At 62.1% G+C, this 56,931-nt stretch carries 53 protein-coding genes and 1 pseudogene (1 of these 54 only partly in view); 35 read left to right on the top strand and 19 right to left on the bottom strand.

Annotated features, from left to right (window positions below; all coding sequences use genetic code 11):
* The 10 genes from GX181_03535 to GX181_03490 all read left to right on the top strand — a co-directional run.
* Positions 1 to 160, top strand: the end of a protein-coding gene (locus GX181_03535) for an ATPase (GenBank protein NLM71020.1). Its footprint begins 488 nt before the window's first position; only the last 160 of its 648 coding nucleotides appear in the window; its start codon lies beyond the left edge, outside the window; its stop codon occupies positions 158 to 160.
* Between the two features lie 10 nt (positions 161 to 170).
* On the top strand, positions 171 to 1,964 hold the full coding sequence (locus GX181_03530; GenBank protein NLM71019.1) for a V-type ATP synthase subunit A: 1,794 nt from the start codon (positions 171 to 173) through the stop codon (positions 1,962 to 1,964).
* A complete protein-coding gene (locus GX181_03525) occupies positions 1,961 to 3,334 on the top strand; it encodes a V-type ATP synthase subunit B (protein ID NLM71018.1) in 1,374 nt (457 codons plus the stop codon). The genes GX181_03530 and GX181_03525 overlap by 4 nt, the downstream gene beginning before the upstream one ends.
* Before the next feature lie 310 nt (positions 3,335 to 3,644).
* On the top strand, positions 3,645 to 4,790 hold the full coding sequence (locus tag GX181_03520; protein NLM71017.1) for an ABC transporter substrate-binding protein: 1,146 nt from the start codon (positions 3,645 to 3,647) through the stop codon (positions 4,788 to 4,790).
* Positions 4,787 to 7,006 carry an HD domain-containing protein gene (locus GX181_03515; GenBank protein NLM71016.1) on the top strand — a complete coding sequence of 740 codons (2,220 nt, stop codon included), beginning with the start codon at positions 4,787 to 4,789 and terminating at the stop codon, positions 7,004 to 7,006. The genes GX181_03520 and GX181_03515 overlap by 4 nt, the downstream gene beginning before the upstream one ends.
* On the top strand, positions 7,003 to 7,443 hold the full coding sequence (locus tag GX181_03510; GenBank protein ID NLM71015.1) for a signal peptidase II: 441 nt from the start codon (positions 7,003 to 7,005) through the stop codon (positions 7,441 to 7,443). The genes GX181_03515 and GX181_03510 overlap by 4 nt, the downstream gene beginning before the upstream one ends.
* Before the next feature lie 161 nt (positions 7,444 to 7,604).
* A complete protein-coding gene (locus GX181_03505) occupies positions 7,605 to 8,672 on the top strand; it encodes an extracellular solute-binding protein (GenBank protein ID NLM71014.1) in 1,068 nt (355 codons plus the stop codon).
* A 72-nt stretch (positions 8,673 to 8,744) separates the two neighbouring features.
* Positions 8,745 to 9,854, top strand: a complete 1,110-nt coding sequence (locus GX181_03500) for an ABC transporter ATP-binding protein (protein NLM71013.1) — start codon at positions 8,745 to 8,747, stop codon at positions 9,852 to 9,854.
* Entirely contained in the window at positions 9,844 to 10,689 is an 846-nt protein-coding gene (locus GX181_03495; GenBank protein NLM71012.1) for an ABC transporter permease, read from the top strand. The genes GX181_03500 and GX181_03495 overlap by 11 nt, the downstream gene beginning before the upstream one ends.
* Entirely contained in the window at positions 10,686 to 11,540 is an 855-nt protein-coding gene (locus GX181_03490; GenBank protein NLM71011.1) for an ABC transporter permease, read from the top strand. Before GX181_03495 ends, GX181_03490 begins: the two co-directional genes overlap by 4 nt.
* Positions 11,541 to 11,693: 153 nt before the next feature.
* Here the strand turns inward: GX181_03490 and GX181_03485 are convergent, their stop codons facing one another.
* From GX181_03485 to glpK, 7 genes are all read right to left on the bottom strand, one after another.
* On the bottom strand, positions 11,694 to 12,743 hold the full coding sequence (locus GX181_03485; GenBank protein NLM71010.1) for a Gfo/Idh/MocA family oxidoreductase: 1,050 nt from the start codon (positions 12,741 to 12,743) through the stop codon (positions 11,694 to 11,696).
* A 46-nt stretch (positions 12,744 to 12,789) separates the two neighbouring features.
* Positions 12,790 to 13,515, bottom strand: coding sequence for a glycerophosphodiester phosphodiesterase (locus tag GX181_03480; GenBank protein NLM71009.1), 726 nt, complete (start codon positions 13,513 to 13,515; stop codon positions 12,790 to 12,792).
* A 2-nt stretch (positions 13,516 to 13,517) separates the two neighbouring features.
* Positions 13,518 to 14,801 carry a TRAP transporter large permease gene (locus GX181_03475; protein ID NLM71008.1) on the bottom strand — a complete coding sequence of 428 codons (1,284 nt, stop codon included), beginning with the start codon at positions 14,799 to 14,801 and terminating at the stop codon, positions 13,518 to 13,520.
* On the bottom strand, positions 14,801 to 15,289 hold the full coding sequence (locus GX181_03470) for a TRAP transporter small permease (GenBank protein NLM71007.1): 489 nt from the start codon (positions 15,287 to 15,289) through the stop codon (positions 14,801 to 14,803). Before GX181_03470 ends, GX181_03475 begins: the two co-directional genes overlap by 1 nt.
* A gap of 158 nt (positions 15,290 to 15,447) precedes the next feature.
* Positions 15,448 to 16,452, bottom strand: coding sequence for a TRAP transporter substrate-binding protein DctP (gene dctP / locus GX181_03465; GenBank protein ID NLM71006.1), 1,005 nt, complete (start codon positions 16,450 to 16,452; stop codon positions 15,448 to 15,450).
* Positions 16,453 to 16,556: 104 nt separating this feature from the next.
* Complete coding sequence (locus tag GX181_03460) at positions 16,557 to 16,814, bottom strand: HPr family phosphocarrier protein (GenBank protein NLM71005.1); 258 nt, start codon at positions 16,812 to 16,814, stop codon at positions 16,557 to 16,559.
* A gap of 58 nt (positions 16,815 to 16,872) precedes the next feature.
* Positions 16,873 to 18,381, bottom strand: coding sequence for a glycerol kinase GlpK (glpK, locus tag GX181_03455; GenBank protein ID NLM71004.1), 1,509 nt, complete (start codon positions 18,379 to 18,381; stop codon positions 16,873 to 16,875).
* A 329-nt stretch (positions 18,382 to 18,710) separates the two neighbouring features.
* On the opposite strand from glpK, the gene GX181_03450 reads away from it, so the two are divergent.
* Genes GX181_03450 through GX181_03430 form a run of 5 tightly spaced genes read left to right on the top strand, consistent with a single transcriptional unit; the run spans position 18,711 to position 24,126 of the window.
* Positions 18,711 to 20,387, top strand: a complete 1,677-nt coding sequence (locus tag GX181_03450; protein ID NLM71003.1) for an ABC transporter substrate-binding protein — start codon at positions 18,711 to 18,713, stop codon at positions 20,385 to 20,387.
* A gap of 55 nt (positions 20,388 to 20,442) precedes the next feature.
* Entirely contained in the window at positions 20,443 to 21,366 is a 924-nt protein-coding gene (locus tag GX181_03445; GenBank protein ID NLM71002.1) for an ABC transporter permease, read from the top strand.
* Positions 21,363 to 22,541, top strand: coding sequence for an ABC transporter permease (locus tag GX181_03440; GenBank protein NLM71001.1), 1,179 nt, complete (start codon positions 21,363 to 21,365; stop codon positions 22,539 to 22,541). The genes GX181_03445 and GX181_03440 overlap by 4 nt, the downstream gene beginning before the upstream one ends.
* Positions 22,538 to 23,338, top strand: coding sequence for an ABC transporter ATP-binding protein (locus GX181_03435; protein NLM71000.1), 801 nt, complete (start codon positions 22,538 to 22,540; stop codon positions 23,336 to 23,338). The genes GX181_03440 and GX181_03435 overlap by 4 nt, the downstream gene beginning before the upstream one ends.
* The gene (locus GX181_03430; protein ID NLM70999.1) at positions 23,335 to 24,126 is read left to right on the top strand and encodes an ABC transporter ATP-binding protein; all 792 of its coding nucleotides are present in this window, start codon (positions 23,335 to 23,337) and stop codon (positions 24,124 to 24,126) included. The genes GX181_03435 and GX181_03430 overlap by 4 nt, the downstream gene beginning before the upstream one ends.
* On the opposite strand, the gene GX181_03425 is transcribed toward GX181_03430, so the two are convergent.
* On the bottom strand, positions 24,123 to 24,776 hold the full coding sequence (locus tag GX181_03425; GenBank protein ID NLM70998.1) for a ribonuclease HI family protein: 654 nt from the start codon (positions 24,774 to 24,776) through the stop codon (positions 24,123 to 24,125). The two genes, GX181_03430 and GX181_03425, sit on opposite strands and share 4 nt — an antisense overlap.
* A gap of 187 nt (positions 24,777 to 24,963) precedes the next feature.
* Between GX181_03425 and GX181_03420 the strand changes: the two genes are divergently transcribed.
* From GX181_03420 to GX181_03400, 5 genes and pseudogenes are all read left to right on the top strand, one after another.
* Complete coding sequence (locus GX181_03420) at positions 24,964 to 25,509, top strand: hypothetical protein (GenBank protein ID NLM70997.1); 546 nt, start codon at positions 24,964 to 24,966, stop codon at positions 25,507 to 25,509.
* Entirely contained in the window at positions 25,506 to 26,729 is a 1,224-nt protein-coding gene (gene larC / locus GX181_03415; protein NLM70996.1) for a nickel pincer cofactor biosynthesis protein LarC, read from the top strand. Before GX181_03420 ends, larC begins: the two co-directional genes overlap by 4 nt.
* Positions 26,730 to 26,739: 10 nt before the next feature.
* The gene (locus tag GX181_03410) at positions 26,740 to 26,958 is read left to right on the top strand and encodes a DUF3343 domain-containing protein (GenBank protein NLM70995.1); all 219 of its coding nucleotides are present in this window, start codon (positions 26,740 to 26,742) and stop codon (positions 26,956 to 26,958) included.
* An 88-nt stretch (positions 26,959 to 27,046) separates the two neighbouring features.
* Positions 27,047 to 28,544 (top strand): annotated as a pseudogene (locus tag GX181_03405) (MBOAT family protein).
* A 14-nt stretch (positions 28,545 to 28,558) separates the two neighbouring features.
* Complete coding sequence (locus tag GX181_03400) at positions 28,559 to 29,623, top strand: hypothetical protein (protein ID NLM70994.1); 1,065 nt, start codon at positions 28,559 to 28,561, stop codon at positions 29,621 to 29,623.
* Positions 29,624 to 29,782: 159 nt separating this feature from the next.
* On the opposite strand, the gene GX181_03395 is transcribed toward GX181_03400, so the two are convergent.
* On the bottom strand, positions 29,783 to 30,091 hold the full coding sequence (locus GX181_03395) for a HigA family addiction module antidote protein (GenBank protein ID NLM70993.1): 309 nt from the start codon (positions 30,089 to 30,091) through the stop codon (positions 29,783 to 29,785).
* Between the two features lie 420 nt (positions 30,092 to 30,511).
* Between GX181_03395 and GX181_03390 the strand changes: the two genes are divergently transcribed.
* On the top strand, positions 30,512 to 30,877 hold the full coding sequence (locus GX181_03390; protein NLM70992.1) for a hypothetical protein: 366 nt from the start codon (positions 30,512 to 30,514) through the stop codon (positions 30,875 to 30,877).
* A gap of 28 nt (positions 30,878 to 30,905) precedes the next feature.
* Here the strand turns inward: GX181_03390 and GX181_03385 are convergent, their stop codons facing one another.
* Complete coding sequence (locus GX181_03385) at positions 30,906 to 32,321, bottom strand: PTS transporter subunit EIIC (protein NLM70991.1); 1,416 nt, start codon at positions 32,319 to 32,321, stop codon at positions 30,906 to 30,908.
* 318 nt (positions 32,322 to 32,639) lie between these two features.
* On the opposite strand from GX181_03385, the gene GX181_03380 reads away from it, so the two are divergent.
* Positions 32,640 to 34,328: an FAD-dependent oxidoreductase gene (locus GX181_03380; GenBank protein NLM70990.1), complete on the top strand. Its 1,689-nt coding sequence runs from the start codon at positions 32,640 to 32,642 to the stop codon at positions 34,326 to 34,328.
* Positions 34,329 to 34,430: 102 nt separating this feature from the next.
* Here the strand turns inward: GX181_03380 and GX181_03375 are convergent, their stop codons facing one another.
* The 5 genes from GX181_03375 to GX181_03355 are packed head-to-tail and all read right to left on the bottom strand — an operon-like array spanning position 34,431 to position 37,972.
* On the bottom strand, positions 34,431 to 35,195 hold the full coding sequence (locus GX181_03375) for an Mrp/NBP35 family ATP-binding protein (protein NLM70989.1): 765 nt from the start codon (positions 35,193 to 35,195) through the stop codon (positions 34,431 to 34,433).
* 53 nt (positions 35,196 to 35,248) lie between these two features.
* Positions 35,249 to 36,463 carry a 4Fe-4S binding protein gene (locus GX181_03370; GenBank protein NLM70988.1) on the bottom strand — a complete coding sequence of 405 codons (1,215 nt, stop codon included), beginning with the start codon at positions 36,461 to 36,463 and terminating at the stop codon, positions 35,249 to 35,251.
* Positions 36,460 to 37,302: a 4Fe-4S binding protein gene (locus tag GX181_03365; GenBank protein NLM70987.1), complete on the bottom strand. Its 843-nt coding sequence runs from the start codon at positions 37,300 to 37,302 to the stop codon at positions 36,460 to 36,462. Before GX181_03365 ends, GX181_03370 begins: the two co-directional genes overlap by 4 nt.
* On the bottom strand, positions 37,299 to 37,661 hold the full coding sequence (locus GX181_03360; GenBank protein ID NLM70986.1) for a hypothetical protein: 363 nt from the start codon (positions 37,659 to 37,661) through the stop codon (positions 37,299 to 37,301). Before GX181_03360 ends, GX181_03365 begins: the two co-directional genes overlap by 4 nt.
* A complete protein-coding gene (locus tag GX181_03355) occupies positions 37,661 to 37,972 on the bottom strand; it encodes a DUF5320 domain-containing protein (GenBank protein NLM70985.1) in 312 nt (103 codons plus the stop codon). The genes GX181_03360 and GX181_03355 overlap by 1 nt, the downstream gene beginning before the upstream one ends.
* Positions 37,973 to 38,076: 104 nt before the next feature.
* On the opposite strand from GX181_03355, the gene GX181_03350 reads away from it, so the two are divergent.
* The 7 genes from GX181_03350 (at position 38,077) to GX181_03320 (ending at position 45,644) form a co-directional block, all read left to right on the top strand.
* Positions 38,077 to 38,604, top strand: coding sequence for a transcriptional repressor (locus GX181_03350; GenBank protein NLM70984.1), 528 nt, complete (start codon positions 38,077 to 38,079; stop codon positions 38,602 to 38,604).
* A gap of 219 nt (positions 38,605 to 38,823) precedes the next feature.
* Positions 38,824 to 39,837, top strand: coding sequence for a lipoate--protein ligase (locus GX181_03345; GenBank protein ID NLM70983.1), 1,014 nt, complete (start codon positions 38,824 to 38,826; stop codon positions 39,835 to 39,837).
* The gene (gcvT, locus tag GX181_03340; GenBank protein ID NLM70982.1) at positions 39,834 to 40,937 is read left to right on the top strand and encodes a glycine cleavage system aminomethyltransferase GcvT; all 1,104 of its coding nucleotides are present in this window, start codon (positions 39,834 to 39,836) and stop codon (positions 40,935 to 40,937) included. The genes GX181_03345 and gcvT overlap by 4 nt, the downstream gene beginning before the upstream one ends.
* Before the next feature lie 44 nt (positions 40,938 to 40,981).
* Positions 40,982 to 41,380 (top strand): glycine cleavage system protein GcvH, encoded by a 399-nt coding sequence (gene gcvH / locus GX181_03335; protein NLM70981.1) that lies wholly within the window; start codon positions 40,982 to 40,984, stop codon positions 41,378 to 41,380.
* 14 nt (positions 41,381 to 41,394) lie between these two features.
* Positions 41,395 to 42,747 (top strand): aminomethyl-transferring glycine dehydrogenase subunit GcvPA, encoded by a 1,353-nt coding sequence (locus GX181_03330; protein ID NLM70980.1) that lies wholly within the window; start codon positions 41,395 to 41,397, stop codon positions 42,745 to 42,747.
* Positions 42,744 to 44,219, top strand: coding sequence for an aminomethyl-transferring glycine dehydrogenase subunit GcvPB (locus tag GX181_03325; GenBank protein ID NLM70979.1), 1,476 nt, complete (start codon positions 42,744 to 42,746; stop codon positions 44,217 to 44,219). The genes GX181_03330 and GX181_03325 overlap by 4 nt, the downstream gene beginning before the upstream one ends.
* 72 nt (positions 44,220 to 44,291) lie before the next feature.
* The gene (locus GX181_03320; GenBank protein NLM70978.1) at positions 44,292 to 45,644 is read left to right on the top strand and encodes an NAD(P)/FAD-dependent oxidoreductase; all 1,353 of its coding nucleotides are present in this window, start codon (positions 44,292 to 44,294) and stop codon (positions 45,642 to 45,644) included.
* Positions 45,645 to 45,778: 134 nt separating this feature from the next.
* Here the strand turns inward: GX181_03320 and GX181_03315 are convergent, their stop codons facing one another.
* From GX181_03315 to GX181_03300, 4 genes are read right to left on the bottom strand one after another with little or no spacing between them, the layout of a single operon-like run.
* Positions 45,779 to 46,516 carry an ABC transporter ATP-binding protein gene (locus GX181_03315; protein ID NLM70977.1) on the bottom strand — a complete coding sequence of 246 codons (738 nt, stop codon included), beginning with the start codon at positions 46,514 to 46,516 and terminating at the stop codon, positions 45,779 to 45,781.
* A gap of 5 nt (positions 46,517 to 46,521) precedes the next feature.
* Positions 46,522 to 47,712 carry an ABC transporter permease gene (locus tag GX181_03310; protein NLM70976.1) on the bottom strand — a complete coding sequence of 397 codons (1,191 nt, stop codon included), beginning with the start codon at positions 47,710 to 47,712 and terminating at the stop codon, positions 46,522 to 46,524.
* Positions 47,709 to 48,893: an efflux RND transporter periplasmic adaptor subunit gene (locus GX181_03305; protein ID NLM70975.1), complete on the bottom strand. Its 1,185-nt coding sequence runs from the start codon at positions 48,891 to 48,893 to the stop codon at positions 47,709 to 47,711. Before GX181_03305 ends, GX181_03310 begins: the two co-directional genes overlap by 4 nt.
* Positions 48,890 to 49,495 carry a TetR/AcrR family transcriptional regulator gene (locus GX181_03300; GenBank protein ID NLM70974.1) on the bottom strand — a complete coding sequence of 202 codons (606 nt, stop codon included), beginning with the start codon at positions 49,493 to 49,495 and terminating at the stop codon, positions 48,890 to 48,892. Before GX181_03300 ends, GX181_03305 begins: the two co-directional genes overlap by 4 nt.
* 287 nt (positions 49,496 to 49,782) lie before the next feature.
* Between GX181_03300 and GX181_03295 the strand changes: the two genes are divergently transcribed.
* The 6 genes from GX181_03295 to GX181_03270 all read left to right on the top strand — a co-directional run.
* Positions 49,783 to 51,474, top strand: coding sequence for a methyl-accepting chemotaxis protein (locus GX181_03295; protein NLM70973.1), 1,692 nt, complete (start codon positions 49,783 to 49,785; stop codon positions 51,472 to 51,474).
* A gap of 101 nt (positions 51,475 to 51,575) precedes the next feature.
* On the top strand, positions 51,576 to 51,791 hold the full coding sequence (locus tag GX181_03290) for a hypothetical protein (GenBank protein NLM70972.1): 216 nt from the start codon (positions 51,576 to 51,578) through the stop codon (positions 51,789 to 51,791).
* Between the two features lie 142 nt (positions 51,792 to 51,933).
* Positions 51,934 to 52,356 carry a C_GCAxxG_C_C family protein gene (locus GX181_03285; GenBank protein NLM70971.1) on the top strand — a complete coding sequence of 141 codons (423 nt, stop codon included), beginning with the start codon at positions 51,934 to 51,936 and terminating at the stop codon, positions 52,354 to 52,356.
* Between the two features lie 29 nt (positions 52,357 to 52,385).
* Entirely contained in the window at positions 52,386 to 53,456 is a 1,071-nt protein-coding gene (locus GX181_03280) for a hypothetical protein (protein NLM70970.1), read from the top strand.
* Positions 53,453 to 55,477: an Hsp70 family protein gene (locus tag GX181_03275; protein ID NLM70969.1), complete on the top strand. Its 2,025-nt coding sequence runs from the start codon at positions 53,453 to 53,455 to the stop codon at positions 55,475 to 55,477. Before GX181_03280 ends, GX181_03275 begins: the two co-directional genes overlap by 4 nt.
* Before the next feature lie 263 nt (positions 55,478 to 55,740).
* Positions 55,741 to 56,931, top strand: a 1,191-nt coding sequence (locus GX181_03270) for a methyl-accepting chemotaxis protein (protein ID NLM70968.1), incomplete at its 3' end; no start/stop codon positions are given.

The following is a 56,931-nucleotide window of genomic DNA, read 5'->3' as shown; positions in this document are numbered from 1 at the left end:
GCCGGGGCCCAAGTTCGAGTACAACCCCGCCCCCGCCGCCATCACCGGAGGGGTCCTTCTGGAGGCGCCGGACGGATCGTGGCGCTCGAGGGCGGACTGGCACAACGTATCCATGGAGATGAAGGAGGCCCTGGCGGAGCGCCTCCTGGCGGCCCTATGAGGAGCTGGTCATGAGAAACGCTGGAAGGATAGTCTCAGTCAACGGCCCCGTGGTGCGTGCATCCGGCATGAGGGAGTTCTTCATGAGGGAGATGGTGCGCGCGGGGGAGCTCGCACTGCTCGGCGAGATAATCCGGCTGGACGGGGACGAGGCGGTCATCCAGATCTACGAGGAGACGACCGGGCTCCGCGCCGGCGAGCCGGTGGAGGGCTCCGGCGCGCCCCTGTCGATGGCTCTCGGGCCCGGTCTGCTGGGCTCGATCTTCGACGGCATCGGACGCCCGTTGGGCAAGCTGCTTGAGAAAGAGGGCGCCTTCATCTCGCGCGGCACTTCGATCTTCCAGCTCGACCCTGACGCATCCTGGGAGGTGACTCCTCTCGGGAAGGTCGGCGACGTGGTCACCGAGGGCACGCCTCTGGCCGTGATCCGCGAGACAGCGCTGGTCGAACACCGGATAATGACCCCGCCGGGGGTTGAGGGGGAGATAGTCTCCATCCTGCCGGCCGGCTTCCACAGGGGGACGGAGGCGGTCGCCCGCCTGCGCGACGGCAGAGGGCGCAGTCGAGTCGTACCGATGATCTCCAACTGGCCGGTGCGCACACCGCGCCCGGTCGCGGAGCGTCTGCTCCCCGACGAGCCGCTGCTCACCGGTCAGAGGGTGATCGACGGTCTCTTCCCCATCTCGAAGGGAGGCGTCGCGGCAATTCCGGGCGGATTCGGCACGGGCAAGACAGTAACTCAGCACCAGCTGGCCAAGTGGAGCGACGCCCAGATAGTCGTCTACATAGGCTGCGGCGAGCGGGGAAACGAGATGACCCAGGTGCTGGAGGAGTTCCCCGTCCTTGAGGATCCTCGCTCGGGCAGGCCGTTGATGGAGCGCACGGTGCTGATAGCCAACACGTCGAACATGCCGGTGGCGGCGCGAGAGGCATCCATCTACACAGGCATCACCATAGCGGAGTACTACCGGGACATGGGCTACGACGTTGCTCTTATGGCCGACTCGACCTCCCGCTGGGCGGAGGCCCTGCGAGAGATATCCGGGCGGCTGGGCGAGATACCTGCGGAGGAGGGCTTCCCGGCCTATCTGCCGACCAGGATAGCCGAGTTCTACGAGAGGGCGGGGAGGGTGTCCACGCTGGGCGGGTTCGAGGGGAGCATCTCGATAATTGGCGCGGTCTCCCCTCCGGGGGGCGATTTCACCGAGCCGGTGACCAGGCACACCAAGCGCTTCATCCGCTGCTTCTGGGCGCTGGACCAGCAGCTGGCGCGGTCTCGCCACTTCCCGGCGATAAGCTGGACCGACTCCTACAGCGAGTACGGCGACGAGGTTAAGGACTGGTACGAGTCCAACGTCGACTCCTCCTGGGGAATTCTGCGCGACAAGGCGCGGGCTCTGCTGGCGGAGGACGACTCCATACAGCAGATCATCAGGCTTGTAGGAGAGGACGTGCTCCCCGACGATCAGAAACTGACAGCCCTGACTGCGTCGCTGCTGAAAAACGGCTACCTGCAGCAGGGGGCCTTCGGAACGGACTCCTACTGTCCCCCGCCGAAGGGGATCGCGATCCTGAGCATCATGCTGGACTTCCACGAGAGGGCGAAAAGGCTTCTGGCGCGTGGATGTCCCCTGTCGCCACTCAGGAAGATGGACGAGCTGGTGGAGCTGGCGCACCTCAGGGAGCTGCCCTGGGAGGAGCCGGAGGCGTTCGACGACCTGAAGAGAAGGCTGCTCAGGCGAATGATGGAGATTGACCGCGAGCGTCTGGCCACGCGAGCGGCGGGGAGCGTGGGATTGAGATGAGCGATGCCGAGTATGTCGGAGTGAGGAGTATATCCGGCCCTTTCGTGATGCTGGGGGAAATACCCCACGCGAGCTTCGACGAGATTGTCGAGGTGCGCTCGCCCGACGGAACGCCGCGCGCGGGGCGAGTGGTGCTTGTCAGCGACAAGGCGACCCTCGTGCAGGTGTTCTCGGGGACCGAGGGGCTTTCGCCCGCGGCGACCTCGGTACGGTTCACGGGGCGGGAGCTGGAGATATCCCTCTCCCCCGCCATGCTGGGACGGACCTTCTCCGGGCTGGGGGCACCGCTGGACGACTGCGGCCCGGTGCTGGGCGGAGTGCGAAGGCCGGTGGGAGGCGCGGCGATCAACCCGATGGGAAGGGAGTACCCGAGGGACTTCATCTCCACCGGGATCTCCTCCATCGACGTGCTGTTGACCCTGATACGCGGGCAGAAGCTGCCGATATTCTCCGGCAACGGTCTGCCGCACAATTCGCTCGCCGTGCAGATCGCGACCCAGTCCAAGCTCGCCGGGGCCGAGAACTTCGCCGTGGTCTTCGCGGGGATAGGGATAAAGCACGACGACGCGGCATACTTCAGGGACAGGCTGACCGCCGGGGGGCACGGGACCAACCTGGTCCTCTTCCTGAACCTGGCGGACGACCCGCCCGTGGAGCGTATCGCCACGCCGAGGCTGGCGCTGACGACCGCGGAATACCTGGCCTTCGACCTCGGGATGCACGTGCTGGTGATAATGACCGACATGACCAGCTACTGCGAGGCGCTGCGAGAGCTGTCGGTCGCGAGGGGAGAGGTGCCCAGCCGCAAGGGGTACCCCTCGTACCTGTACAGCGACCTTGCGTCACTGTACGAGAGGGCCGGAGTCCTGCGCAACGGGCGCGGCAGCGTGACCCAGATCCCGATACTGACCATGCCCAACGACGACATAACCCACCCCGTGCCCGACCTGACGGGCTTCATCACCGAGGGACAGATAGTCCTGTCGCGGGAGCTGGAGGCGCGGGGAATCTACCCGCCGGTCGAGATACTGCCGAGCCTGTCGCGCCTGATGAAGGACGGTATAGGACACGGATACACAAGAGAAGACCACCCCAACCTCGCCGGGCAGCTGTTCGCCTCATACAGCAGAGTGCACGAGGTGAGAGCGCTCGCCGGCGTGGTCGGCGCGGACGAGCTGAGCAAGGCGGACCAGCAGTCGCTGGCCTTCGGAGAGGCCTTCGAGAGAGGATTCCTGAGCCAGGGGGCGACGGAGAGCCGCGAGATAGCGCAGTCCCTCGACATGGGCTGGGATCTGCTCTCCACCCTTCCGGTGCAAGAGCTGACGCACCTGTCGATGGACGACCTTGCGAGGTTCATCAGGAGGGAGTAGCGGGAGATCCCTCCTCCCTGCAGTCGTCGGGATGACGGAACGATGCGCAGCCTCGGAGGGACCTTGGTCCCTACTCAGGATGGGTCTTGCACCGGGGCTTCTTGTGTTTTACAATGCGGCTGATCGGTATATGTTCGTCATGACTGTCAATAATGCGGTCGTTCGGGAGGCTTTTACGACAGACTCATTGTGTGAAAGCTTTGCTATAATAGTCGAGTTCTGTTCAAATCTTCTCCCTCGAAAATGCGTTTCCGCTTTTTCGGGCCCGAGATTGGACAGGTTGAAGCCCCTGGAGAAAAGAGGGTGTTCTATGAGAATACGCGCTATTGCAACCATCGCTGCAGCGGTCGGTATTCTTTTCGCGGCGATCTTTATCGCAGGTTTCTTTTTTTCCGACGATAGACTCGAGGTGCCGGTGACTCTGTTCTACGACGACAAGGATATCTCGGGAGCGGTTGTTTCCAAGCAGGCACTGCAGTCGGTCGTCCTGGCCATGGAATTCTTCAATGCTCGCTCGAAGACACACCGTTTCATCCCGACACGAGAGTCCGATATGAACGTCTATAATGCCATAGAGAGGGCGGCGGCCAGAAAATCCGCCGCAGTTATAGGGGGCATCAATGCTCCCTTCGCGTCGCTACTGGCGGACGCCTCCAGGAGACAGGGCATATCCTTTATAAGCCTGGCCTCCGGGCACAGCCTTGCCCGGCCGGATGATCTAGTGTTCCGACCCCGCCCCGAGAACGGCGGCAGGGAGCTGGGCGAAGAGGCCCGCGACAGGGGCATCAAGGCTTATGCCGTCATAGTCAGCGGTTTTGCGGCCTCTCACGTCCAGGACTTCATCCGAGATTTCCAGTCGGCGATAGGCACCCCGCCCCTAAAGATCGTCTCCTTCAGCAGCGATCTGAAGACTCGCATCGAGGACCTGCAAGATTATGCGCAGGACATGGATGCGGTTTTGCTTGTCCTGCCGGACTGGCTCTGTTCCGTGGCGCTGCGGGAACTGCGCCACCGTTTTCCCGGCATCCCCGTTTTCCTCTCCAACTGGGCCGTGTCGCACAGGATTCCCCTTCTTGCGGGTCCGCTCGGCGACGGGGCGTTCACGGCGTCCTACACGGACATCGCCTGGGATTCTCCCGGTAACGAGTTTGTCCGGTTCGTCAGAAATACCTACACATCCAGCATCCCTCGGATGATCCTGGCGATCGGCTACGACACGGTGGCGATGCTCGACGCGGCGGTGAAGATGTCCGGGTCGAGCGATAAACAGGCCGTCGCCACCGCTCTGTCCGAGTTGGAATCAGTGGAGACCATCGGAGGCGTGTTTCCCGTGGATAAAAACGGAGATCTCCGCCATAGGGGGCAGATATTCACCCTGAGATCGGGCCACTGGGCAAGGGGCGGCGCAGCCTCCGATACATCATCTTCTGCCCGCCCGGGAGGGGTGGTGCCGTGAAGGATCGTCTGAGCTTCTCCATAAAACCCCTGTTTTCATTTGTCGTATTGTGCCTTGTGATCATATTCTGTGTCCAGGGCGCTATAAGCCTCTATTCGAAGATCCAGGCCCAGCTCGGAGTCATAGAGAAGCAGGGCGACTACGCTCTGCAGATGGCCTCCCTGATGCTGCGCAAACAGGCAGAGAAGAGGGAGGAGGGGCTTCGCGCCATCGTAGGAGGGGCGGATACCTGCGACACGGGTCTGGACGTGCTCGTCGCCGCGGTCCTCGATGGCGACAGGGTCGGGAGGGTGCTGAAGGGCTGGCTTCACGAGGGAATGGCTCTTTCGGAGGAGCTGCTGTCTAAGGAGTGGCAGGTGAGCGACCTGGTCGACGTCTACGGGCGCAACCTTCTGACCGGCGTGCGCAACGTCATGGGAAAAGATGTCTTCGCAGCTATCAGGCTCGACTTCGACGAGCTGAACAGCCTGGGCGACCACTCCCTTATACCGATAATCTCCAACAACGTCGGACAGATAGTATGGCTGGGAGAGGCGCAGGTGTCCCCCGCATTGTCTAAGCATCTGATGGCGCGCGGGTTCATCTTTCAGAAGGATACGGCCAAGGAAGGATGGGAGATGGTCAAGTCGTACCAGGGATCATGGGTCATGCTGAGGCAGGAGTCATTGGTCTACGGCCTCACTTTCAGCATGGCATACCCCCTCCTGCCGCTCGTGGCCTCGTCCGTGTCATCGATCTTCTCGGCCAGCGCACTCTTCGTCGTCGCGCTCGCGGCTCTCCTGCTGCTGCTCGCACTTTGGCAGAAGAGCGTGCTGAGCAGCATAACGAGAATAGAGAGGCTTGCGAACGAGATGAGCTTTCAGCTCTCGCAGATAGACGCCAGGGACACCCTCAGGGGCGCAGAGGCACTTTTTACCATAACGAACCGCTTCTCTGACTTTAAACCATCGATGGTCAAGGAGACGAACCAGTTCGTGGGCCACCTCAAAAACCTCTTCGAGGTGATCCTGCACCAGCAGGAGGAGCTCTCCGCCTTCAACCAGGAGACGGAGGCCATGAACCAGGAACTGGAGCAGGTGAACAACAAGCTGCGCGGAAGGGAGAGTCTCTGGGAGCGCACCCTGGAGTACTCCCGCTCCTTCGCTCGGTCGCAGGACGTGGAGGGTGCCATATCGTCCACGCTGAACACCCTTCTGTATGATCTCGACGCGTTCGGAGTCCTCATCACAACCGTCGAGGGGGACTATTTCAGGCTGGCGGCCTGGGAGGGCTACAACGGGGAGCTCACGGCAAACAGCGTCGTCAAAAAGACCGGGTTGGCCGCGGCGGAGAGCATCCTGGCGAAGACCCCCGTATGGGTGGAGGACGTTCAAGCGCACCCGACCGCTTATCCCGTTCACCCCATGGTGAGAAGCGAGCTGCTCATCCCTCTCTTCCAGGCGGGCGAGGAGGAGGGAGTGCTCGAGATCGCCTTCGACAGGCCGATGAGGAAGGACTCTTTCATGATCGAGACGCTGGGACCGGTCGCATCCTTCCTCGGCGGACTGGTCCACGGCGAGAAGCTGAGGCGAGAGGTGAAGGCGTCCTACGCTTACCTGGCCGAGAAACTTCAGTTCGTAACCGGGATATACCACGACGAGACGGAGGCTCATATCGATCGCATAGGCGAGTACTGCCGCCTGCTCGCTAGGGAAATAGGTAGGAACGCTGCCGAACAGGCCGATATAGCACTGTTTGCGCGCCTTCACGACATAGGCAAGCTCAAGATTCCCCACGGGATACTGGTGAAGCCCGGCCCCCTCACAGAGGAGGAGTTCGAGGAGATAAAGAAGCACCCCCAGTGGGGAGCGGACATACTGGGGGACGCCTCTTGGCTGAAAATGGCCAGGAACGTCTGCCTCACCCACCACGAGAAGTGGGACGGAAGCGGCTACCCGTTCGGCCTGCGCGGAGAAGAGATACCCTGGGAGGGGCGCATCGCCACCATAGCGGACATCTACGACGCCCTGCGCTCGGCTAGGTCGTACAAGCCACCCCTGAGTCACGAGGAGTCGATGAGGATAATCCTCGTGGGGGACGGCAGGGTGAACCCCGAACACTTCGATCCCGCAGTGCTCAGGGCCTTCGAGCGAGTGGCCCATGAGTTCGAGGCAGTCTTCGAGGAGTACAAGGACGAGCGGGACACCCACTACTTCCACTCGCCGCCTCGGAGATGACGAGGCGTTACGCGAGCCTTCCGCTCTTCGCGGCCGGCCTGACGGCTCACCTGGTCCTCGGCAAGTGGGCTCTGGCCACTCTGGAACCGACACCGGCGACCCTCGAGGGAGGCAAAGCCGGCCTGCTCTCACTGGCCCTCCGCTTCAACCGGGGGGTCGCCTTCTCCTTCCTCCGTTCCTCGCCGAACATGGCGCTGCTTATGAGCATCTCCGCCATTCTGCTACTGGCCGCGATGCACAGGATATTGACGGACATGCGCGGCTCGATCGCCTGGCCCCTGTTGTATGCGGGCGCCGCCGGGAACATTGCGGACAGGCTCACTTACGGCCACGTGGTAGACTGGTTAAAGGTCGGCCCGCTCACTGTGAATGTAGCCGACATCCTCCTCTGCCTCGGGGGCGTGATCTTCATCCTGGACCTCCTGCGAAAGCGATAAGTTCGCCGCAGGCGCCACCTCTCTTTAGGACCTCGGCGACATTTTTCTGTTGACTTCACCGAACGATGCAACTAGAATTAATAAGCGGACGACGCCACAAGTCGATTCATAGGTCGGTTTGTCGGCGCTTTCCCAATATTTTTAAAATAGGAGGGATTTGTATGAAGAGGTTGTTGACAGCGTTCTGCGTCATCGCCCTGACCCTGCCTCTGCTGGCGGGAGTTTCGGAGGCATCCGTGCTGCGGGTGATCACCTGGTCCGGATACGCTCCTCAGGAGCTGGTGGACAAGTTCACCGAGGAGACGGGCATCCAGGTGGAGATCACCCTGAGCAACAACGAGGAGATGATCAGCAAGCTGCGGGCGACCCGGGGCGGAGGCTTCGACCTCGCCCAGCCGTCTCAGGACCGTATCTCCTCCGTGGTCGAGCAGTACGGGATCTACCAGCCGATCGACTACTCGAAGATCGAAGTCGACCAGATCGACCCCTCCCTGCTGGAGGCGGTCAAGAAGAACACCTTAGTGAACGGGGAGTCCTACGCCGTGCCGCACATCTACGGCACCGAGGGGCTGGTGCTCAACAGGAAGCTCGCGCCTGACATCAAGGACTTCAAGGATCTGCTTGACCCGAAGTATGAGGCCAGGGTCTCCTACAGGATGAAGAGGCCGACCCTCATAGGCATGGGCTTCTCGCTCGGATACGACCCGTTCTCCCTCTACGACAAGCCCGAGGAGTACCAGAAGTTCCTCGACGAGATGGAGAAGGTGCTGATCGAGGGCAAGCCTGCGGTCAAGACCTACTGGGACAACGGCGACCAGCTGCTTCAGCTTCTTCGCTCCGGCGAGGTGTGGGCAGCGTCGGCGTGGGAGCAGGCGGGTTGGAAGCTGCACGCGGAGAACCCCGACATCGACTATCTTGCCCCCGAGAGCGGCGCCCTGGCGTGGGTCGACACATTCGCGATCCCGGCTCGCTCGGAGAACGTGGAGGCGGCCTACAAGTACATCAACTTCATGCTCCGCCCGGAGAACGCGGCACTTTACACCAACCTCGAGACCTACGCGACTGCGTCCAAGGACGCGGTGAAGTTCCTGGACGAGGAGATCAAGGCTAACTTCGAGCGCGGCCTGCCGCCCGAGGTACTGGCGAATATCAACTGGTACCCGACCGTTCCGGCGGGCATAGAGGAGATGGAGGGTAAGACCCTCGACAAGATAAAAGCGGCCAGATAGGCCGATACAACGGACCGGCGGCGGACTTCGGACGAAGGACCGTCGCCGGTCTCCCTTCAGAGGTGACCGCCCATGCAAAACGCTCTCTCCATTCGTAACCTGACGAAGCGCTTCGGCAGCTTCACAGCGGTTGATGGAGTATCCTTCGACGTAGAGGACGGCAGCTTCTTCTCCATACTCGGCCCTTCCGGCTGCGGCAAGACCACCCTGCTGAGGATGATAGCCGGGTTTTACCGGCAGGACGAGGGGACGATTCTGCTTAACGACGTCGATATGGAAGGAGTCGCGCCGAACAGGCGCCCGGTGAACCTGGTCTTTCAGAACCTGGCCCTCTTTCCCATGATGAACGTCTTCGAAAACGTGGCCTTCGGCCTCCGCCGCCGCGGCGAGAAGGGGACATCCGTAGAACGCAAGGTCGAGGACATGCTCGAGCGGGTCGGCCTTCCCGGCTCAGGTAAGAAGGAGATACACCAGCTCTCCGGCGGGCAGAAGCAGAGAATAGCCATAGCGCGCTGCCTCGTGCTGGAGCCCGCGGTGCTGCTGCTTGACGAACCGCTCGGCGCACTGGACGCGAAGCTGCGCGAGCACATGAAGGTAGAGCTGAAGGCGCTTCAGTCCAAGGTGGGGACGACCTTCGTCTACATAACTCACGACCAGTCCGAGGCGATGGTCATGAGCGACACGGTCGCCGTGATGAACAACGGGATCTTCGAGCAGATAGGCTCGCCGCAGGAGCTTTACCATTCGCCCCGCTCCTCCTTCGTGGCCCAGTTCGTCGGCGCGAACAACAAGCTGCCGGTGACTCTGCGCAGGAGCGACGGGAAGATCCTCGCCAACTACTCCGGCCGGTTCGGCCTGAAGGTCCCCGAGCCGGACGGCGGCGTCGACGAAGAGGCGTCATACGACCTCTTCGTGCGGCCCGAGTCGATGGTCATCAACCCGCCGGAGGAGGACGAGCGCTTCAACTCCCTGCCGGTCGCCGTTAAAGCTATCCTGTTCGACGGAGGCAACAGCCGCCTGCTGGTCTCCCCTGACGGATCTCCGGACGAGTTTACCGTCGCCCTGCCGCAGACCAGGCAGTTCGACCACATAAGGGCGAGGGACAGGATTCGCGTGGGATGGAACCCGTCCGCTTCCCTCTGCTTCCCCGCCGAAGACTGGAAGATGTACGATGAAGAGTAGCAGGGCGGGGTTCTACTTCTTCTTCACTCCCGTGGCCCTCTGGCTCGGCCTGCTGATAGTGCTGCCCCACCTGGAGTTGCTGCGCCTCTCCTTCTCCTCCTCGGGCAGCGACGGCTTCACCATGGTCAACTACTCGGCCTTCTTCAAGGAGCCCATCTACTGGCTGACCTTCGTACGAACGGCGGGCTACTCCATCCTGGTGACCTTCGTGGCGATGGCCCTGGCGTTGCCTGTGGCCTTCTACATCACCAAGGTCGCGAAGGTGCGAGCAAGCGGTTTTCTGATGCTGCTGGTGCTGGTCCCCTTCTGGGTGAGCGAGCTGATCAGGGTCTACGGCTGGATAATCCTGCTGCGCGAGAGCGGCGTCATCAATCAACTTTTCGTATCGCTTGGCCTGATCGACAAGCCGGTGGAGATGCTGTACAACGACGTGACCATGGTGATGGGGCTGGTCTACACGAGCATGCTCTTCATGGTGGTACCGGTGATAGGGGTCATGGACGCGCTGGACGACGCGCTCATCGAGGCGGCCTACGATCTTGGGGCGTCGAAGACCGCTATCTGGCGCACGATCATCATCCCCCACTGCGCGCCGGGCCTGGTCTCGGGCGGGATAATCGTGTTCATGCTGGCGCTGGGGAGCTACCTGACGCCGAACCTGATGGGCGGGAAGAACTCGCTCTGGTTCACGGAGCAGATCTACAACCAGATAATCCTCTACTTCAACTGGAACCAGGGGGCGGCGTTCGGCTTCCTACTGCTGCTGCTCTCCTCGCTCATCATCTGGCTCGGACTCAAGCTCACCGGCCAGAAGCTGAAGGATGTGGTCAAATGATCAGGTCGCTTCCAACCTCCAGGAGATACGACATCGGTTTTCGCGTATTCATGGCCCTCTACTTCGTCATCCTGTTCGCACCGCTGATCGTGACGATGGTGCTGGCCTTCAACGACTCCATGTACCCGTCGCTGCCGTGGGAGGGGTTCACCCTCGACTGGTTCTTCGGCGAAGGGCCGAAGAAGCTAGGCATATTCAAAGACCAGATCAACCTGCGCAGCATAGCCACGTCGTTCAGAACCGCTTTGGCTGTGACCGTCATCTCGACCTTCCTAGGGACCTGCGCCGCCTTTCTGTTCGAGCAGGAGGACTTTCGCTTCAAGGGGGCTCTCTACTTCCTGATGATAGCCCCGCTGGTCATCCCCGGAGTGATCCTCGGCATATCCATACTGATGTTCGCGAACACGGCGGGGATAATGATCGAGGACGCACTCGGGATCTACATCAGGTGGCTCGCGCCCGGCTTCTGGCTGGTGGTGCTGGGGCAGTCGTCCTTCATCTCGACAATCGTGGCGCTTGTGGTCTCCGCGAGGCTGAAGAAGTTCGACCGCTCGCTGGAGGAGGCCGCGTACAATTTAGGCGCGAACCGGGCCGAGGTGCTGTGGTACGTCACGCTGAAGTACCTGAGGCCCTCGATAGTCGGTGGAGCGGCGGTCGCCTTCCTGATGTCGTTCGAGAACTTCAACACGACCGTCTTCACCGTGGGGTCGCAGGCCACCCTGCCGATAAACATGTACATGCAGGTACGCGACGGCTCCACCCCGGTGATAAACGCGATCTCCTTCCTGCTGATAGCGGGCACGTCGATCTTCGCGGTCGCCAACCTGTGGGTCAGCAGAAAGGAAGTCTGAGCGGACCCTCTTCGCTGCGCTCCTCGGGAAAAGTGAACGACACGAACGGAAAAGCGTCCGTTCGTGTCGCCTGCTTAGATCCCTCATGTTCATTCGGGATGACAATAGTGGCTATGCTCGTTCGGGATGACGATGGTGGCTGTGCTCGTTCTATCAGCGGCTTCCCTTCGCTCTTCTTCCCTTTAACCTCACCGCCTCGCCGGTTCGGGCGGATTCATAGGCAGCCTGGATTATCTCCACGCTCTTGCGGCCCTCGCGACCGGTGAGCAGCGCCTGTTCCTTGCCGTCGAGAGCATCGAGTACGTGGCGATAGTAGGGCAGGTGTCCGAAGCCGTACACGCTGTCAGGGTCGGTGTTGACCTCGTCTATCCGGCTGTCCATGGGGTCGGGCGAGTCGAACTCCCAATGCTCGATTTTGTTGAGGGCGACACCGCCGATGCGCACTGTGCCTCGCTCGCCCAGCAGGGTGAGGCTGCCCTCGAGGTTCTTGGGATAGACGAGATTGGTGACGTTGATGCTGCCGAGCGCGCCGCTGCGGTACTTGAGGTTGACGACAATGGTGTCCTCGGCCTCGATGCGGCGAGCGAGAGTGGCGGATAAGGCCTGGACGGACTCGACGGCGCCTCCCATCCACTGGATTATGTCCACGTAGTGCGACGCCTGGTTGGTTAGCGCGCCCCCGTCGAGCTCCCAGGTCCCGCGCCAGCGGGCCAGGTCGTAGTAGTCCTGCGGGCGGCTCCAGTAGACGTTGGAGGACAGCAGGTAGAGGCGGCCGAAGCGCCCGGCCTCCAGCGCCTGTCTGACGAGGGCTACGGTCTTGTTGAATCGGTTCTGCTTGACTATGAAGTATGAGACTCCGTTTTCGTCGCACGCGTCGATGGCTCGGTCGACCGCCTCCAGGCTGGTCCCGGCGGGCTTCTCCGACAGGGCATGGACACCGTGACGGGCGGCGGTCTCGACGTGGGCAGGGTGCAGGCCGGAAGGGGTGCATATCGTGAGCACGCCGCCCGGGACGGACTCAAGCATCTCGTCGATCGACCTGAAGGCGCGGCAGCCCGTGGCCTCGGCGACCGAATCGGCCAACGCGGGGATGGAGTCGTAGCAGGCTACGAGCTTCGCCCGGCCCTCTTTTTCAAGTTCGCCCAAGGTGTCTATGTGGTTTTTACTGATCCGGCCGCAGCCGGCTAGTGCGAAAGAGCGCATTTCAGATTACCTCCGTGAGAGTATTTAATTCAGTCGGGATGACGATTCAATCCTCCAGCGCGGCCAGCAGCCTGTCCGGGTAATTGGTTATCGCTATGTCCACACCCATCCGCTTCAGCTCCAGGGCTCTGTCCGGTTCGTTAACCGTCCAGCAGGCGACCTTGACGCCTTCTCGGTGCGCCGATTCCGTCGTGGAGCTATCCACGTAGTCGTGGCATGGGTGCAAGCTGTACAACAGGTCCGGCACTACGCGCCTCCCGTAGGCGAGCGGCGAGACCAGCACTCCCTCGTACAGGAGTCCCTTCTTTATCTCCGGGGCGATCCTGTGAAGCTCCACCAGGCTCCCGTGGTTGAAGGATGAGACTATGACGCTCCCCGTCTTGTCGTACTCCTGTATCAAAGACGCAACATGCTCCTCCAGCCCCGGACGGTCGCCGGGGCGGGTCTTCATCTCGAGATTCAGCGGCATTCCCTCCGGGATCAGTTCGAACAGCTCCTCCAGGCGCGGCACTCGCGCTCCGGCGAACTGCGGGCCGAACCACGACCCTGCGTCGAGGGAGAGTATCTCCTCGTAGTCCAGGGCGCGCACTTCGCCCGAGCCGTCCGTGGTGCGGTCGACATCCCAGTCGTGGATCACGACCGCGACCCCGTCCAATGTGAGCTGCACGTCGAACTCGAATCCGTTGCAGCCCTGCTTTATCCCCAGTTCGAAGGCGGGAAGCGTGTTCTCCGGGGCATAACCCGACGCCCCCCTGTGTCCGAACACCAGCATGGCTAGCCCAGCAGTCCCGGCAGGAAGAGCGTCAGAGCCGGGATGTACGTTATTATGATCAGGGCGATGATGAGCGCTATTATGAACGGTATGCTCTCCCTGACAAAGTCGGGTATCGCCACTCCGGTGATCCCGCAGGTGGTGAACATCATGGACCCGAAGGGCGGGGTGATACCGCCTATCATTATGTTGACGATTATCACAAGGCCGAAGTGAAGCGGATCGACGCCCAGCCCCGTGACCACAGGGACCAGCAGCGGCGCCAGTATGATCATCAGGGCGCCCCCCTCCAGGAACATCCCGAGTATCAGCAGCAGCACGTTTATCACCATGAGCATGGCATACTTGTTGTCGGCTATGTCGAGCAGCAGTCTCGCCATGGTCTGCGGTATGCGCTCCCAGCTCATGTAGTAGCCGAACACCGACGCCGCGACTATGACCAGCAGCACGGTGCTTGTGCCGTAGACCGTGTCTTTGAGCACCTCGATGAAGTGGTGCGGTCGCAGCTCGCGGTAGACGAAGAAGCCCACAAGCACGCAGTAGACCACAGCGACGGCGCCCGCCTCCGTGGGTGTGAACATGCCGAAGCGGAGGCCCAGGATGATGCCGAGCGGCATGAAGAGGGCCCAGCCGGACTGGCGGAGCTGGCGCATCACCTCTCCGAATGTCGCCCTCTTCTCGCGCGAGGGCTTGTATCCCCTTCTCTTGGAGATGAAGTGAACCGCGATCATCAGCGAGCAGCACATGATCAGCCCCGGGACGTAGCCTCCCATGAAGATCTTGTCCACCGACACCCGTGCTATCAGGGCGTAGATTATCAGGTTGATCCCCGGCGGTATGACGGGGGCTATCGCGGACGAGGCGGCTGTGATGGCAGCGGAGAAGGCCTTGTCGTACCCCCTGGCGACCATCTCCGGCACCAGGATCTTGCTCTCCATCGCGGCGTCGGCGTTGGCCGAGCCTGTAACACCGCCCATGAGCGTGCTGAGCATGACATTCACCTGGGCGAGCCCCCCGGTCATGTGTCCGGTGAGCACGTCCGCCATGCTCATGAGCCGGTTGCTTATCCCGGCGTAGTTCATGACCGAGCCGGCCATTATGAAGAAGGGAACGGCGAGCAGCGGGAAGGAGGCGGTGCTGGTGATGAAGCGCTGCAGTATAAGGTCCACCGGGCTTCCCGTGTTGATGAATGTGAAGTAGGACAGCGCGGCCCCGAACAGGGCGAAGGCGATCGGGATGCCGGAGAAGTAGAGCACGAAGACCACGACGACGGGCAGAAACTCCATCAGGCTCCCTCCTCCGCGGGCATGCCGCCGCGCAGCTCCTTGAAGAAGAAGCCCACCGAGTGGATCGTCATCAGGGCGAAGCCGACCAGCACGGCCGAGCTGACATAACTGGACGAGATGCCGAGCACCGCGGTCGGCTTGATCGATGAGGCCCGCACGAAGACGACGCTCAGGTAGACTATGTATGTGTTGAGGACTATCATGATCAGATGTGCGAGCATCCTGACCGATTTTTTCAGCGGCTTTGGGGCCAGCCTGGAGAAGAGGTCGATGCTTATGTGCATCTTGTGCTTGTGGCAGGCCGCCGCACCGACGAAGACGCTCCACACGAAGGCGATGGTGGCCACCTCCTCCGACCAGAATATCCCCCTGTTGAGCACATATCGGAAGAAGACGTTCACTATGACCATGCTCACGGTGATGCTTATGAAGAACGCGCTTACTATCTCCTCGGCGTAGACGAGGATCGTGCGCACGATTTTTTTCATGGCAGGCAACCCCTCACTGGATGAACCCGCGGCAGGGCGAGATCGCCCTGCCGCACCGATCGTAACAATCTCCAAGACTTCTGCGACAGCTCAGTTTCTACATGCACGACACAACGACCGGAGCATCCGTACCGCCGGTCGCCGTCCCGCCTGTCGGGTTAAAGTCTCTCCCTGATCTTCTCGAGCTCCTCCTGGAGCCTGTCGTAGATGCCGGGCGTCAGACCGGGGAAGGTCTCGTAGATGCTCTTGGTGGCCTCGACGAAGGCCTTCTTGTCGACCTCGTTGAACTTGACTCCGTAGGACTCCAGCTTCTCCGTTACCTCGCCGAGGTCCCTCTTGCCGATATCGACCATCTCGAGCGCACCCTTGGTGAACTCGTCGGCTACGATCTCGCGGTACTCCTCCGGGATCTTGTCCCACACCTGGGTGGAGATGTAGACTCCGCAGGTGCCGAGGAAGTGCTGCGTGCGGGCGACGTTCTTGAGCAGCTCATAGACCTTCGTTCCTATGTTGGTGAACTCCGAGCCCTCGATCCCGTCCACTATGCCCTGCTGCACGCCGGGAAGGGTCTCCGCCCAGGGAAGGGGGGTGACGGTCGCGCCCATCTCGGTCAGGGTCTGGATGAAGAGCTGGCTTCCGGGGGTGCGGATCTTCACGCCCTTGAGGTCCTCGGGCCTCTCGACCAGCTTGTTGGTGATGACGTTGCGGAAGCCGAACACGTACTCGAGCGCCAGTATCTTGATCCCTTTTTCCTCGGCCCTCTTGATCATGTCCTGCACGAGGTCGGTCTTTATGATCTCGACATACTCGTCGTACGAGTTGTAGAGCATCGGCCCGACCAGCGCTATGAAGTCCGGAACGTAGTCTCCGACGTAGGACGGGTCCTCCACCGAGATGAAGTCCGCACCGCGCACGACCTGCTCCATCCCGTCCTTGTAGACTGCTATCTGCGCCTGCGGGAAGGTCTGAATCTCGATTGCGCCGTTCGTCCTATTGTAGATCCTCTCGGCCACCCAGTCCATCGACTTGGTCAACTGCTCGTCGGGGGAGAAGACGTGGCTGAGTCGCAGCACCAGCTTGTAGTCCGAAGCGCTGGCCGCTCCCGCCGCTGTGAAAAGCAGGCACACAAGAAGCACGATTACAGTACTAACTCTCCGTTTCATTCACAACACTCTCCTTGCTGTATGATGTGGGGCTCTTCGCCGGCTTTCAGCGACCTGTCCGCTCGGGCCGGCACACTACATTTTACTAAAAACTCCAACCTATGTCACTCCGTACCCTTGACTAATATCTCCTCGAGCGCCGACAACAGCTCCTCAGCTCCCTCCCCGTCCGCGGAGAGCGCCACCGTGTCCCCCTTCGAAACGCCAAGCGACATGATAGACAGGATGCTCTTGGCGTTCGCCTCCTTGCCTCCCTTCTCTATCTTCACCTCTCCGGGCGCCGACGAAGCGGCCTGGACAAACTTCGCCGCCGGACGGGCGTGCAGCCCGTGAGGATTTTGAACCGTGACCTCTTTTCTCATTGTATATCCTCCTGCACCGAGTCAGGTCGAGCGTCGCGACTATGTCCGGGCGGCGGGGTCAGACCCAGCCCCTGGACTTGTCCACGGCCTTCTTCCAACCCTCGTACATCTCATCGCGCCTGTCGGCCGGCAGCGACGGACCGAACTCCCTGTCCGCCTTCCAATGGCTGCGCAGCTCGTCCATGCTGCTCCAGAGGCCCGCCGCAAGCCCAGCGGCGTAAGCGGCACCAAGGGCGGTAGTTTCGTTCACAACCGGCCGTATGACCGGCACGCCCAGGATATCGGCCTGTATCTGCATCAGCAGGTTGTTCTTCACGGCTCCACCGTCGACCTTCAGTGCACTGAGCGGCACGCCCGAGTCGGCGTCCATCGCCTCCTGCACGTCGCGAGTCTGGTAGCAGATGCTCTCAAGCGTCGCACGGATGAGGTGCTCCTTAGTGATGTACCGCGTCAGGCCGACCACGGCCCCGCGAGCGCTCATGTCCCAGTAGGGGGCGTACAGCCCGGAGAAGGCGGGGACGAAGTAGATTCCACCGCTGTCCTCCACCTTGCCCGCGAACCACTCCGAGTCCGGGGCGTCGTCGAACAGGCGCAGGTTGTCGCGAAGCCACTGCACCGCTGCGCCCGCGATGGCGATCGAGCCCTCGAGGGCATAGACCGCACTGCCCTCCTCCAGCCCGTAGGCGACTGTGGTGAGCAGCCCGTTCTTCGAGCGCGCGGGCCTGTCGCCGATGTTCAGCAGCATGAAACAGCCGGTGCCGTAGGTGTTCTTGGCCTCCCCGGGGGAAAAGCAGGTCTGGCCGAAGAGAGCCGCCTGCTGATCGCCGAGTATGCCGGAAACGGGGATATCCGAGCCGGCAATTTTATCGGATGTGTACCCGTAGACGTGGCTGCTCGGCTTTATCGCAGGCAGCATAGCCTCGGGGATGCCGAGGAAGCCAAGCATCTCCGAATCCCACTGCAGGGTCTCTATGTTCATAAGGAGGGTACGCGAGGCGTTGGTGACGTCGGTTACGTGGACGCCTCCATCCGGGCCGCCGGTGAGATTCCATGTGACCCAGGTATCCATGTTCCCGAACAGGACCTCTCCGTCCTCGGCCCTCTCGCGGACGCCGGGCACGTTGTCCAGTATCCACTTTATCTTCGTGCCGGAGAAGTAAGGGTTGATGACCAGGCCGGTGATGTCGTTAACCTTTTCCTCCCAGCCGGGTGCCTTTTTCCACTCCTCGCAGAAGTCCTGGGTCCTCATGCACTGCCAGACGATCGCGTTGCACACGGGCCTTCCGGTGCTCTTGTCCCAGACGACGGTCGTCTCTCGCTGGTTGGTTATCCCTATTGCGCCGATAGCGCCCGGTCCGACCCCGTTCTTGTCCACGACCTCGCGTATGACGTCCCTCACTCTCGACCAGATCTCCATCGCATTATGCTCCACCCATCCGGGAGCGGGGAAGATCTGCTCGTGCTCCATCTGGTGCGAGTTGACAGGAGTCCCCTCAAGGTCGAACACTATCGCCCTGCTGCTGGTGGTACCCTGGTCGATCGCCAGGACATACTTCTTTTTTGACATGCCGGCTTCCACCCTCTCCGTTGTAGCTCCGGATATTCGCATATTCGCCCGGACGCGACCTGCAAAGAACAGCGCGAATGTCGCGCCTGCTTCAGCATGATTATTCGGTCGGTTCATGATATCCTGCATTCCATGCGGTTGTCAACGTCAAACGGCCGAGGGGCAACGCGATATCGACTGTCGGAGCGTGTGATGGTAAGATTTAGCTGCAAACGACTGAAGGCTGGCAGTGTCGTCCCGAACGAGCCGCAGGCGAGGAGGGATCCGGCCGGGCAGTCGGAAATACAGGCTTTATTCGGCATTCATAATACAAAAGGACGTGACACATTATGAAAAGACATTTCCTGAGCGCTCTCGCACTCGCCGTGCTTCTCTTCTCTGTTCTGTCGCCCCATCCCGGATGGTCTTACTCGGACTTCGACCCGAAGAGCTACTCCGCACCGAAGATAAAGGACCTCTACCTGGTGATAATCAGGGACCCGGACGCGCAGATAATGGCGCTCCGAAACGGGCAGGTCGACATCCTCGGCAACCTTCACAGGCCGGTGGACGTAGATACTCTCGCCGACGACACCAACGTGGACCTCTCCCTTGCGGCGGGCTTTCACGGCTTCTTCCTGGGCTTCAATAACAGGGAGTTTCCGTGGGACCGGGTCGAGCTTCGCCGGGCGGCGTGGCAGGCGCTGCCACGCGAGCAGATCGTGCGAGACCTCTTCGCAGGTTACGCCGAGCCTCTGTCCACCTTCCTTCCACCCATATCTCCCTACTTCGACCCTACGATCAAAGGCTGGCCGTACGACCCCGACGCAGCGCGAACCGCACTGGCCGAGGCTGGATGGACCCTTGACACGGACGGCGTCCTGATCTCCCCCGACGGAAGAAAGATTCCTCCCCAGAAGATACTTTCCCCGACCGCGGCTGTCGTCCCGACCACAGCGGAGCTGGCTGTGAGGGCCGCCGAGGCGCTGACCGCTATCGGCATACCGGTAAGCACGGAGCCGATGGACTTCTCCGCCATGCTGTCGCGGCTGGACGAGCGTGACTTTCAGCTCTACGTGCTTGCGTGGCAGATGACGCGCGACCCGGACTCGCTGTACTCCCTCTACTCCTCGAAGCTGGACATTCCGGGAGGGCACAACATCCCCGGCATCTCGGACCCGGAACTCGACAGGGAGCTGGACCGCCTCCGCTTCGCCCCGGACGCGACCACGGCGCTGGACGCGGCCTCAGACGCTCAGAGGCTCCTCGTCGACCTTGCCCCCGTCGCTCCGATCTACAGCAGATACTCTGTCTCCGCAGTCAGGCGCGACTGGAAGGACTTCCTGGTGACGGACAGGACGACCGCGGACAACATCTGGAGCTTGCTCTCGATGAAGCCGGCGTCCGGCCCTATGCGCCCCCTCTACCTGGTGCAGGAGGAAGAACCAAGGGCACTCAACCCGTTCACATCCAGCTCCGCCTACGACTGGCAGGTGATGAGCCTGGTCTACGATGCCCTTATCGCAGTCGATCCATACACCCTGGAGACCATCCCTTGGCTGGCGACCTCGTGGACCGTCACCACGGAGGACGAGGGCAACGGTCACCACACGACGCTGACCTTCCACCTGCGCGAGGGAGTCAAATGGCACGACGGACACCCGCTGACCGCTCGCGACGCGGCATATACCTACGAGTTTCTGCGGGAGAACAAGCCACCACGTTACTTCGATAACGTTGACAACATCGAGAGAGTTGAGGTGCCGGACGACCTCACCCTGGTAGTGACGATGAAGAACGTCAGCTTCTGGCATCTGCACAGGATAGGCGGACTCCCGGTCCTGCCGAGGCACATAGTGGAGAAGGTGGACGACTGGAGAAGCTGGCTCCCCGCGTCGGTTAAGCACGAGGAGGACTACTCCCTCACCCGGATGATCGGCTCCGGGCCGTTCATCCTTCGTGAGTACAAGCCGGGGGAGTACGTTCACCTGACCTCCAACGAGGATTTCTGGCTGGGCGGGCGGTGATGCCAAGGTGGGCTACTGGGTTCGGAGGCTGAGTGGAGCGGCGCTGGTCCTCGTCATGGTGCTGGCGCTCAACTTTCTGCTCTTCCGCATCATGCCGGGCGACCCTGTCGCCTCGGTCATGGACCCGTCGTTCTCCCCCGAGGCAAAGGAGCAGCTCCGGAAGCTATACGGCCTTGACACGCCTCTGCCGACCCAGTTCCTGCTGTACGTGAAGTCCACACTGTCGTTCGACTTCGGAGTCTCCTTCCTGACGGGCAGGCCGGTGGCGGACGAGCTTCGCTCCCGCGTGCCCAATACCGCCGCCCTGCTGGGAAGCAGCCTGCTTCTGTCCGCGGCGATAGGCACGTGGCTAGGCATGAAGGCGGCTCTCCGCAGGGGGAGTTTTCTTGAGAAGTGCGTGCTGTGGAGCGGCGCACTCTCCTTCTCCTTTCCCTCCTTCTTCCTGCAGCTGCTTCTGCTGATGGCCTTCGCCTCCATGATCCCCGTCTTCCCGCTGCGGGGGACCCTCTCCGTTCCGCCCCCCGCCGGTTTGGCAGCTCTGACGCTTGACTACGCGCGGCACATGGCGCTTCCCGTGCTCTCCCTGACCCTGCTCGGCTTCGGCGGCTGGGCCATCTACGTCCGCAACCTGGCTGTGAAGGTTATGGGCGAGGACTTCGTACTGATGGCCCGGGCCAGGGGCCTTCCAGCCCGGAAAATCCTGTTCGGGCACGTATTCAGGACCATGCTGCCTACGCTGCTGACCCTGCTGCTTCTATCCCTGCCGGGCGTAGTCTCCGGCGCTGTGCTCACGGAGACGGTCTTCTCCCTGCACGGAGTGGGTCGCTTTCTGCTGGAGGCCGTCACGGGGCACGACTACCCCGCCGCGGGCGCCTCCTTCTTCCTGCTGTCGCTGCTGACCGTGGCCTGCAACCTCCTGGCCGACCTTCTCTATCCCATCACGGACCCGAGAGTGCGCATGGAGAGGAGCGCCCGATGACCGGCCTTATTCGCAGATGGAGCTTCTGGTGCCTCCTGGCCCTCACCGTCCTGGCCCTTTTCGGCGAGAGTCTGTTCGACCACCGGCCAGGCCAGCCGGTGGCCTCCCCCTTCTGCAAGCCTCTGTGGCTGAGCCGGGATCAGCCCCCCACCACCAGCCTGACTCTGAACCGCGACACGCCCGAGCTATCGCTCGACTGGCGCTACTCCCCGCCCTCGGGTCTTTCGATCGCAGTCGACGACTCGGCCGGCGACACAGGGCTCTTCGTGGAGATCGTAAAGCCGGGAGAGCCGCCCCTTCAGCTCGCCCCCCTGACGGGAGGCTTCAGGGCCGACGGCCGCGACATAGCCTTCAAGCGCTCGCTTGGGCTGCCCCCCTTCAAGGACGCCGCTGCCTCCCTGTTCGACCGGCGCGGAGAGTACCTCATCTCTGTCTCGGGCGCCGGGGATTTCGATGGCTCGGTGACTATCAGGCTGGAGGGCGGAAGGTGGGGGCTTCTGGGGACCGACCAGAGGGGAAGGGACGTCGCCGCGCTCTTCACCGCCGGGGTGCGCGTCTCCCTCATCGTGGGCCTGTTCGCGGCGCTTCTGGCTACCTTCCTCGGGACGTCGGTCGGGCTGGCCGCGGGCTACCTCGGCGGATGGACCGATGTGCTGGCGATGAGGCTCGTGGACCTTCTGCTGTCGATACCTCTGCTGCCCGTGCTGATGGCGCTGGCGGCCATGTGGGGCAAGGGACTGTGGCAGCTGGTGCTGATACTCTCCGTCTTCTCATGGATGAGCACGGCCCGGACTGTTCGCTCGCTGATCCTCTCCCTGAGGGACGCGCCATATATCGAAGGGCTGCGCGGGCTGGGGGCGCGCTCCGGGTACATTCTGCGAAGGCATCTGCTGCCGGAGACATTCCCGGTGCTGCTGGCGACCATGACTCTCGGGGTGCCTGGCGCGATCCTGTCAGAGGCGGGGCTCTCCTTCCTCGGGCTTTCCGACCCGCGCGTGATCTCCTGGGGAAGGATGCTTCACGAGGCCCACTCCTTCGGGGCCTTCACCGCCGGGGCATGGTGGCTGCTGCTGCCTCCGGGGCTTGGAATAACCCTGCTCTGCCTTGCCTTCCAGGATTTGGGCAAGCACCTGGAGGAGAGGGTGGACCCGAGGCTGAGGGGGGCTCGGAGATGATCGAGATAAGAGACCTGTCGGTGACCTACACGCGAGCGACCGACCGGGGTGCGGGGAGCGAGACGGAGGCGGTCAGGGGGCTCTCTCTGACGTTGAGAAAGGGCGAGCTCTGCGCGTTGGCGGGCGAGTCGGGAAGCGGCAAGAGCACCGTGCTGATGTCGATACCGGGGCTATTGCCCGCGGGCACCAGGGTCGGCGGCGAGATACTGCTCGACGGAACGAACCTGCTCTCATTAAACGAGGACGAGCTGAACGAACTGCGCTGGCGCAGGATCGCCATCGTCCCGCAGGGCGCGATGAACTCCTTCACGCCCGTGATCACCGTCGGCGCTCACGTGGAGGAGGTGCTTGACATCCACCTGGGGATGACGGGGCAAGCGGCGAGTGAGAGGACGGAGAGGCTGTTCGCCTCTGCGGGCTTGGACCCCTCCTGCGCGGACCGCTATCCCCACGAGCTCTCGGGGGGACAGAAGCAGAGGGCCGCCATCGCCCTGGCACTGGCGTGCGACCCGGACTGGCTGCTGTGCGACGAACCTACCACCGCGCTTGACGTGGTCACGCAAAAGGCGATCATAGACGAGCTGAAGGGGCTGGTGGAGTCAAGCGGGGTTGGAATGCTGCTGGTCTCTCACGATCTGCCGCTGGCGGCGTCCGCCTGCTCGCGCCTGCTGATTATGAAGGATGGGGAACTGGCCGAGGAGGGAACCCCGGGGGAGATAGTCGCCCGCCCGAAAAGCGAGCATTCCGCCGAGCTGGTGAATGCCCTGCTCGATCTTGAGAGGGAGGGAGAGCGATGATCCTCGAGGTGGACGGCCTCGTCGTGGACTTCCTCCGCCCCGGCGGCAGAGGGCGGGTCAGGGCCCTTGACGGTGCCTCGTTCAAACTGGAGCGTGGGGAAAGCCTTTCGGTAATAGGCGAGTCCGGCAGCGGCAAGACCACCCTTCTCAGGTGCATCTCGGCGCACGTCGAGCCCGACTCGGGCAGCGTCTCCCTCTTCGGCGTCGACCTGCGGAGCGCACACGGCGAGAGGCTGACCGGGCTGAGGCAGCGCTGTTCGGTGGTCCCGCAGGACCCCTACGGCGCTCTGCCTCCTTCGCTCACCGTGCTGGAGGCGGTCATGGAGCCGTGGCTCATCGTAAAGGGCCGGGGAGAGAGGCGGGAGGGCGAGAGACGCGCCAGGTCGCTCCTGGAGGAGCTCGGCCTCGGAACCGAGCTGATGTCGTCTAAGGTGCGCCTGTCCCTCTCCGGAGGGCAGCGCCAGAGGGTCGCACTGGCGAGGGCGCTCGTCCTGGAGCCGGAGCTTCTTCTGTGCGACGAGCCCACCAGCATGCAGGACGCGTCGACCAGGGGTGAGATCCTGGAGATACTCGGCGAGAGGCAGAGGGCGGGCATGTCCATGATCTTCGTAACGCACGATCTCTTCCTGGCGCGAAGGGCCGCCGCCAGGGGGATTGTACTGCACAAGGGAGTCCTCGTAGAGGAGGGTTCCACGGCGGGATTTCTCGACTCGCCGCGACATTCCTACACCCGTGCGCTCGCCTCGGCCCTGCCGAGGCTCACCCCGCTGCTGAAGGACCGGTTTTAACCCTCGGCAAGCCTCCTGGCGGCGTCCAGATGCTTGCAGCATCTCCTGTGCTGAAACGACGGACAGGTACAGGCCCCGTGGACGAGATCCACAGCGTAGTCCTCGCTTCCGTGGGCTATGTAAATTCCTCCGGCTACATGCTCCAACCTCTCTGCCGGAAAAGGAGAAGCGTCGGTCGCTCGACTTCGCTTCTCTCCATCGATGGCCTGGTTGGAGAGTCTGTCAGCCTCCCTGTTCTCCTCCCTCGGGACCCACGACAGGGAGCTTTCTGTCTCCGTCAGCAGTTCCAGCGCCCGCTCGGCAAGCGGCCTGAGGCGAGGTTCTTTTATCTTCCACGCGCCTGTGACCTGCTTGACAACCAGGCTGCTGTCCCCGCTTATAGCGACCGACCTCAGCCCCCGCTCGCGGATCTCCTCCAGCAGGATGATCAGGGCATCGTACTCCGCCTCGTTGTTCGTCCTCCTCCCCAGCGGCCTGGCGCAGCTCCAGATCACCTCGCCCAACGCATCGACCAGCAGAGCCCCCGCACCGGCGTCGCCCGGGTTTCCTCGCGACGCCCCGTCGAAGAATCCGCGGATGCGTCCGTCCGAGCCGATACAATCGGTCTCGTCTTCAAGAAAAAGCAGTTCTTCCGAATAGCCTATCTTCATGCGCACTCTCCTCGCCTGTCGTGAGGTCCCTGCAATATCGTGACCTTTGCATTTGATGAAACGGGTATTTCGGCTCAACAAAAAGGTCTTTTCTCCCGGAAAACCGTAAAATTCCCTAGCCCGAGGATGAAAAAGCCTATATAATGCCTTGGAGATCAAAACTTCTTTTTCAAGGGGGCTGCATACTGTGACACTATCGCCGTTCCTTTCAACTCGGAGGGGCTGCGCTTCCACGGGAAGCACGCCGTTTATCAAACATATTCTCATAATCCTCGCCGCCGTCCTCGTCTGCACGGCCGCCGCCCAAGCGGGCGAGTCCGCCGCCGGGCAAAACCCCGATGAAATAGTCTTCCTAAAAGGCCTTTTCGTCAAGGAGGTGCGGGGATACGGACTCTACACCGAGGAGGAAACCAGCGTCTTCAAGAAGGCCGACAAGCCGACGGTCTACCTCGAGGTGGACAACTTCAAGCTGGGAATCAAGGACGACCAATATCATATCAGCCTCTCCCTCGACCTGCTCGTAAAGGACGACAAGGGAAAGGTCGTGGCGGAGGACAAGGGCATCATCAGCCACGAGCACATCCTGAAGAGCCGCGTCCGCGACGTGTGGTTCACCGTCATCCTGGACCTGTCCGAGTGGCCGGTAGGCAAGCATGTGCTATCGTGGGTAGTGGTGGACAATACCTCCGGGAAGCAGTGCACCAAGGACATGGAGTTGGAGGTCGTCGAATGAGAACGCTCTACCTCGACTGCTTCGCCGGCATCGCGGGGGACATGTTCCTAGGCGCTATGCTGGACCTTGGACTGGACGAGGCCGAGTTCCTTCGGACAATGCGGGAGCTAGTGCTCTTTCCGCAAGGACATGGCCATCATTCTCACCACCACGGCGAGGGCCCGCGGAAGCACCCGTCGATAACCGTAGCCCGCACCTCGCGGGGAGGGATCGCGGCGGCCAAGGTTAATGTTGCGTCCTTCGAGGACCACCCTCACAGAGGTTTGTCAGACATACTCGCGATAATCGACGCAAGCCCGTTGTCGCTCCAGGTGAAGGAACGCAGTGTCAAGGCGTTTCGCCTGCTGGCCGAGGCCGAAGGCAAGGTGCACGGCATGCCCCCCGAGGAGGTACACTTCCACGAGGTCGGCGCCATCGACTCCATAGTGGACATAATCGGCGCCTTCGTCTTGCTGGAGATGGCAGAGGTCGACAGGGTCGTCTCGTCGCCGCTGAACGTAGGGCACGGCACGATAAAGTGCGCCCACGGGATTCTTCCCGTACCGGCTCCCGCCACAGCGGAGCTGCTCGAAGGCCTGCCGGTCAGGGTCGAGGGAGGCCCCATGGAGAGGGTCACTCCGACGGGAGCTCTGCTGGTCCGAATGCTGGCCGAGTCGTTCGGCCCCATCCCGAACGGAAAGCTGCTCGCAAGCGGCAAGGGAGCGGGCGACAGGGAGAGCGACATACCCAACGTCCTGCGAGTGATGCTGCTTGAGGCGGACGAGACCGCCGAGGACGGCTTCCTTCGCGACTCAGGGGTAATAATCGAGACCAACATCGACGACATGAACCCTCAGTACTACTCCCCCGTGATCGAGAGGCTGATGGCCGAGGGCGCCCTGGACGCTTGGGCGACCCCCATCCTCATGAAGAAGGGCCGTCCGGCGACGACTCTTGGTTGCCTGTGCAACCTCGGGTCGGAGGAGAAGTTCGCCCGGCTGATCATCCGAGAGACCACCACTCTGGGAGTGCGGATGCACACGGTTCGGAGGCTCAAGGCGAACGCGGAGGTCGTCGAGAGGGAGACGAAATGGGGCAGGGCCCGCTACAAGATCGCCCGCACCGGCGACGGAACCCGGGTCAACCCGGAGTACGAGGACGTGAGCCGCATGTCCGCCGAGCAAAACATACCCCTGTCCGATATGCGCGAGCTGCTTCTAGCCGAGTACGGCGACGAATAAAGATAACGGTATGCGCTGCCTGGCGACGTTCGAGATAACCAGCATGGCCGTCCTGTTCGAGCGGGTATGCCGCAAACACGGGATTAAGGCGAAGATAGTCCCCGTGCCGCGCAGCATCTCCGCAAGCTGTGGCCTGGCCTGCGACTTCCCCTGCGAGGAGGAGGAACGTGTCCGCGCCCTGTGCGAGTCCGAGCGCATCGAGACCACCTCCTTCCACCGCATGGAGTGACGGGGAGGGATCTCGTGCTTGTTGGCTTTTCTCTCCGCAATGAGCATAACGAGCCGTTGCAGACCAAGAGAAGTGGAGGCTAATTGAACTGTTATTCAACTCATTCGAGTTCCTGTTTGTCTTTCTGCCCATAACCTGGATTCTCTTCCGGCTGGCCTGCAGGGCGCGTGTGATCGACGTCGCTTTGGCTGTCCTGCTGGTAGCTTCGTTCGTTTTCTACTCCTACTGGAATCCGCCTTTTTTCTTCCTCATCCTCTTCTCCATCCTGTTCAACTACTCTTGGGGGCGGCTGATCGAGCGATCTTCCGGCCGTCGCAGGGACATATGGCTTTATAGCGGAGTAGCGGTGAACCTCCTGCTGATCGCCTACTTCAAGTACGCGAATTTCATGATCTCGAACATCGCCTGGATTTTCGGAAGAGAGTGGGTCGCGCGGGACATATTCCTGCCGCTTGGCATCTCCTTTTTCACATTTCAGCAGATCGCCTACTTGATCGACTGCTCCAAGGGGCTCGCCAAAGAACACGTGTTCACCCAGTACGCACTCTTCGTCACCTTCTTTCCCCAGCTCATAGCGGGGCCCATAGTCCGCTACGAGGATATACTTCCCCAGTTCGGACGGCTGCGCACCTTCGGCATGAGCTACCGCAACACTGCCATTGGGATAGCCCTCCTCGCGCTCGGGCTCTTCAAAAAGGTCGTGATAGCCGACACACTCTCACCCTGGGTCGCGGCTGTGTTTGACTCGGGCGACACATTGACCCTGGTAGAGGCGTGGGGGGGAGTTCTATCCTATACCTTTCAAATCTACTTCGACTTCTCCGGCTACTCGGACATGGCTGTGGGGCTCGGCCGGCTGTTCAACATCGAATTGGCCATCAACTTCAACTCCCCCTACAAGGCTCTGTCGATAAGCGACTTCTGGCGCCGATGGCACATCACCCTCTCATCCTTCCTGCGCGACTACCTCTACATCCCTCTCGGCGGGAATCGCTGCGGCAAGGTGCGCAGAAACATCAACATCATGATCACCATGCTGCTCGGGGGGCTATGGCACGGGGCATCCTGGAACTTCGTCGTGTGGGGCGGGCTTCACGGAATTTACCTGGTGATCAACCATACCTACAGAAGGATGGTTTCCACTTTGAAGATTACCCCCCCCCCGTATACTTGTTCCAATATACTGGCTGACCACCTTCCTCTCAGTCGTCTTCGCGTGGGTCTTCTTTAGGTCCACGTCATTCGCCCGGTCGTGGGAGATACTCTCCGGCATGGTCGGCCTTAACGGAACAATTCTACCTCCGCACTGGGCGCCGTTTCCGTGGCTTCGCGATTCCCTCCTCTCAATGGGCGTCAAAATCGAATGGCCGAACACGTGGGCACTGGTCGCGGGCAAGTGGCAGGTGCTCGTGCTTGCCGCCTGCACCCTGGTGGTGATCTCTCTGCCCAACAGCTTCGAATGGACGCAAAGCCGCTTCAGACGAAACAAGCTCACGCTCGCACACGCCATGTTTTTAGGATTGATCTTGGCGATGAGCGTCTGCTCGCTGGACCGGATTTCCGAGTTCCTGTATTTTCAATTCTGATGGGGGCCAGGGGGATGAAGAACTTTTACAGGAAGAGGATCTTGCAGATATTCATAGCTGCCGTAATTCTCATAGTACCGGTCCCCCTATTGAACTACATGGTGGACCCCTACTGGTGCTTCGATCATGAGATTCTGATAGGGCGCTATCAGACCGGTTTTGACGAACGACAGCAAAAGACTAATTTTCTGACGTTCAATAATCACGCTTACGACACGTTAATCTTGGGCAACAGCCGAGTAACTTATACTGACCCAAGAGATGTTCCGGGAAATGCCTTTAATTTCTCGACCAGTAGCATGAGGTCGTCGGAATTCCTGCCGTACCTTCGGTTTATTTCTGAGGGGGACACAAAACCCATCATAACCATGGTATTGGGGCTAAGTTTTGCCGAAACGAACGGAGCAAACCCCGGGAGCTTCTCTCATCCAGAGGAATACGTAAAAAACGCGGCTCTGCCCGGCTATCGATATAGAACTCTGTTCAGCATGTCTCTTCTTCGTCGCTCACTCTCTAACATCAAGCGGGATCTTATAACGAGAGACCTCCTTGACGCATACGAACGAGGTAATAGAAAAATATTCGGACGACAAATGCCCATTCCTAGACCAGAAAATGCTATTCTCAACTCTGTTGCCTCAGACGTAGCTAGATATCGAGAACAGGTCTACGGCAAAACCTACGAATACCTCGATCTCAGGCCGACATTCACCGAGCTGAAAGAAGCCTTCCCGGACACGAGGTTCATCGTATTCACCACTCCAGTCAGCTCTAACCTGCTCCGGCTATTAATCGAGGAAGGGAGGCTGGATGATTACACAAGGTGGATCTCCGGGGTGGTTGAGGTCTTCGGCGAGGTCTGGAATTTCATGTACCACAATGATGTGACCATGAATAATTTTAACTACAAGGATGCCCATCACTACTCGCCGTTGGTGTGCAGGGCGATAATTCGTAGAATTTACGGTCTGCCGATCGACGACGAGTTCGAGGAATTCGGTGTGAGAGTGACGCCAGAAAACCTGGAGGAACACCTGGTCTTCCTCCGCGACAATCTGACGGGACAAGACGGCGATTGAACAACCTGAACGAGGTAAAGGAACGCCCGTTCGGAACCACACAAGTGTTCGCGCGCCCTTCGGACGGATTGAAGAGCGGCCGGGGCCTCGAAACGGCTCCGCCCGCTCTGTGTTTTTATGCCTGTTGTCCCGAAAAGGAAGCCCGCGCCGTCCTCGGGTCTAAGCCCTCTGCGCCGAACGCTCCGCCCAGGGTCTGATCTTTTGCAGTACAGGGGCCAGCGTTCTTTCTGCGACTTCGGTATCGTACGCGGCCTGGGCGCGCAGCCAATAGCCGTTGGACAGCCCGAAAAACCTGCACAGCCTTAAGTCGGTGTCCGCTGTCACCGAGCGTTTCCCGGCGACGATCTCCCCGATGCGCTGCGGGGGAACTCCAATCTCTCTGGCAAGACGGTATCGGCTGATTCCCATCGGTTGCAGAAACTCCTCGAGCAGAAGCTCCCCCGGCGTCACGGGATCGAGTTTTTTCATACTGCACACTCCTTAATGATAATCGACGAGCTCAACGTCGTACGCGACTCCTTCCGACCAACGAAAACAGATACGCCACCGATGACGGGCTGACAAAAGTAGATGTTCGCCTGGTCAACGAAACTCTGTGGATGACGCAGGTAGATATGGCTCGGTTGTTTCAGTGCTCTGTGGACAATATCTCCCTTCACCTGAAAAACATCTATGAAGAAGGCGAATTGATTCAGGAGGCAACTACCGAGGAATTCTCGGTAGTTCGCAAAGAAGGAAGTCGATCTGTTAGGCACAAGCTGATGTTTTACAAGGTTCCTTCTTACGTCCAGTGGGACACAAGGGATTCCAAATATTCCTTGGGAAGTCGAAATCCGGTTTCCCCGCCATTAAAAAGCTCTTCAAGAGGCTCCTTCTGATTTTGAGTGGATAGGGTTTGAACCGAAACAATGTGACACTCGGTTTACCGGAGCAACCTGGCAGCAGTGTGTCGTCCACTTCGAATGCAACGCGCTGAAGGACGTTCCCAAGGACAAGACGGAAGAAGTCGGTCGAATGCTTCGTGCGATCTTCTCCCAGGAGTCACGGGAAAGCGCTCTTGAGCGTTTGAACAGGGAGATCCGGAGAAAAACCAACGTAGTAGGGAGCTTTCCGGACAGCAAAGCGGCATTGGTGCTTGTTGCGGCCCGGCTTCGGTACGCGCTCTCTCAGCTGACACATATCATGGGTAAGCTACAGCAGAGCCGATTTTCAAGGTGCTACTGTCTGAATTCGACTTTTGCGAAAGGCTCTTGACACAACCCTCCTTCCGACCGCGCCCTGTCTACGCACCGGCCACATCGGACTCCTTCACGAAGATCCAGGTTATAAGGAAGCCTCCGACGTAGGAGATCAGAATCCCCGCGAGGTAGTTCAGCATGCTGCCCGGCTGCATCATGGGAAGCGCCAGCAGCCCGGACGGCCCCCACGACGTGGCCATCACGCCGGTCGCCATGACGTACGCTCCGCCGAACCCGGCGCCCAGACCGGCGGTTATGAACGGTTTCCCCATTGGAAGCGTGACGCCGTAGATAAGAGGCTCTCCGATTCCTAGCAAGCCCGCCGGAAGCGCTCCGGCTATCACGCTCCGGATTCGGGAGTTTTTTGTGTTTCGCGCCTTCAGCCAGATGGCGGCCGCCGCTCCGACCTGCCCTCCCCCGGACATCGCCAGCACCGGAAACAACGAGACACCCCCGAAGGTCTGAAGCTGGATGGCGTAGATGGGGATCAAGCCGTGGTGCAGCCCCAGTAGCACCATCGGGAGGAAGAGAGCGGCGAGAACGTAGCCCGAGACTATGCTCACAGCCGCGCTTCCGGAGTTGATGATAAGGGAGAGAGCGTCGACCAGCCAGTCCGAGAAGTAGCCAGAGACGGGCATCACGACGAAGACCATGCCCAGCGCGACGACGAGAAGCGCGACAAGCGGTGTCAGAATCAGGTCGAGCACGTTGGGGACCATCTTTCGCAAACGCTTCTCCACCTTGGCAAGAATATACACGCCAAGTATCACTCCGATGACGCCGCCCTTGCCCGTGGTGAGGATGGAGTTGAGCGGTACGTCCGGGTCGAAAAGTCCGAGCAGTTGCGAGATCTCGTTGATCTGGGCCCCCGCTGTCATTGCGCCGGTCATGCCGCCCAGCGCCTCCGTCGCGCCGAAGCACCTGGCCGCGTTTACTCCGGTGAATATGGCGAAGTAGCCTAGGAAAGAGGCTCCGACGAGCTGGCAGATGGACCGACCGAACTCCCAGCCCGCGCCCGCGACCAGCTGCTGTTTCAGCATTGTGTCGAGGAGGCCGCCCAGCCCGTTGAAGATGCCGGACGCGATGATCGCCGGGATGAGCGGGACGAAGATGGCGGCGATAGTCTCCAGGGCAGTCTTGAAAGGCCCTCTCTTAACTTCCCGCCTGGCGTCCCTCTTCTTCTCCACCCGGTCGCCGACGGCCGCGCCGCCGCACGCGACTCCGAACTCCCCGACGAGGATATCCGCGACCCTCTTCGCCCTTCCCGGTCCGACGACGACCTGAAGAGTCTCCCCCTCGACCACGCCCAGAACGCCCTCCAGAGCCTTCAGACCGGCCACGTCCGTCCTCGAGGCGTCCTTCAGCCGAATACGAAGTCGAGTCATGCAGTTCGCAACCGAGCAGACATTCTCCCTCCCGCCTAGAAGCTCCAGGATCCTTCCGACATACGCCGCGTTCATTTCCATACGGTCGCACACTCCTTCAGCCGGCAGTCTCGGAGACAGGCCGCCGCTCTCAATTCGGCTCAAGATGAGTCGTTATGATGCTTGAGGCGCCGAAGCGGGCCTCTATCTCTCCCTCCACTTCGGTCGCGTAAGAATTGGCCTCATGGATCGACGATGTTCATGATACTGGACGTGGCTATTATGACACAAGACCGGTATAGACAAATCGCTTTTCTTGCAATACCATAGGGGGGTACAACACGCTGCGGCGATGATCTATACCACATCGCACTTTACGGCCGCGGACTCCCTAAAAGGCAGGCGATTATTAAGATGAGCAAGAAGAAGGTCCTGATTATAGGAGGGGTGGCGTGCGGCGCGAAGGCGGCCGCCAGGCTGGCGCGGCTGGCGCCCGAATACGAGATCACGATACTGGAGCGGGGAGAGCACCTCAGCGTCGCCGGGTGCGGCTTTCCCTATTTCGTGGGCGACGTGGTGAAGGAGTACAAGGACCTGGTCTGCACTCCGCTGGGCATAGTGCGCGACGCCAACTTTTTCCGCAACGTGAAGAACGTGACCGTTCACACATCCTGCCTGGCAACGCGCATCGACAAGGAGCACAAGGTGGTCAAGGCGACGAACACGGGTACCGGCGAGGAGTGCCTCTTCCCCTACGATGAACTCGTGCTGGCCACCGGGGCGTCGCCCATCCGCCCCCCGATCCCCGGCGTGGACCTGAACCGGGTGTTCACCCTGTGGACGATGCCGGACGCGATGGCGATGAAGTCCGCGATCGATGCGGGCAGCGTCAAGTCGGCTGTGATCATCGGCGGCGGCCTGATCGGCATGGAGGTCGTGGAGGCGCTGGCCGACAGAGGCATCTCGGTCTCGGTGGCCGATATTCAGCCAACACCGCTGCCGGCGCTTATAGGCGAGGACTTCGGCCTTAGGGTAGCAAAGGTGCTGAAGCAGAAGGGCGTGGGCTTCTACGGCGGCGAGAAGGTCGTAGAGATAATCGGAGAGGGCGGCGTAGTCAAGGCCGTCAAGACCGACAAGCGAGAGCTGCCGGCCGATATGGTGCTGATGGCGGTCGGGATCCGTCCCAACACGGTTCTTGCCAAAGAGGCTGGGTTGGAGCTACACGCCAACGGAACCATCGTGGTCGACGAGTGCCTTCGCACCAGTGATCCGTTCATCTTCGCGGGGGGTGACTGCGTCCAGTCCAAGAACATCCTGACGGAGAAGTCCGTCTGGCAGCCTATGGGCTCCACCGCGAACCGCCAGGGCCGTGTGATTGCCGACAACATCGCCGGGCTACCCTCGCGCTTCGCCGGGGTCATCGGCACCGCCATTTTGAAGCTGTTTCACCTGACCATCGGCAAGACGGGACTCAACGAGGAGCAGGCGCGCGCCGCCGGTTTCGACCCGGTCAGCGTGATCGTGGAGGAGCCGGATCGCCCGCACTTCATGCCGGGGATGGGTGATATGACCATACGCCTCGTCGCCGACAGGAGGTCGCGATTAGTGATAGGCGCCCAGTTCATGGGCAACGGCGTGATCGACAAGAGGCTGGACTCCATCGTCGCGGGCATCTCCTCCGGCATGACGGTGGACATGCTGGCCGACGCTGACTTCGCCTACGCGCCGCCCTTCGCAACCGCTCTCGATCCGACCACCCACGCGGCCAATACCCTCAGGAACAAGATGGATGGCCTGGTGAAGACCTACTCCCCTGTCGAGCTCAAGGCCCGCATGGAGGAGAGCGAACCGCCCGTTCTGCTTGATGTGCGCTCCCCGCAGGAGCTGGACCAGCAGGGGCGTCTGCCCTACGACTTCATCAACATCCCGCTGGGGCAGCTTCGCGCTCGTCTCTCCGAGGTTCCGGAGGGCAGGGAAGTCGTTGCCTTCTGCAAGATCTCCGCGCGCGCGTGGGACGCGGTGGCGATATTCAGGGGAAACAACAGGGAGGACGTTGCGATCCTCGAGGGAGGCGCGATGGCCTGGCCGTACGAGTTGAAGTAGCGGAGCAAAAAGGGAGGGATCTCGGTCGACCAGCGCCGGCAGACCGAGATCCCTCGCTACGCTCGGGATGACCGTTATGGAACGACGATGATCAGGAGGCCTCTACAGCAGCCCCTCCAAGCCCTTCTCCAGCACGGAGAAGACTGCCGAGTCGTCGTACTCCTCGATTCGCCCCGCGTCGCCCAGCTCCGCCAGGCGCGGGTCCAGGGAGAGGCTTCCCCAGAAGGGGACCTTCAGCTCCTCCGTGAGTGCGGCCGAGTGGCTGCCTCCGAACAGTTCTATGCGCTCGCCGCAGTGAGGGCAGCGAATCTCGCTCATGTTCTCCAGCACGCCAACCAGCGGGATGTCCATCATCTCGGCCATTCTCGCGGCCTTGCGCACCACCAGCGACGCCAGCTCCTGCGGTGACGTCACCAGCAGGAAACCGTCCAGCGGGATAGTCTGCATCGCGGTCAGCACAGCGTCGGCCGTCCCTGGAGGCAGGTCGACGAAGAGCACGTCCAGATCGCCCCACTGCACGTCGTTGAAAAACTGGCTGACGGCGCTGCCGAGCAGCGGACCGCGCCAGACGACGGGCTTGGCCGGGTCGTCCAGCAGCAGGTTCATGGAGATGACCCGTATGCCGGTGCGTGTCGCGGGCGGCTCTATCCCGTCGGCGTTGCCGAACGGGAACTTCTTCAGGCCGAAGAAGGTGGGTATGGACGGGCCCGTGATGTCCGCGTCCAGTATGCCGACGCTCTTGCCCTGGCGAGATTCCGCCAGAGCCAACAGGGACGTTACCGAGCTCTTGCCCACGCCGCCCTTGCCGCTGCCGACGGCGTAGATTCGTTTGATGCCCTTTTTGTCGCTTTTTGGTGGTAGTGTCAAAACGAGGTTCGCCTCTTTTCAGTGTTTTTTATGCGCCTATTTTACACCAATCACTAAAGAAGTTTCTCGAGCTTGCCCTCCGTGTGCTTCGCCAATGCGTCCGCGACGGTCAGCCCCTCCGCGCAGAACGCGCTCATCCCCGCCTGCTTGGCGAAATTGATGGCATTAGGCCCGAGGCGCGGAACCAGCAGCACGGAGACCCCCTTCTCCGAGAGGGTCGTCAGCATCTTAGTCGCGGCCCCGTGAGCCTCGTCGGCACCAGTCCCCTCGAAGGACTCGAGCACCTTTCCGCTCTCGTCTGCAACTACGAACCAGGGAGCGCGCGCGAAACGGTCCGCGACCGCGCTGGACGTCTCCGCCCCGAGGGACGGTATTCCTATCTTGATCTTGGTCATGTTTTTAGCACTTCCTCTCTGTAAAATCGCTCGCCACAGTTCCACGAGCGGTCGCCCCATCTCCTCCACCGGGATTCGGCCGTCGCTCGTAGCCCGGGTGATCTTCTCGTCGAACGGGACGGCCCCGAGAATCGGCCACCCCTCCGCTTCGCAGACGGAGCGGATCTCCTCCGTTACCACCGGGGATATGTCCCACCTGTTTATAGCTATTCCAAAGGGCAGCGACAGGGTCCCGCACAGGTCGATCACCCGCCGCAGATCCGCGAGGGCGGAACGAGACGGCTCGACGACCAGCACCGCCAGCCCGGCCCCCGTGAGGGAGGACGTCGCGGGGCAGCCCACTCCGGGCGGCCCGTCGACAAGAATCAGCGGCGCTTTCAGCTCAGTGGCCTCTTGCCTGGCCTCCTTGCGCACCAACGCCACCAGCATGCCGGAGTTCTCTCCCCCCGGCGCAAGGCGCGCGTGCCACATCGGGCCGAAGTCCGTCTCACCGCGTTTCAGCACCCCCCGCTGAAAAGCCCTCTTTTCTATGCACCCCTCCGGGCACACCAGCAGACAGCCGCCGCACCCCTCGCAGAAGCCCGGGTCCACCACGGCCTTTCCGTCCTTCATCAGGATGGACCCGAAGCGACAGAAGCGCAGGCACTCGCCGCACCCGGTGCAGCGAGCCTCGTCCACGTGAGCCACCTTCATACCGAAGAAGGGACGGCTCTCCGTCTCTCGGGGCGACAGGATGATGCCGAGGTTCGGCGCATCCACGTCCGCATCCGCCAGCACACGCGGCCCCTCGGCCAGCGCGGCGAAGCACGCGGTCAGAGTGGTCTTTCCCGTCCCGCCCTTGCCGCTGACCATCACGATCTCGAATGGGCTCATGAGAATACCCTCTCCATCTCTCGCCATAGCCTTTCCGTCCTGGCGGCCCAGTCCGCGTCGGTGTTGTACGGACATTTACCCAACGCTCCCGTCGCAGCCGCGGCGCGACTGAACGGAAAGCTCTCAAGCACCTCCACGGAGAAGCGCCTGCACAGGTCGTCCAGCGGCCTCTCTCCCAGCCCTGCCTTGTTCACCACCACGGCCGCGGGCTTCTTAAGGTCCGACGCCACCTCCAGCACGCTCGCCAGGTCGGACAGGCCGAACGGAGTCGGCTCGGCCACCATCAGCGCCGCATCCGCAGCGCGCAGCACCGTCGCAGCCGGGCAAGACACGCCCGGAGGCCCATCCATTATCCAGTAGCGCTCGCCGAACTCCTCGGCGGCGCGCATCGTCTCCTCTATTACGTGCACCGTGCTGACGCTGCCTACCTTCAGGCGACCCTCGATGAAGGGCCCGCCGGCGGCGGTGCCGGACCTGATCCTGCCCACCTCTCGGTCGCGCTCGCTCATCGCCCCCGTCGGGCAGACCAGCGGGCAGACGCCGCAGCCGTGGCAGAGAAACTCGTTGATCACCGGCAGGCCGGAGCCGAACCACGCAAGGGCGCCGAACTCGCACGCCTGGGCGCACCGACCGCAGCCGGAGCACAGGTCCGGGTCCAGACTGGCGACAGGCTGAAGCACCGGCCGCTCGGAGCCTCCTTTGAAGTCTAGCAAAATCCCCAGGTTGGGCTCCTCGACATCGAGGTCCATGGCCAGCGACCCCGGTCTGCCAAGAACAAGGGAGGCCGCGATGCTGGTCTTGCCCGCGCCTCCCTTGCCGCTGGCTACGGCGATCTTCATTTTCCGCAGGTGCGGCCGTGCCCGTGGTCGCACTCCTTATCGACGGACTCGAGCGAGCCGGACAACAGGGCCTTCACGGCGCTTTCGGCGTCCATCGGGGGGACGGTGCAGATCTCTATCCCGAACGACCGGAACAGGTTCTTCGCCTGTGCTCCCATGCCCCCCGCGACCACGGTATCCGCCCCCATGCTCTTCACCCAGTTGGGGAAGAGCCCGGGAACATGTTCCCCGCCCGGAGGGGCCAGAAGCTCGCGCTTCGTCTCCTTGCCGTCCTCTATCGTGACGAACAGAAACTCCCTCGTCCTTCCGAAATGCTCGGAGACAACCCCTCCGTCCAGAGCCACAGCCGCCTTTTTCACTACTCGTCGCCTTCCCTTCCAAGCCTGGCTCGAAGTTCATTCGCCCTGGCCTCCGTCATCGCGAGCTCTTGCTCCATCATCGCCCGCTCCTCAGCCTCGCTCATAGGCTCCTGCCACACTCCGCCCATGGGCATTCCCGTACCCCAGCCGCGCCCCCGGCCATAACCCCAGCCCCAGCCGCAGCCCCGGCCGCGCCACCCGCGTCCGCCGAAGAAACCGGCTCCAGCGTAAGCGCCCCGGCCGCAAAATCCACGCCCCCAACCCGTCATCGGGCCCTGTCCGAGCGGTCCAGTTCTATCCCTTCCAGGCATAGAAATCTCCTCCTTCATCTTTGATAATAATTATCAGTTGCATTCTACACCATTCTGTGGCATCATGTCAAGGGGAAAAACAAATTTTCCGGAGGGATTGGATAATGGCAGACGAAACCGCCGGCTCTATGGACTTGTTCATGCGTAAGCTCAGGGACAGGGGGCTGCGCCTCACCGCCCAGAGAGAGACTCTCTTTCATATCATAGCCGAATTTCTGGGAAAGACCACGTCCGTCCAGGATATCTGGGAGAGGACGCGGGAGGCGGATCCATCCATAGGAATAGCCACCATCTACCGCACCCTAAACCTGTTGGGCGAGATGGGCATGGTCAACATCATATACCTGAACGACGGCGAATTCAGGCTGGACGTACCCAAGCAAAAAATTCACCTGACGGCATTCTGTCGTGTGTGCGGCGAGGTTTTCCAACTGGACGGCGAGCAGGAGAAGCAACAAACGCTGGAGCGATGGCTCTCCGAGGCGGGGCTTGAACTGCTTCCCCAGTCCATGGCGCTGTCGGGCCTGTGCGAAAAGTGCGCAAACGAGGAAGATCAAAGAATGGAAGGCCCACGAGGCCGCAGAGGCGCCTGCCACGGCCGCCGCTGCCGAGGCATGAGACGCTTCCGGTAGAGGATTGAAGGATCGCTGTTGAGATCCTTCCTCCCTTCGGTCGTCAGGATGACAGTACCCTTGTCGTCCCGAACGCGCGCAGCGCGGAGGGATCTCGGGTTTGAGACACCAGGGTCGAGATCCCTCCTCCCGCTGGTCGTCGGGATGACAGGCTTACGCTCTGGCCTCCCGCCCGCCCTTGTGCTAATATGAATTGTCAGAAAGGGGGAGGGCGAGAGGATGACTGCAGGCACTGCGCGACTGGTGCGCTCGCCCGACACCGACCCGTGGGGGAACCTGTCCCGTGAGGAGCTGCTCATGGGTGAATGCGCCGACGACGAGGTCATATTCTACCTGTGGCGCAACGCTCACACGGTGGTGATCGGGCGCAACCAGAACGCGTGGAGCGAGTGCCGGCTGGACCTGCTGGAAGCCGAGGGCGGCAGGCTCGCGCGCCGCTCCTCCGGGGGCGGGGCGGTCTACCACGACCTCGGGAACCTCAACTTCTCCTTCATCGTACCCCGCAGGTTTTACAGCATGGAGCGCCAGCTCGGTGTCGTGCTGGATGCGCTTCGCTCTCTCGGGATAGACGCGGAGTTCTCCGGGCGCAACGACCTCGCCGTCGGCGGGCGCAAGTTTTCGGGCAACGCCTGGCAGATTACAAGGGACAGAGGGCTGCACCACGGCACTTTGCTGTTGTCGGTTGACATGTCCATGATGTCCCGCTACCTGAACGTCGACCCGGAGAAGCTGAAGTCCAAGGGAGTGGGCTCCGTCGCCTCGCGCGTCGCCAACCTCGCGGACGTCCGCCCGGGCCTGGAGCTCGCATCCCTGATGGATGCGCTGGAGGAGTCCTTCTTGGCGACCTATTCTCAATCAAAAGTGCGCAGGGACGAGGCCGCGCCCGAGGGGGAGGAGTTCGAGCGTCTTTACGCCAAGTACAGCGGCGTCGAGTGGCGCTACGGCAGGGCATCGGAATGCACGGTTTCGGTTTCGACACGCTTCCCGTGGGGGGGCGTGGATTTACGGTTCGACGCGCCGGGCGGGGTGACCGACGGCACACGGGTCTTCTCCGACGCTATGGACGGGGAGATGATTTTGTCGCTTGCCGGGGCGCTGAACGGGCTGCCCTTCTCGTGGGATCAGATCGCGAAGGCGGTTCGCGCGCGCTTCCCCGGCGTCCCGGAGATGGAGGATGTGGCGGGCTGGCTTCAAGAGGCCCCTATTGGCAGAACAAAGGAGGAAGGCGAATGAAGAGAACTCCGATGTACGAGAGGCACGTCGCAGCGGGAGGCAGGATGGTGGACTACGGCGGCTGGGAGCTGCCGGTGCAGTACGAGTCCGCCGGTATAAAGACGGAGCACCTGAACGTGAGGTCGAAGGCCGGCCTGTTCGACGTCTCCCACATGGGGGAGGTCATCGTCGAGGGCCCGCGCGCGGAGGAATGGCTCTCCTCGCTGCTGTCCAACGATGTCGCGGCCATGAACGACAACCAGATACAGTACAACATCATGTGCAACGAGTCCGGCGGCGTGGTGGACGATCTGCTTGTCTACCGCTACTCCCGGACGAAGCACCTGCTGGTGGTGAACGCGGCCAACACCGCGAAGGACCTGGAGTGGCTCAAGTCGCACCTGCCCGCGGACGGCGTCTCCATGGAGGACATCTCGCCCCGCACCGCCGAGGTCGCGCTGCAGGGCCCGGAGGCGGAGGCCATCATGGCGAAGATCGCCGATTTCGACCCGGCGTCGCTGAAGCTCTTTTACTTCATCGACGGAGTGTCGGTCGGCGGAATTCCCGCGATAGTCAGCAGGACCGGCTACACGGGCGAGGACGGATTCGAGATCTACGTCGACTGGGACAAGGGTGCCGATATCTGGGACGTCGTGATGAAGGCCGGCGAGGGGCACGGGCTGATCCCCATCGGACTGGGGGCTCGCGACAGTCTGCGATTCGAGGCAGGTCTGCCCCTGTATGGTCACGAGTTCACCGACAAGATCGGCCCGCTGGAGGCCGGGTACGGCTTCTTCGTCAAGCTGGACAAACCGGGCGGCTTCATAGGGCGCGACTCGCTCAAGCGTCAGAAGGACGAGGGCCTCAAGCACCGAGTAGTGCCTACGAGGCTCCTGGACAAGGGAGTGCCCAGGCAGGACATGCCGGTCGCCGACGAGTCCGGCCGCGTAATAGGCCACGTTACGTCCGGAGGCTACGCCCCGTCGCTTGACGCCAACATCGCGTCCTGCTATGTCGAGATGCCGGCGCCGGCCGAGGGAGAAAACCTGTGGATAGACATTCGCGGCAAGCTCAAAAAGGCCGTCGTCATCAAGCGCCCCTACTATGCCAGGGGAAAATAGGGCCTCGGCCCGTAAAAAACGATAACCAGGGAGGTCGATGAGTAATGTCGAAAATACCGGAGGATCTTCGCTATACCAAGGATCACGAGTGGATCAAGATCGAGGGCAACATAGGAACGGTCGGAGTCACTGACTACGCCCAGAACGCGATGGGCGACGTGGTCTACGTCGAGCTGCCCGAGGTCGGCGACGAGGTGGCGGCCGGGGACGACTTCATAGTCATCGAATCGGTCAAGGGCGCCAACGACGTCTTCAGCCCCGTGTCCGGCAAGGTGGCCGAGGTCAACGAGGAGCTTGACGGAGCACCGGAGCTCGTCAACCAGGACGCCTACGCCAACTGGCTGGCCAAGCTTGAGGTTGCCGACCCGTCCGAAGCGGACAAGCTGCTGGACGCGGCGGCCTACGCTAAACTGCTCGAGGAGCTGGAAGCGGAAGGATCTTAGAAGGGAGAAAGGACATGAATCGCTACATACCGACGACGGACGACGACAGGCGCCGGATGCTTCAGACCATCGGCGCCGCGAGCGTCGAAGAGCTCTTCTCGGGCATTCCGTCGCAGGTCCGCCAGAAGACCCCCTCCGACCTGCCGGGTCCCATGTCAGAGATGGAGATAATCAACGATCTGCGTAGCCTCGCCGCCTGGAACCTGACGATGGACGACGCTATCTGCTTCCTGGGTGCGGGCGTGTATGACCATTTCATCCCCTCCGCGGTGGACAGCCTGATCTCGCGAGGGGAGTTCACCACCAGCTATACCCCCTATCAGCCGGAGGTGGCGCAGGGAACCCTGCAGGCCATCTTCCAGTACCAGACCATGGTCTGTGAGCTGACCGGGATGGAGATAGCCAACGCGTCCATGTACGACGGGGCAACTGCGGCCGCCGAGGCCGCGGTGGTGGCATCCGTCGCGACGAAGAAGCGCAAGGTGCTGTGCGGCGACAACGTTCATCCCCAGACGAGGGAGACATTGCGCACATACTGCTGGAGCAGGAAGCTGGAGTATGTCGAGCTGGCTCACAAAAAGGGCGCGATCGACGCAGCGGAGCTGGAGAAATCGCTCGCGGCCGGAGATGTCGCTGCCCTGGTGGTGCAGACGCCCAACTTCTTCGGCGTCCTGGAGGACATAAAGCCGCTGGCCGACTCTCTTCACAAGGCGGGCGGCCTGCTGATAGCCTGTACCGACCTGCTCGCCCTCGGCACGATAGAGGCCCCGGGCAAGCTCGGCGCGGACATAGTCGTAGGGGACGGCCAGACGGTCGGCAACCCGATGAACTTCGGGGGGCCCGCGTTCGGCTTCTTCGCCGTCAACAAGCCCCTGATGCGGCGCATGCCGGGCAGAATCTGCGGCCAGACCACGGACAGCCAGGGCAGGCGCACCTTCGTGCTCACCCTGCAGGCGCGCGAGCAGCACATCCGCAGGGAGAAGGCGACCTCCAACATCTGTTCCAACCAGAACCTCTGCATAGTCGCGGCCTCCGTCTACCTGTCTCTGATGGGGCCGAAGGGCCTGCGCGAGGCCGGAGAGCAGATAATCGCCAAGACCGCCTATGCGGTCGATCAGCTGGAGAAGACCGGCAAGTTCCGCCGGGCCTTCCCGGACGCTCCCGTGTTTCGTGAGACGGTGCTGATCTGCGACGAGCCGCCTGCGACCCTCAACGAGAGGTTGCTGGACGCCGGCGTCGTCGGAGGATTGGACCTTGGCGAGCTCCACCCGGAGCTGAAAAACGCCTGGTTGCTCGCGGTGACCGAGAGCCGCACCAGCGACGAGATCGACTACATGGTATCGGTGGCGGGAGGTGACGAGGAATGAAGCGGACTATGGAGACCCTTTTCGAGACGAGCAGACCCGGCAGAGTGGGTTACGCCCTACCGAAGCTCGACGTGCCCGAGGTAGACTGCGCCTCCGCTCTCAAGGGGCGCGCGCGGTCGGAGGCCCCGAGGCTTCCCGAGATGGCCGAGATCGACGTGGTGCGCCACTTCACCGGCCTCTCCAGGATGAACTACTCGGTGGACGAGGGCTTCTACCCCCTCGGATCATGCACTATGAAATACAACCCCAAGGTGAACGAGCTGGCTGCGCGTATGACCGGCTTCACGCGCATACACCCGCTGCAGCCGATCGAGACCGTCCAGGGGGCGCTGCAGCTGATGTACGATCTCGGCGTGATGCTTTCCGAGATAACAGGCATGGACACGTTCACCCTTCAGCCCGCGGCCGGCGCCCACGGGGAACAGACCGGGCTGATGATGATCAAGGCCTGGCACGAGAGCCGCGGCGACCACGACAGGGTCAAGGTGGTAGTCCCTGACGCGGCCCACGGTACCAACCCGGCGTCCGCCACCGTGACCGGCTTCGAAACGGTCGAGGTGCCCTCGGACGACCAGGGCATGGTCGATCTGGACGCGCTCAAGTCCATGATGGACGACAAGGTCGCGGCCCTGATGCTGACCAACCCGAACACGCTCGGTGTCTTCGAGCGCAACATACTGGGGCTGACGGAGACGGTCCACGAGGCGGGGGGCCTCGTCTACTACGACGGCGCCAACCTGAACGCAATCATGGGCAAGGCCCGCCCCGGCGACATGGGCTTCGACGTGCTGCACCTCAACCTGCACAAGACCTTCAGCACGCCGCACGGCGGCGGCGGCCCGGGCTCCGGTGCGGTAGGAGTCAAGGACGTGCTCGTCCCCTTCCTGCCGACACCCGTGATAGCTCACGACGAGGAGATGGACGAGTACCTGCTCGAGGGCAGGGAGAAGCATCCTCTGACCATAGGAAGGGTGCGCAGCTTCTTCGGAAACTTCGGAGTCCTCGTGCGCGCCTACACCTACATAATGACCATGGGCGCGGAAGGACTGAAGGATGCGTCGGAGACAGCGGTGCTCAACGCCAACTACCTTGCGGCTAAGCTGGCGCACCTCTACCCACTGGCCCACAAGGACTACTGCATGCACGAGTTCGTGCTCAACGGCGGCCCGCTGAAGCAGGAGACCGGGGTCAGCAGCCTCGACGTCGCAAAGGCCCTGATAGACGCGGGATATCACCCGCCGACCGTCTACTTCCCCCTGATAGTCCCGGAGGCTCTCATGGTGGAGCCGACGGAGACCGAGTCTCAGGAGACGCTCGACCGGTTCGCCGAGGCGATGGAGCAGATAGTGGCGAAGGCCAGGGCAGAGGGGGCGGAACCCTTCCACCAGATGCCGCTCAACGCGCCCGTATCCCGCCCGGACGAGACCACGGCAGCCAGAAACCCGATCCTCACCTGGCAGTTCGAGGATTAGGCCCGCTCCACGGTTCGATGCACCAGGGGGGGCCTCTCGCCCCCCTTTTTTATCATGGGAAGGAGATTGAACATGTACGATCTGGCAGTCATAGGCGGGGGCCCCGGCGGCATGAGGGCGGCCGCCCTCGCGTCGCGCAGGGGGATGAGAGTAGCGCTGATAGAGAAGGATCGGCTGGGCGGAGTCTGCCTCAACCGGGGATGCATCCCGACCAAGGCTCTCTACTCGCACATAATCGGCGGCAGGGGCGAGCGAGCGGGCCTGTGGGAGCGGCTGGAGTCCGTCGTCGGCAAGCTGCGCCAGGGATCGGCCACCGAGCTTCGCATGGCCAAGGTCAAGACATATCGGGGCGCCGCCCTGGTGACCCGGTGGGAGGGCGAGAAAAAGATCACCGTTCGGTCCGACGACAGCGAGGAGGAGATAACCGCAAAGAGACTGCTTCTCGCCACCGGCGCCAGGTCCGTGGTGCCGGGCTTCCAGGGCAACGACCTGCCGCAGGTCCTCACCGGCGACCACGCGATAGTCGACCCGCAGCTATGGGATCCGGAGCGCAACAGAGACGTCGGCGTTGTCGCGGTGCTTGGCGCGGGCGTCATAGCGATCGAGATGCTCATGATGCTGCAGGAGCTGGGCAAAAGAGTCATCCTGCTAAAGCACTCCGACCAGGTGCTAAGGCGGCTGGACAACGACCTGAAGAAGAAGGTCATCCAGACGCTTAAAAAGCGCGGCGTGCCCATGAGCGACTACGTCAGGCTCTCCGAGGCGATCCCCGACGGCGACGGCCTTCTGATCCGAGGGACCACGAAGGACGAGCCCTTCGAGGAGAGGTGCGACCGGCTGCTCGTCGCGTCCAGCATGACCCCCATACTAGACGGCTTCGGCCTGGAGGACAGCCCCGTCCGCGTCGAGAGGGGCGCGATTGCGGTCGACGAGGCCATGAGGACCTCCGTCGACGGAGTCTGGGCCATAGGCGACTGCACCGGCGGCGCCATGCTGGCCCACCTGGCCGAGTACCACGCCCAGGCCGCGGTAGAGGACATGACGGGCGGCGTCTACCGGGTAGACCCGGATGCCGTCCCCGCCTGCGTATTCATCGACCCCGAGATAGGCACAGTCGGCCTCACCGAGGAGGAGGCAAAGGCGCGAGGCCTGGAGATAGTCACCGCCAGGGCCTACTTCGCCGCCAACGGCATGGCGCTGGCCATGGGCGCAGGCGACGGCTTCGTCAAGGTGGTAGCCCGCGCCGAGGACAGAGTGCTGCTCGGAATCCACATCATGGGCCCCGAGGCCGCGTCGGTGCTGGGAGAGGCGACACTGGCGGTGGCAAAACGCATGACCGCCGACGACGTAGCCAACGCCGTCCACTCCCACCCCACCCTAAGCGAGTGCCTCAGAGACGCCTGCAGGAGGATAGTGGAGAGGTAGGGATTTCGCTATCATCCCGAGCGCTGGGGAAGGCGGCCAGAAACATGCCGCCCGAGCGAACGCGAGGGATCTCGGGTTGGAGGCGGGTTCCTCGGGATGGCAGGAAATCGTCATCCACCGCCCGGCAACTTTTGTCACTCCTGGCTCGCTATGTCTGCGCTCTGAACCGGCCTCCCCTCGCCGGCCTCCTCAACCGTCCTCCCGTCGCGGATCCTGTAGATCCTGCGGAAGGTCGGGATGATCTTCTCGTCGTGGGTGACCACTATCACCGCCGTCTCGTACTGGCGCGCCATCGAGTTCAGAATGCCGATCACCGACAGAGCTCGCTCGCTGTCTAGAGGCGCGGTGGGTTCGTCCGCCAGTATCACCGGCGGCCTGTTGGCCAGCGCCCTTGCTATCGCCACCCTCTGCTGCTCGCCCCCCGACAGTTGCGACGGCATCGCCTCAGCCCTGTGCGAGACGCCCAGCGCCTCCAGCAGCTCCGCGGCCCTCCTGCGGGAGTCGCCGTCGGAATACCCGGCCAGCATCGGGACCAGGGCCACATTGTCCAAAGCGTTCAAGAACGGGATCAGGTAGGGCGCCTGGAAGACGAACCCTATGCTGTCCCTCCTGAGCGCACTCAGGTCGCGGATCTTCCACCCGTCGTCGTAGATCGGCGTCCCGTCGAGGGTCATCCTGCCCCCCGTCGGCTCTATCACCGCTCCCAGGCACTTCAGCAGGGTGCTCTTGCCCGAGCCGGACGGCCCGATCAGCCCCACCACCTCTCCCGGCGCCACCTCCATGTCCACACCCTTGAGAGCGTCCACCGCCGTGTCCCCCGCGCCGTAGCGCTTCCTCAGCCCCTCTATCCTTATTCCGTCGAGCCTTCCCATGGCCGCTACCCTATGGCCTCCGCCGGGTCGACGCCCACCGCGACACGTATCGCGATCAGGCTGGCGAAGGAGCACATAGCCATCACCGATACAAAGCCGGTCAAGGCGTCCCTCGGCTCCAGCAGCACGTACTTCGGAAAGGCCGGTCCCCAGAAGGTGGCCGAGATCTCCCCTATCGCGAAACCCAAGGCGCCGAGCGCCAGCGCCTGCTGCAGGATCATCCCGATTATCGTGCGGTTCCTGGTGCCGATCAGCTTGAGCACCGCTATCTCGCGGATCTTGCCGAGGGTGAGAGTGTAGATGATGAACGCGACGATCGCCGCGCTGACCACCGCAAGAATCACCAGCAGCATCGCGATCTGCTTTGACGACGTGGCGATCAGCTTGCCCAGCATAATATCCTCCATCTGCTCCCTGGTGTAGACCTCGTGTCGCAGCCACCTGCGGATGTGCGACGCTGCAACCTCCGGATCGGTCCCCGGCCGGACTCTCGCGAGCACCGCGTTCACGTAGGGATTGGCGCTCTGCGAGGCTATCACGCCCTCCAGCGAGCCCGGCCCGTTGAACGCCGGGTTCGCCTCGGTCCGCCTCCTCTGCTGAAGGATGGCGTCGTTGTCCTTCATGAACTGGGCTTCCTGTGCGTCTTTCAGCGGTATGAAGACCATCGGGTCCCCCCCGGATGAGACCATGCGCCTCGTGATCCCCACAACCCTGTAAAGGTTCCTGCGGATGCGTATCTCGTCCCCGAGGCGGAAGCCGGACGCCTCGTCGGCGACAGCCTCGTAGTGCCCGCGCGAAATGTGCCGCCCCGCGACCAGGTACCCGGGACGACCGGGCGCGGCCGGGTCGTGCGGGTCGATCCCCGCGACCATCACCCTCGTGTCCTCGTCGCCGCGCCTCACCTGGGTGGTCAGGTAGGTGACGTTGGCGGCTCTCTCCACCCCCGGCACGGTCAGCACGCTGCGCAGCAGATCGTCGTAGATGCTGGACGGTTCCGCGTAGGGGCCGAGAGTGTCCTTCTGCACTATCCACAGGTCGGCGCCGCTGTTGTCCAGCAGGACCCTGGCGTCGTCCACCATCCCGCGGTAGACCCCGCCCATAGTCAGGGTCACCCCGATGAGCAGACCGAGCCCCACGCTGGTGAGCACGAACTTTCCCCATCCGTGCAGTATGTCCCTGCCGGCCAGGCTGATCATCTTTCCCACCCCTCCGTTGCCTTCACCCTGCTTCCCGGCTTCAGAGCCCTGGCGCTGTAGACCACCACGCGCTCGCCGGGCTCCAGCCCCTCAAGGACGCGAACTCTGCCGTCCAGGTCGCGCCTGCCCGCCGACACCGGCCTGAACGATACCGATCCGTCGGCCATAATCCATACGCCCAGCCGGCCCTCGTGAAGACGCAGCGCCGCGTCCGGGACAACCGGCCCCTCCGGCGACTCGGGCAGGTGCACAGTGACCTCCGCCAGCTCGCCTAGAGGAGGTAAAGAAGGCGGAAGGGCCTCGAACACCACCTTGGCGGTTATCTCCTCCGTAACCGAGTCCGCCATCGGCTCTACTCTCAGCATCCGCCCGGCGAAGACCTCCCCGGGCCGCGAGCGCACCACGATCTCCGCGGGCAGCCCCGCCTCCAGCCCCTCCGCGCCGGACTGGTCGAACCTGGCCGACACGCGCAGCTCCGCAAGGTCCGCAACCCGCAGGAACGCCTGTCCCGCGGCCACCACGTCGCCCGGCTCGGCATCGCGAGCGGCCACAAGCCCGTCCACCGGGGAGAAAACCTTGAGATCCTCCCGCCTTGCCTGCATCCCGTCAAGCTCCGCCTTCGCCCGTGTAAGCTCAGAACGGGCGGCCTCCGCGTCCGACCTCGCCGATGCCCACGCCGCCGCCGTCACCTGGCGCTCCTGCCTCTTGGCGTCAGCCGCCTCAACGCTGACCGCGTCGGACTTAAGGAGGTTGTCATACCTGGTGGACTGGGCCTCGGCGTACTTCTTCCTTGCAGCGGTCTCCTCCACCCTTGCCCCGGCCGCCGACACCAGGGACTCCAACCTCCTCACCGAAGAGCGCTGGGCCTCTATCCTGTCGTCCAGATCGATCGGCGAGATCTCGCCCAGGAGCTGCCCCGCCGTGACCAGGTCTCCCGGCTGAACCTCGAGCATCGTAAGCCTGCCCGTGGACGACGCGCCGATCTTGTGGATCGAACGAGCCTCCACCACGCCTATGCCGTACAGGGCCGGCGACACGGTGCCGATGCCGACCTCCTGCACCGTCACAGGGAAGCGCGCAAGAGGCCCGGAATTTGCCATCACGTATGCCAGAAGCCCCACGAGTCCCGCCGCGAAGAACGCGAGCAGCAGAGTCCTCCCCTTAACCGAGCCTGCTCTCATGATCTCACCTCCACCCCTCTTCTAAATATCTCGAAGGCCCCTGGCGCGTTGCGCACCGCCATCCCCACGTCCCCGCCTATAAGCGACTGTATGGCAAGCCCCTGCACTGCACCGACCAGGAAGTGAGCCACAGCGTCCGGCTGAACGTCCGAGCGGATCTCCCCCCGCTCCAGGCCCTCGTCTATCAGCTCCCTAAGCAAACCCGTGTAGCGCAACATCATCGAGCGAGCCACAAGAGACGCCTCCCCCTCGCCGCCGCGCCTCAGCTCGCTCAGCAGCAGGCGCGGCGCACCCGGGTGCGAAGTCGCGAATCGAACCGTGGCAAAGAAAGCCGCCTCCAGCCCCTCAAGCGGCGATGCGGTCCGCTTCACGCTTCCCTCGACAGCGGACAGCATCATGCCGGCCACCCTCTCCAGCGCCGCGCTCCACACCGACTCCTTGTTGGGGAAATGCCTGAAGAGCGCCCCCTGGGTCACCCCCACGCGCTCCGCTATCGCCGCAGTAGTGATCTCCGCCGGGTCTCGCTCAGACGACAGCTCCAGCACGGCATCCACTATCATAGCCCTCCGCTCCTCCGCGGGCAGTCCTCTTCCCTTGGCCATAACCATTCCCCTCTCTCCAAAGATAGTAATTGATTACTATCTTATACGGTAAATTGCGGGATGTCAATTCCTTTTTTCTTCTTGACCTGCAAAGGTTGCTATGGCGAAGATTTAGTTGTATCCTATATATATCGAACAAGAAATAATGAATATGATGAGGAAAACACCTTTCTTTTCGCGACGCGCGACTTGATTGCTGTACGCCTCTTTCAAGGGGACGACTTGGCGTAGGTCGATCGTTGTCTATGATTGAATTCAATTCGACCACTGTTGAGGAGGTAATTCACATGTCAAAAAGCATAGTCGCAAAGCTCGGCTTGCTTATCGCGGCAGGCTTGGTGGTGCTGGCCGGTTCTCTGGCTTTCCTGGCGCAACGGGGGGTGTTCACCATGTCCTGCTCGGTAGAAGAGGTCGCGGTGAAGATGCTCAACGACGACATCGAGAACAAGAATGCCAACGACGAGCGCAGCGCTCAAGGCTACGGAGAGGCGATGTCGGGCTACCTCGCCTCGATCTCGGCGACGCCCCTCTGGGACTTCAACGAGGAATCTCTCAGGGACTACGCCGCGGACATGCTCACCGTGCCGAACGTGGCGTACGCCGTCATCTACGACGACAGCGACTCCCCCATGGCCGGGGAGAAGCTGGAGAACGAGCTGACAAGGCCGTTCACGGCAGACATCATGCGCGCCGGCAAGAAAATAGGATCGGTCGAGGTCGGGCTTGATACCACCTACCTCGCGGAGCTCACCAAGGCCAGCGAGAGGACCAGGGACGAACTGATCGAATCCTTCTCCAAGGAGGCGGACGCCTCGCAGAAGGCCATAGGCCGGCGGATATCCCTTATGGCGTTCGCGATCGCCGTCGTGGTCATGATTCTCACCGTTATCATGCTGCTGAGGGTGGTCGCGCCCCTCAGGAAGATGACGGACGTCGTCCGCGACCTTGGCGAGGGGGAGGGCGACCTGACGGTCAGCATAGAGACTAGGACAGAGGACGAGGTCGGCCACCTGGGCGCATCAATGAACCAGTTCATAGAGAAGCTGGCGACCTTGGTAAAGGACGTTATCGGCATCGCACGGGGAGTCGGGGACGAGACGCGCACCATGTCGAACCTCTCGGAGGAGTCCATGGACTCCATCGAGCAGGTCGCCGAGGCCGTGCAGCAGATAGTCGCCCTGTCGGAGTCCAACGCGGCCTCCGTCGAGCAGACCAACGCAGCCATCAGCGAGATGGCCGCCACGGCGCTGGCGATGGCCAAGGCTGCCGGGGAGTGCGTGGAGTCGTCGGCCAAGACTTTCGAGTTCACAAAAGAAGTGGCTCAGAGGATGGAGGAGACGGTGACCGACATAAACACAGTCAGCGCCCTCTCCAAGGAGAACAGGGCCAAGATGTCCGCCCTCGCCGAGGCGGTGGACTCCATAGCCGGGTTCGTCGGCGCCATCACCGGCTTCGCCGACCAGACCAACCTGCTTGCTCTGAACGCCGCCATCGAGGCCGCCCGGGCGGGCGAGGCCGGGCGAGGCTTCGCAGTGGTAGCCGACGAGGTGCGCAAGCTGGCCGAGGAATCCAACAGGGCCGCCATGCAGATCTCCAGCCTGATGGAGTCCCTCTCAGGGTATGCCGGAGAGTCGATCAAGGCCACGGAGGAGGAGGAGGAGACACTCCACTCGGTGGTGGAGAAGACCGAGCTGCTTCAAAAGACGCTCAAGGCCAGCATGGACGAGCTCGAGTCGATGGACAAGGAGCTGAACACCGTGTCCGACTTGGCGCGAAACCAGTCTTTGTCCAACATAGAGATGGTGGAGGCTGTGAACAGCATCTCCCAGGGGACGTCCGACATAGTCGCGAGCATAGAGGGCATCAACAGGGCCGCGAGGGATGCCCGGCAGGCTTTCGAGTCGGTGACGGCGCAGGCGGGAACATTGCTGGAGGGCATGGAGGAGATGGAGAGCAAGCTCGGCCAGTTCAAGGTCTGAGGACGGGACAAAGGGTGAAAGGCACGAAGGAGAGACGCGCGGTGCGCCTCTCCTTTTTTACTACGCGCGAGATATGAGGCGCGTAAAGGGAGATGAGCATCATGACCGAAGGAAAGGGCAAGTCGAAGAAGAGAGAGAGAGATTCGACCCTGGTCAGGCAGATACGCCTTCTGGTTTTAACCGTGCTTATCTGCGTCGGAATAGTCATCCTCGCGGTCGCGCTGGACCTTGTACTGAACCCTTCAAAATCCTGGACCGACTCTCTGGCCATCCAGTGGATCAGCGAAAAGCGCACTTTGATCCCGTTCTTCAAGTAGGCGATTCTTGCGGGGCGTGTCGATTCATGCTATTGTTCTGAAACAAAAGCGTCATACACACGCTTCGGTACGGGAGGTAGAGATGGACGACACTACGTTTAAACCCGCGTCGGCGCCCGAGGTGGGCGAAGATGCGGTTCGCATGTTCCTGTCCGGCCTTGGCTGCGCCGAGAGCTCCCTGATGGCCCTGGCCGGAGTACAGGGGATCGAATCGGACCTCATGCCGAGGATAGCCACCGGACTGTGCGGAGGTATGGGCAGGACATGCGGTGCCTGCGGCGCTCTGACCGGCGCCGTGCTCGCGATCGGGCTGGCGTTCGGGCGAAGGAAGCCGGGCGACTCGCCTGACACTGCAAGGAGTGCCACTCGCTGCCTGGTAGAGGCCTTCGAGGCCAAGTTCGGAGCTCGCGACTGTCATCTGCTGCTCGGATGCGATCTCGGCACCCCGGAGGGGATGGCCGTCTTCGAGGAGAAGGGGCTTCGAGACAGGTGCGCGGATTTCACAAGGTTCGCGACCGAGGAGGCTGTGCGCATAATCGACAAAGTGAAGAAGGAGACTCATTAAGCGACGTAGTTTTCAGCGGGGGGTGCGGAATGGGCATCAGGAGAAGGACGCCCGTCATCACACTTAAAAAGGAAGAGGAATGCAGGCGACGCGCGGTGGACATGGGCATGCGCGTCTACTTCTCCCACCTTCCGCTCGGAGAGGTCCCGTGCGCGAGCGAAGTGGAGGTCGCCGTCCGAAAGGCAGAGGCGGCCGCCTCGGAGATACTCCTTCCCTCCCTGCTGGACAAGGCCTTGGACGAGCCCTTGCCGGCCGCCCGCCGATCAATCATGCTGCTGCGCATGGAGGAACGCCTCCCTCCCCTCGTCCTCCCCGCACCGGAGACCAAGTCAGAGGTCCCTCCCGTCAGAATCGCGACCGGCGCGGCCCTCGGCGCCCTCGCCGGGATGGCCCTGATGCCGTTCGTGACGTGGTTCATGCTCGACAACCGCCCCTCCGGCGTCTTCATAGGCGCCCCCGGCGGCGCCATGCTGGGAGTGGCGCTGACACTGGGCCTAGCCAACAGTCGCGCCCTGCTCCTGTCTCTCTCCGCCCTGCTGGGCCTGTCCGCGGCGGGAGAGGTCGTCAAACTGCTGGGCGGTCGCCCCTTCCGCGCGGGCTGGGGACGGCTGCGCTCCGACAAGGGCTCTTTCACGGCACTGCTGCTCGCCCCCCTGCTCGCTCTTTTGCTGTTGTTCCTGGGGAGGCGCGAGGTCCACTTCGACAGAAGGCAGCACGAAGAGTCCGCTAGAAGGACCTTCGAGGCCTGGGCGGAGGGCGCGTCGCGCGTCGCTCTCCTGGCCGCGTCTCAGTCCGCCCCCTTCAGGAGCGGTGACGACGAGGCCGTCTCCCTGCTCGCCTCCATCATACTCTCGCTTGAAGAAACCCCGAAGGACGACCTGCCCGCGGGCGTCGCGGAGCTGGCGACCGCGGTGAGGAACTTCGGCTTCTCCGGCAAGAGCCCGGCCTCCGTATTCATCTGGAACGAGGACTCGGCGGAGGAGTACGCGACATTCGGCGCGATCGACCCGGGCGACGCGGTCCGAGTCGAGAGAAACCCGCTGTTCAAAGATGGTCGCCTTTTGGCCAAGGGGCTTGTTCGAAAGGTGAGGCGTAGATGAACGGTCTCTCTGTGCTGGGAGTGGATTTCGGTACCACCAAAACCTACTTATCCAAATGCCCCGCGCACGACCCCTCCCCGATAAGCATCGACTTCGGAGACGGCAGGGACGGAATCCCGTCCGCCATCCTCTACCGCAAGGGCCGGATTCCGCTCATCGGACAGACGGCCCTCGACGAGTTCGGCGAGTCCACCACCAGGGAGCGCAGCTCCTACAGGTTGGTGACCAACTTCAAGGCGGACCTGGCCCGCTCCGAGGAGGCAAGGACGGCCGCGGTCGACTTCCTTGTGGCCCTGCTCTCCGAGGCAAGAAAACAGCGGATAGACCTGGATCCGCTCAGACGCCGCGTACTCTTCGGGGTCCCGAGCGAGGCGAGCGCCCAGTTTCGCGCTGCCCTGCAGCAGACTGGGGAGATAGCGGGATTCGGCGTGCTCCACCTCGTGGACGAGCCCAAGGGAGCGCTCCTCTACCACATGAAACAGCGCGACATCTCGGTGGACGCGGCCCTGGGCGGGGTACTGGTCGTGGACTTCGGAGGCGGTACCTGCGACTTCGCCTTTCTGGAGCGGGGTCGGGTCGTCCACTCCTGGGGGGACATGCTGCTCGGCGGACGCCTGTTCGACGACCTCTTCTTCCAGTGGCTCTGCGACCAGAACCCGTCGCTGGAGTCTGAACTGGAGTCGCGGGGGACCTCCTACTACGTGCTGACCAACCTCTGCCGCGAGCTGAAGGAGTTTTTCTCCCGCTCCATGACTCGCGACAGAAGCGAGAAGATCTCCAAGAGGTTCGTCGAATACGGCAAGATCGAGAACATGACCTGGAGCGAGTTCCTCCGCAGAGGTGCTCAGTACTGCCCCTCAAGGACCTTCATTCGGCATTCCAAGGGAGTAGTCCCGGATCTCCGCGGACGGGGGCACTCCTCGCCCTACAACTTTCTGGCACAGGAGGGGGACGCGCCCCTCCCCGGCAGGGAGATAGACCTGTTCGACTGGTTCAGAAGCAGGCTCCTGCTCGGCCTCCGAAGCGGAAAAATCGACCGCGAGCGCATATCCGTGATAATCCTCGCCGGAGGAAGCAGCCAGTGGCCCTTCGTCAAGGAGGTGCTAAACTCGGAGATCCCCCCCCGCGAACAGGACTCCATCGTGCGCAGCGACCGCCCCTACGCGGTGATCGCGCTGGGCATATCGTTGCTGCCCGCGCTCAAGGAGCGCTTCACCGCAGCCCGCAACGCCCTGCAGAGCGAACTGCAGAGTTTCATAGATGTCAAGCTCAGCGCCCTGACGGCAAAAATCCTCAAGCACGTGGAGAGACGCCTCGCGTCCGTGACCATCGACATCTTCTTCCGGGGGGAGATAGTGCCGCTGCTGATGGAGTTTCGCGAGCTGGGAGGCTCTCTCGCGGCGCTTCAGATCCGAGTCGACCAGAGGACCACGTCGGCCGAGCCGGTAGCCCGGGCGCACCTGGCCCACGTCGTAGACCACTTCCTCGATGTGCTGCAGGAGGAGGTCAAAGGGCTTATGACCGAATGGTTCACCTCACACGGCATCGCATTCCCGTGGAACGAGGTGAAGATAGCCTTCCCCGAGCAGCTTGCCGAGCCTCTGCTTCGGGTCAGGACCCCCGCCGCCGACGGAATGCTCGACGTCATCGGAACGGCGGTGGGCAGCTTCCTAGCCGCCGGAGCCGCCATGCTCTGCGGTGGATCCGGCGCGGCCCTCATCACGACGGGCCCGATCGGCCTGTTCACCGGCGCCCTGCTCGGCGCGACCGCCGGCTGGGTGTTGCTGCGCTACAGCAGGGATCAGCTCAAGGAGATCTCGGAGAGGATAAACCTCCCTCCCATGGTCGCCTCCCTGCTGATGAGCGACAGACGGATCGCGTCCCTGGAAAAAAGCCTCGAAGAAGCCCTGAGCGACAACCTCAAGCGCCGTTTCGCCCCCCAGAAACAGGCGATGGACGATCATATACGCGACCTCGTCATGGAGGAGATAAAGGCCCTCAACGAGGTCAACAGCTTTTAGGCGTCCGCCGCCGCGCCATCACATTCCCTCACAATTCTTTTCTTGTCATATTTTTTCCTTGATCAAGTTTTCCCCCTCATATATAATACCGCGGCAACGGTTTCACGGTGGGCGTTGCCCGCGCTGGCGGCACCCTATCCGCACAGTCTTGCCCTACGGACGGCAGCCTCTTTGACTTCGACGGTCATTATCGCATGTCAAGGACTGCTTATTCCGGTAATGCTTTTTGACAACGGAGAAAACCATACAAGGAGTGATACAGCATGATGAGTTTTTATCGAAACCTCACAATCAGGAAGCGCCTAGTCTTCCTCACTATTCTGCTCTGTCTTTTCACCGCGATCGCCTCGTGGGTGGGCTACACGCGCCTGATCGCAGCCGGGGAGGACCTGGGGATGATGTACGAGAGAGGGCTGCTCCCCATCCAGTGGATGAACGACGCAAGGGCCAACGTCAACGTCATACGGGGTAACCTGCTGTTCATGATGCTCACCCAGGACGAGGCAGAGGATAATGCCCTCATGCAGGATATCGAGAGGCGTAGGATTTTGAACAACGAAAACCTGAAGAACTACGCCGACGCGGATCTGGACGAGTACGAGTCCAAGCGGCTGGCGGAGACCAACTCCCATCTCGCCGAGTATCGTCGGGCCACGGACGAGGTGATGAAGCTGCTGAAGCAGAACCGCGACGAGGAGGCGTACAGGCTCTACGTAGAGACGGCCGAGGCGCCTCTGGACGCCTTTAACGACGGCTTGGTGGACCTATCCGCCTACTGCGTAAAGTCCGCCGCGGAGGCCAACGAGGAGAGCGAGAGGCACATAGGCGCGGCCTTGCGTTTGCTTCTGATTACAGCAATTGCAGCAATTCTGATCGGCCTCATGACAGGGTACCTCACCGAGAGGGCGATAGTTCGGCCTCTGAGTGCTGTCATGGACATCCTTCGCAAGATAGCCGAACTGGACGTGACCTTCGACTCATCCAAGGCCTGGCTGACGAACTACAGGAAGAACGAGATAGCCGAGATGGTGGAGTGCACCATCGCAATCGAGAGGGCGATGAGCGAGTTTATCATGAACATCCTGGGAGATGCGAATAGGCTCGGCGAGACCGCGGAGGAGTTCTCCGCCCTGGCGCAGGAGGCCAACGCCGGGGTCGAGGAGTCCCGCGCGGGCGCAGACGACGTATCGTCCCAGATGGAGAATTTGGCCGCAGCAACCGAGGAGATAACCGCATCGGTCGAGGAGGTGGCAAGCGGCGCACAGTCATCCGCGCAGAAGAGCACCGACATGGCGGCAGAGGTCGACCAGGCCCGCACGGCCGGAGAGGACGGAGTGAAGGCCATAGGAAGGGCCGTGGCTAGCACCAAGAAGGCAGCGGTCAACGCCGAGGAGTCAGCGAAGGAGGTCAGGGTCCTCGGAGACAGGGCGCGCGAGATACAGAACTTCGTCGCC

The organism is Synergistaceae bacterium (genome assembly GCA_012521675.1).
Lineage (GTDB): Bacteria > Synergistota > Synergistia > Synergistales > Aminobacteriaceae > JAAYLU01.
The sequence above is the reverse complement of the archived record's forward strand: the minus strand, read 5'-3'. Positions and strand labels throughout refer to the sequence as shown.

Excerpts from the sequence above, each read along its gene's own strand:
- GX181_03530 (NLM71019.1), top strand. The coding sequence starts at position 171 with ATGAGAAACGCTGGAAGGATAGTCTCAGTCAACGGCCCCGTGGTGCGT.
- GX181_03525 (NLM71018.1), top strand. The coding sequence starts at position 1,961 with ATGAGCGATGCCGAGTATGTCGGAGTGAGGAGTATATCCGGCCCTTTC.
- GX181_03520 (NLM71017.1), top strand. The coding sequence starts at position 3,645 with ATGAGAATACGCGCTATTGCAACCATCGCTGCAGCGGTCGGTATTCTT.
- GX181_03510 (NLM71015.1), top strand. The coding sequence starts at position 7,003 with ATGACGAGGCGTTACGCGAGCCTTCCGCTCTTCGCGGCCGGCCTGACG.
- GX181_03505 (NLM71014.1), top strand. The coding sequence starts at position 7,605 with ATGAAGAGGTTGTTGACAGCGTTCTGCGTCATCGCCCTGACCCTGCCT.
- GX181_03500 (NLM71013.1), top strand. The coding sequence starts at position 8,745 with ATGCAAAACGCTCTCTCCATTCGTAACCTGACGAAGCGCTTCGGCAGC.
- GX181_03495 (NLM71012.1), top strand. The coding sequence starts at position 9,844 with ATGAAGAGTAGCAGGGCGGGGTTCTACTTCTTCTTCACTCCCGTGGCC.
- GX181_03490 (NLM71011.1), top strand. The coding sequence starts at position 10,686 with ATGATCAGGTCGCTTCCAACCTCCAGGAGATACGACATCGGTTTTCGC.
- GX181_03485 (NLM71010.1), bottom strand. The coding sequence starts at position 12,743 with ATGCGCTCTTTCGCACTAGCCGGCTGCGGCCGGATCAGTAAAAACCAC.
- GX181_03480 (NLM71009.1), bottom strand. The coding sequence starts at position 13,515 with ATGCTGGTGTTCGGACACAGGGGGGCGTCGGGTTATGCCCCGGAGAAC.
- GX181_03475 (NLM71008.1), bottom strand. The coding sequence starts at position 14,801 with ATGGAGTTTCTGCCCGTCGTCGTGGTCTTCGTGCTCTACTTCTCCGGC.
- GX181_03470 (NLM71007.1), bottom strand. The coding sequence starts at position 15,289 with ATGAAAAAAATCGTGCGCACGATCCTCGTCTACGCCGAGGAGATAGTA.
- dctP (NLM71006.1), bottom strand. The coding sequence starts at position 16,452 with ATGAAACGGAGAGTTAGTACTGTAATCGTGCTTCTTGTGTGCCTGCTT.
- GX181_03460 (NLM71005.1), bottom strand. The coding sequence starts at position 16,814 with ATGAGAAAAGAGGTCACGGTTCAAAATCCTCACGGGCTGCACGCCCGT.
- glpK (NLM71004.1), bottom strand. The coding sequence starts at position 18,381 with ATGTCAAAAAAGAAGTATGTCCTGGCGATCGACCAGGGTACCACCAGC.
- GX181_03450 (NLM71003.1), top strand. The coding sequence starts at position 18,711 with ATGAAAAGACATTTCCTGAGCGCTCTCGCACTCGCCGTGCTTCTCTTC.
- GX181_03445 (NLM71002.1), top strand. The coding sequence starts at position 20,443 with ATGGTGCTGGCGCTCAACTTTCTGCTCTTCCGCATCATGCCGGGCGAC.
- GX181_03440 (NLM71001.1), top strand. The coding sequence starts at position 21,363 with ATGACCGGCCTTATTCGCAGATGGAGCTTCTGGTGCCTCCTGGCCCTC.
- GX181_03435 (NLM71000.1), top strand. The coding sequence starts at position 22,538 with ATGATCGAGATAAGAGACCTGTCGGTGACCTACACGCGAGCGACCGAC.
- GX181_03430 (NLM70999.1), top strand. The coding sequence starts at position 23,335 with ATGATCCTCGAGGTGGACGGCCTCGTCGTGGACTTCCTCCGCCCCGGC.
- GX181_03425 (NLM70998.1), bottom strand. The coding sequence starts at position 24,776 with ATGAAGATAGGCTATTCGGAAGAACTGCTTTTTCTTGAAGACGAGACC.
- larC (NLM70996.1), top strand. The coding sequence starts at position 25,506 with ATGAGAACGCTCTACCTCGACTGCTTCGCCGGCATCGCGGGGGACATG.
- GX181_03410 (NLM70995.1), top strand. The coding sequence starts at position 26,740 with ATGCGCTGCCTGGCGACGTTCGAGATAACCAGCATGGCCGTCCTGTTC.
- GX181_03400 (NLM70994.1), top strand. The coding sequence starts at position 28,559 with ATGAAGAACTTTTACAGGAAGAGGATCTTGCAGATATTCATAGCTGCC.
- GX181_03395 (NLM70993.1), bottom strand. The coding sequence starts at position 30,091 with ATGAAAAAACTCGATCCCGTGACGCCGGGGGAGCTTCTGCTCGAGGAG.
- GX181_03385 (NLM70991.1), bottom strand. The coding sequence starts at position 32,321 with ATGAACGCGGCGTATGTCGGAAGGATCCTGGAGCTTCTAGGCGGGAGG.
- GX181_03380 (NLM70990.1), top strand. The coding sequence starts at position 32,640 with ATGAGCAAGAAGAAGGTCCTGATTATAGGAGGGGTGGCGTGCGGCGCG.
- GX181_03370 (NLM70988.1), bottom strand. The coding sequence starts at position 36,463 with ATGAGCCCATTCGAGATCGTGATGGTCAGCGGCAAGGGCGGGACGGGA.
- GX181_03365 (NLM70987.1), bottom strand. The coding sequence starts at position 37,302 with ATGAAGATCGCCGTAGCCAGCGGCAAGGGAGGCGCGGGCAAGACCAGC.
- GX181_03355 (NLM70985.1), bottom strand. The coding sequence starts at position 37,972 with ATGCCTGGAAGGGATAGAACTGGACCGCTCGGACAGGGCCCGATGACG.
- GX181_03350 (NLM70984.1), top strand. The coding sequence starts at position 38,077 with ATGGCAGACGAAACCGCCGGCTCTATGGACTTGTTCATGCGTAAGCTC.
- GX181_03345 (NLM70983.1), top strand. The coding sequence starts at position 38,824 with ATGACTGCAGGCACTGCGCGACTGGTGCGCTCGCCCGACACCGACCCG.
- gcvT (NLM70982.1), top strand. The coding sequence starts at position 39,834 with ATGAAGAGAACTCCGATGTACGAGAGGCACGTCGCAGCGGGAGGCAGG.
- gcvH (NLM70981.1), top strand. The coding sequence starts at position 40,982 with ATGTCGAAAATACCGGAGGATCTTCGCTATACCAAGGATCACGAGTGG.
- GX181_03330 (NLM70980.1), top strand. The coding sequence starts at position 41,395 with ATGAATCGCTACATACCGACGACGGACGACGACAGGCGCCGGATGCTT.
- GX181_03325 (NLM70979.1), top strand. The coding sequence starts at position 42,744 with ATGAAGCGGACTATGGAGACCCTTTTCGAGACGAGCAGACCCGGCAGA.
- GX181_03320 (NLM70978.1), top strand. The coding sequence starts at position 44,292 with ATGTACGATCTGGCAGTCATAGGCGGGGGCCCCGGCGGCATGAGGGCG.
- GX181_03315 (NLM70977.1), bottom strand. The coding sequence starts at position 46,516 with ATGGGAAGGCTCGACGGAATAAGGATAGAGGGGCTGAGGAAGCGCTAC.
- GX181_03310 (NLM70976.1), bottom strand. The coding sequence starts at position 47,712 with ATGATCAGCCTGGCCGGCAGGGACATACTGCACGGATGGGGAAAGTTC.
- GX181_03305 (NLM70975.1), bottom strand. The coding sequence starts at position 48,893 with ATGAGAGCAGGCTCGGTTAAGGGGAGGACTCTGCTGCTCGCGTTCTTC.
- GX181_03300 (NLM70974.1), bottom strand. The coding sequence starts at position 49,495 with ATGGCCAAGGGAAGAGGACTGCCCGCGGAGGAGCGGAGGGCTATGATA.
- GX181_03295 (NLM70973.1), top strand. The coding sequence starts at position 49,783 with ATGTCAAAAAGCATAGTCGCAAAGCTCGGCTTGCTTATCGCGGCAGGC.
- GX181_03290 (NLM70972.1), top strand. The coding sequence starts at position 51,576 with ATGACCGAAGGAAAGGGCAAGTCGAAGAAGAGAGAGAGAGATTCGACC.
- GX181_03285 (NLM70971.1), top strand. The coding sequence starts at position 51,934 with ATGTTCCTGTCCGGCCTTGGCTGCGCCGAGAGCTCCCTGATGGCCCTG.
- GX181_03280 (NLM70970.1), top strand. The coding sequence starts at position 52,386 with ATGGGCATCAGGAGAAGGACGCCCGTCATCACACTTAAAAAGGAAGAG.
- GX181_03275 (NLM70969.1), top strand. The coding sequence starts at position 53,453 with ATGAACGGTCTCTCTGTGCTGGGAGTGGATTTCGGTACCACCAAAACC.